This window comes from Teichococcus rhizosphaerae (genome assembly GCF_002631185.1).
Classification (GTDB): Bacteria; Pseudomonadota; Alphaproteobacteria; order Acetobacterales; family Acetobacteraceae; genus Pseudoroseomonas; species Pseudoroseomonas rhizosphaerae.
Genome location: NZ_PDNU01000008.1, coordinates 1 through 56,036, shown reverse-complemented (window position 1 = coordinate 56,036; position 56,036 = coordinate 1). Strand labels below are relative to the sequence as shown.

Annotated in this window: 47 protein-coding genes and 1 tRNA gene (1 of these 48 running past the window's edge); 22 read left to right on the top strand and 26 right to left on the bottom strand. The window is 71.2% G+C overall.

Translation table 11 applies throughout. The features are described from left to right. A protein-coding gene (locus tag CR162_RS06970; protein WP_099094820.1) for a diacylglycerol/lipid kinase family protein crosses the window boundary here: on the top strand, positions 1-105 show its 3' end. It extends 768 nt beyond the left edge of the window; the window shows 105 of its 873 coding nt (coding positions 769-873); its start codon lies off the left edge, out of view; it ends in the stop codon at positions 103-105. A 21-nt stretch (positions 106-126) separates the two neighbouring features. Here the strand turns inward: CR162_RS06970 and CR162_RS22765 are convergent, their stop codons facing one another. The 4 genes from CR162_RS22765 to CR162_RS06950 all read right to left on the bottom strand — a co-directional run bounded on the left by CR162_RS22765 (position 127) and on the right by CR162_RS06950 (position 2,777). Then, the gene (locus tag CR162_RS22765; RefSeq protein WP_141563094.1) at positions 127-312 is read right to left on the bottom strand and encodes a hypothetical protein; all 186 of its coding nucleotides are present in this window, start codon (positions 310-312) and stop codon (positions 127-129) included. A gap of 7 nt (positions 313-319) precedes the next feature. Then, entirely contained in the window at positions 320-1,336 is a 1,017-nt protein-coding gene (locus tag CR162_RS22760; RefSeq protein WP_281254959.1) for a sulfate ABC transporter substrate-binding protein, read from the bottom strand. A gap of 132 nt (positions 1,337-1,468) precedes the next feature. Continuing rightward, positions 1,469-2,170, bottom strand: coding sequence for an endonuclease/exonuclease/phosphatase family protein (locus CR162_RS06955; protein ID WP_099094819.1), 702 nt, complete (start codon positions 2,168-2,170; stop codon positions 1,469-1,471). A gap of 7 nt (positions 2,171-2,177) precedes the next feature. Further along, a complete protein-coding gene (locus CR162_RS06950; RefSeq protein WP_099094818.1) occupies positions 2,178-2,777 on the bottom strand; it encodes a hypothetical protein in 600 nt (199 codons plus the stop codon). A gap of 206 nt (positions 2,778-2,983) precedes the next feature. Here CR162_RS06950 and CR162_RS06945 point away from each other — a divergent pair, with 206 nt between their 5' ends. From CR162_RS06945 to CR162_RS06920, 6 genes are all read left to right on the top strand, one after another. Continuing rightward, positions 2,984-4,249, top strand: a complete 1,266-nt coding sequence (locus tag CR162_RS06945; RefSeq protein WP_099094817.1) for a Zn-dependent hydrolase — start codon at positions 2,984-2,986, stop codon at positions 4,247-4,249. Beyond that, on the top strand, positions 4,246-4,920 hold the full coding sequence (locus CR162_RS06940; RefSeq protein WP_099094816.1) for an orotate phosphoribosyltransferase: 675 nt from the start codon (positions 4,246-4,248) through the stop codon (positions 4,918-4,920). The genes CR162_RS06945 and CR162_RS06940 overlap by 4 nt, the downstream gene beginning before the upstream one ends. A 50-nt stretch (positions 4,921-4,970) precedes the next feature. Continuing rightward, positions 4,971-5,408, top strand: a complete 438-nt coding sequence (locus CR162_RS06935; protein ID WP_099094815.1) for a YqaA family protein — start codon at positions 4,971-4,973, stop codon at positions 5,406-5,408. A 201-nt stretch (positions 5,409-5,609) separates the two neighbouring features. Beyond that, a complete protein-coding gene (locus CR162_RS06930) occupies positions 5,610-7,376 on the top strand; it encodes a hybrid sensor histidine kinase/response regulator (RefSeq protein WP_099094814.1) in 1,767 nt (588 codons plus the stop codon). A 585-nt stretch (positions 7,377-7,961) separates the two neighbouring features. Beyond that, complete coding sequence (locus tag CR162_RS06925) at positions 7,962-9,509, top strand: glycosyl hydrolase (RefSeq protein ID WP_099094813.1); 1,548 nt, start codon at positions 7,962-7,964, stop codon at positions 9,507-9,509. Between the two features lie 231 nt (positions 9,510-9,740). After that, positions 9,741-10,433, top strand: coding sequence for a DedA family protein (locus tag CR162_RS06920; RefSeq protein ID WP_099094812.1), 693 nt, complete (start codon positions 9,741-9,743; stop codon positions 10,431-10,433). Between the two features lie 6 nt (positions 10,434-10,439). Here the strand turns inward: CR162_RS06920 and eutC are convergent, their stop codons facing one another. The 3 genes from eutC to CR162_RS06905 form a co-directional block, all read right to left on the bottom strand. Next, the gene (gene eutC, locus CR162_RS06915) at positions 10,440-11,159 is read right to left on the bottom strand and encodes an ethanolamine ammonia-lyase subunit EutC (protein WP_099094811.1); all 720 of its coding nucleotides are present in this window, start codon (positions 11,157-11,159) and stop codon (positions 10,440-10,442) included. Continuing rightward, entirely contained in the window at positions 11,159-12,547 is a 1,389-nt protein-coding gene (locus CR162_RS06910; protein ID WP_099094810.1) for an ethanolamine ammonia-lyase subunit EutB, read from the bottom strand. Before CR162_RS06910 ends, eutC begins: the two co-directional genes overlap by 1 nt. 133 nt (positions 12,548-12,680) lie before the next feature. Then, positions 12,681-13,232 carry a GNAT family N-acetyltransferase gene (locus CR162_RS06905; RefSeq protein WP_099094955.1) on the bottom strand — a complete coding sequence of 184 codons (552 nt, stop codon included), beginning with the start codon at positions 13,230-13,232 and terminating at the stop codon, positions 12,681-12,683. A gap of 295 nt (positions 13,233-13,527) precedes the next feature. Here CR162_RS06905 and CR162_RS06895 point away from each other — a divergent pair, with 295 nt between their 5' ends. Next, positions 13,528-15,837, top strand: a complete 2,310-nt coding sequence (locus CR162_RS06895) for a mechanosensitive ion channel domain-containing protein (protein ID WP_141563093.1) — start codon at positions 13,528-13,530, stop codon at positions 15,835-15,837. A 71-nt stretch (positions 15,838-15,908) separates the two neighbouring features. Here the strand turns inward: CR162_RS06895 and CR162_RS06890 are convergent, their stop codons facing one another. Further along, positions 15,909-17,150 (bottom strand): BaiN/RdsA family NAD(P)/FAD-dependent oxidoreductase, encoded by a 1,242-nt coding sequence (locus tag CR162_RS06890; protein ID WP_281254958.1) that lies wholly within the window; start codon positions 17,148-17,150, stop codon positions 15,909-15,911. Positions 17,151-17,308: 158 nt separating this feature from the next. On the opposite strand from CR162_RS06890, the gene purU reads away from it, so the two are divergent. Then, on the top strand, positions 17,309-18,235 hold the full coding sequence (gene purU / locus CR162_RS06885) for a formyltetrahydrofolate deformylase (protein ID WP_245870178.1): 927 nt from the start codon (positions 17,309-17,311) through the stop codon (positions 18,233-18,235). A gap of 24 nt (positions 18,236-18,259) precedes the next feature. Here the strand turns inward: purU and CR162_RS06880 are convergent, their stop codons facing one another. From CR162_RS06880 to CR162_RS06870, 3 genes are all read right to left on the bottom strand, one after another. Continuing rightward, the gene (locus CR162_RS06880) at positions 18,260-19,615 is read right to left on the bottom strand and encodes an NAD(P)/FAD-dependent oxidoreductase (protein ID WP_099094806.1); all 1,356 of its coding nucleotides are present in this window, start codon (positions 19,613-19,615) and stop codon (positions 18,260-18,262) included. A gap of 139 nt (positions 19,616-19,754) precedes the next feature. Further along, positions 19,755-22,922: an efflux RND transporter permease subunit gene (locus tag CR162_RS06875; RefSeq protein WP_099094805.1), complete on the bottom strand. Its 3,168-nt coding sequence runs from the start codon at positions 22,920-22,922 to the stop codon at positions 19,755-19,757. 4 nt (positions 22,923-22,926) lie between these two features. Further along, positions 22,927-24,105 carry an efflux RND transporter periplasmic adaptor subunit gene (locus tag CR162_RS06870; RefSeq protein WP_099094804.1) on the bottom strand — a complete coding sequence of 393 codons (1,179 nt, stop codon included), beginning with the start codon at positions 24,103-24,105 and terminating at the stop codon, positions 22,927-22,929. 98 nt (positions 24,106-24,203) lie between these two features. Here CR162_RS06870 and CR162_RS06865 point away from each other — a divergent pair, with 98 nt between their 5' ends. Together CR162_RS06865 and CR162_RS06855 are read left to right on the top strand one after the other, a co-directional pair. Continuing rightward, the gene (locus tag CR162_RS06865) at positions 24,204-24,839 is read left to right on the top strand and encodes a TetR family transcriptional regulator (protein WP_099094803.1); all 636 of its coding nucleotides are present in this window, start codon (positions 24,204-24,206) and stop codon (positions 24,837-24,839) included. 298 nt (positions 24,840-25,137) lie between these two features. After that, positions 25,138-26,529, top strand: a complete 1,392-nt coding sequence (locus CR162_RS06855) for a TolC family outer membrane protein (protein ID WP_245870177.1) — start codon at positions 25,138-25,140, stop codon at positions 26,527-26,529. Positions 26,530-26,551: 22 nt separating this feature from the next. Here CR162_RS06855 and CR162_RS06850 read toward each other — a convergent pair whose 3' ends face one another. Then, complete coding sequence (locus CR162_RS06850; RefSeq protein WP_099094800.1) at positions 26,552-28,054, bottom strand: acetyl-CoA hydrolase/transferase C-terminal domain-containing protein; 1,503 nt, start codon at positions 28,052-28,054, stop codon at positions 26,552-26,554. Positions 28,055-28,173: 119 nt separating this feature from the next. Between CR162_RS06850 and CR162_RS06845 the strand changes: the two genes are divergently transcribed. Next, positions 28,174-29,073: a LysR family transcriptional regulator gene (locus tag CR162_RS06845; RefSeq protein ID WP_099094799.1), complete on the top strand. Its 900-nt coding sequence runs from the start codon at positions 28,174-28,176 to the stop codon at positions 29,071-29,073. A 7-nt stretch (positions 29,074-29,080) separates the two neighbouring features. On the opposite strand, the gene CR162_RS06840 is transcribed toward CR162_RS06845, so the two are convergent. Further along, positions 29,081-30,196, bottom strand: coding sequence for an NAD(P)/FAD-dependent oxidoreductase (locus CR162_RS06840; protein ID WP_099094798.1), 1,116 nt, complete (start codon positions 30,194-30,196; stop codon positions 29,081-29,083). A 182-nt stretch (positions 30,197-30,378) separates the two neighbouring features. Between CR162_RS06840 and CR162_RS06835 the strand changes: the two genes are divergently transcribed. Then, the gene (locus tag CR162_RS06835; RefSeq protein WP_099094953.1) at positions 30,379-32,196 is read left to right on the top strand and encodes an ABC-F family ATP-binding cassette domain-containing protein; all 1,818 of its coding nucleotides are present in this window, start codon (positions 30,379-30,381) and stop codon (positions 32,194-32,196) included. 38 nt (positions 32,197-32,234) lie between these two features. Here CR162_RS06835 and CR162_RS06830 read toward each other — a convergent pair whose 3' ends face one another. Next, the gene (locus CR162_RS06830; protein ID WP_099094797.1) at positions 32,235-33,767 is read right to left on the bottom strand and encodes a sensor histidine kinase; all 1,533 of its coding nucleotides are present in this window, start codon (positions 33,765-33,767) and stop codon (positions 32,235-32,237) included. Positions 33,768-34,008: 241 nt separating this feature from the next. On the opposite strand from CR162_RS06830, the gene greB reads away from it, so the two are divergent. Beyond that, on the top strand, positions 34,009-34,542 hold the full coding sequence (greB, locus tag CR162_RS06825; RefSeq protein ID WP_099094796.1) for a transcription elongation factor GreB: 534 nt from the start codon (positions 34,009-34,011) through the stop codon (positions 34,540-34,542). A 126-nt stretch (positions 34,543-34,668) separates the two neighbouring features. Further along, positions 34,669-35,595, top strand: a complete 927-nt coding sequence (locus CR162_RS06815) for a DMT family transporter (protein WP_099094794.1) — start codon at positions 34,669-34,671, stop codon at positions 35,593-35,595. Positions 35,596-35,637: 42 nt separating this feature from the next. Here the strand turns inward: CR162_RS06815 and CR162_RS06810 are convergent, their stop codons facing one another. The 5 genes from CR162_RS06810 to CR162_RS06790 all read right to left on the bottom strand — a co-directional run bounded on the left by CR162_RS06810 (position 35,638) and on the right by CR162_RS06790 (position 42,087). After that, on the bottom strand, positions 35,638-36,909 hold the full coding sequence (locus CR162_RS06810; protein WP_099094952.1) for a M20/M25/M40 family metallo-hydrolase: 1,272 nt from the start codon (positions 36,907-36,909) through the stop codon (positions 35,638-35,640). Positions 36,910-37,016: 107 nt separating this feature from the next. Beyond that, positions 37,017-37,838, bottom strand: a complete 822-nt coding sequence (locus CR162_RS06805) for an aspartate dehydrogenase (RefSeq protein ID WP_099094793.1) — start codon at positions 37,836-37,838, stop codon at positions 37,017-37,019. 421 nt (positions 37,839-38,259) lie between these two features. Beyond that, positions 38,260-40,626 (bottom strand): ATP-dependent Clp protease ATP-binding subunit ClpA, encoded by a 2,367-nt coding sequence (gene clpA / locus CR162_RS06800; protein WP_099094792.1) that lies wholly within the window; start codon positions 40,624-40,626, stop codon positions 38,260-38,262. Between the two features lie 166 nt (positions 40,627-40,792). Continuing rightward, positions 40,793-41,149 carry an ATP-dependent Clp protease adapter ClpS gene (clpS, locus tag CR162_RS06795; protein ID WP_099094791.1) on the bottom strand — a complete coding sequence of 119 codons (357 nt, stop codon included), beginning with the start codon at positions 41,147-41,149 and terminating at the stop codon, positions 40,793-40,795. 341 nt (positions 41,150-41,490) lie between these two features. Further along, positions 41,491-42,087, bottom strand: a complete 597-nt coding sequence (locus tag CR162_RS06790) for a phasin family protein (protein ID WP_099094790.1) — start codon at positions 42,085-42,087, stop codon at positions 41,491-41,493. A 369-nt stretch (positions 42,088-42,456) separates the two neighbouring features. Between CR162_RS06790 and CR162_RS22610 the strand changes: the two genes are divergently transcribed. Together CR162_RS22610 and CR162_RS06780 are read left to right on the top strand one after the other, a co-directional pair. Next, positions 42,457-43,683 carry a D-alanyl-D-alanine carboxypeptidase family protein gene (locus CR162_RS22610; protein ID WP_218014843.1) on the top strand — a complete coding sequence of 409 codons (1,227 nt, stop codon included), beginning with the start codon at positions 42,457-42,459 and terminating at the stop codon, positions 43,681-43,683. A 124-nt stretch (positions 43,684-43,807) separates the two neighbouring features. Beyond that, positions 43,808-44,389, top strand: coding sequence for an EF-hand domain-containing protein (locus tag CR162_RS06780; RefSeq protein WP_176559755.1), 582 nt, complete (start codon positions 43,808-43,810; stop codon positions 44,387-44,389). Positions 44,390-44,503: 114 nt separating this feature from the next. Here the strand turns inward: CR162_RS06780 and CR162_RS06775 are convergent. Beyond that, positions 44,504-44,578: transfer RNA gene (locus CR162_RS06775), tRNA-Val, on the bottom strand. A gap of 104 nt (positions 44,579-44,682) precedes the next feature. Here CR162_RS06775 and CR162_RS06770 point away from each other — a divergent pair. After that, positions 44,683-45,456 (top strand): DUF3108 domain-containing protein, encoded by a 774-nt coding sequence (locus CR162_RS06770; protein ID WP_099094788.1) that lies wholly within the window; start codon positions 44,683-44,685, stop codon positions 45,454-45,456. Here CR162_RS06770 and gph read toward each other — a convergent pair whose 3' ends face one another. Continuing rightward, positions 45,457-46,107 carry a phosphoglycolate phosphatase gene (gph, locus tag CR162_RS06765; RefSeq protein WP_099094787.1) on the bottom strand — a complete coding sequence of 217 codons (651 nt, stop codon included), beginning with the start codon at positions 46,105-46,107 and terminating at the stop codon, positions 45,457-45,459. Between the two features lie 90 nt (positions 46,108-46,197). On the opposite strand from gph, the gene glmU reads away from it, so the two are divergent. After that, on the top strand, positions 46,198-47,520 hold the full coding sequence (glmU, locus tag CR162_RS06760) for a bifunctional UDP-N-acetylglucosamine diphosphorylase/glucosamine-1-phosphate N-acetyltransferase GlmU (RefSeq protein ID WP_099094786.1): 1,323 nt from the start codon (positions 46,198-46,200) through the stop codon (positions 47,518-47,520). After that, entirely contained in the window at positions 47,520-49,343 is a 1,824-nt protein-coding gene (gene glmS, locus CR162_RS06755) for a glutamine--fructose-6-phosphate transaminase (isomerizing) (RefSeq protein ID WP_099094785.1), read from the top strand. The genes glmU and glmS overlap by 1 nt, the downstream gene beginning before the upstream one ends. A 26-nt stretch (positions 49,344-49,369) precedes the next feature. Here the strand turns inward: glmS and CR162_RS06750 are convergent, their stop codons facing one another. After that, positions 49,370-50,095 (bottom strand): hypothetical protein, encoded by a 726-nt coding sequence (locus CR162_RS06750; protein ID WP_099094784.1) that lies wholly within the window; start codon positions 50,093-50,095, stop codon positions 49,370-49,372. A 250-nt stretch (positions 50,096-50,345) separates the two neighbouring features. Between CR162_RS06750 and CR162_RS06745 the strand changes: the two genes are divergently transcribed. Further along, positions 50,346-50,774: a hypothetical protein gene (locus tag CR162_RS06745; RefSeq protein ID WP_099094783.1), complete on the top strand. Its 429-nt coding sequence runs from the start codon at positions 50,346-50,348 to the stop codon at positions 50,772-50,774. Positions 50,775-50,807: 33 nt separating this feature from the next. Here CR162_RS06745 and CR162_RS06740 read toward each other — a convergent pair whose 3' ends face one another. Continuing rightward, positions 50,808-50,960 (bottom strand): DUF3309 family protein, encoded by a 153-nt coding sequence (locus CR162_RS06740; RefSeq protein ID WP_099094782.1) that lies wholly within the window; start codon positions 50,958-50,960, stop codon positions 50,808-50,810. Positions 50,961-51,157: 197 nt separating this feature from the next. Here CR162_RS06740 and CR162_RS06735 point away from each other — a divergent pair, with 197 nt between their 5' ends. Next, positions 51,158-52,636 carry an NAD-dependent succinate-semialdehyde dehydrogenase gene (locus CR162_RS06735; protein ID WP_099094781.1) on the top strand — a complete coding sequence of 493 codons (1,479 nt, stop codon included), beginning with the start codon at positions 51,158-51,160 and terminating at the stop codon, positions 52,634-52,636. Positions 52,637-53,076: 440 nt separating this feature from the next. Here CR162_RS06735 and CR162_RS06730 read toward each other — a convergent pair whose 3' ends face one another. The 3 genes from CR162_RS06730 to CR162_RS06720 all read right to left on the bottom strand — a co-directional run. Then, positions 53,077-53,697 (bottom strand): hypothetical protein, encoded by a 621-nt coding sequence (locus tag CR162_RS06730; protein WP_141563092.1) that lies wholly within the window; start codon positions 53,695-53,697, stop codon positions 53,077-53,079. Between the two features lie 48 nt (positions 53,698-53,745). After that, the gene (locus CR162_RS06725; protein WP_099094779.1) at positions 53,746-54,696 is read right to left on the bottom strand and encodes a hypothetical protein; all 951 of its coding nucleotides are present in this window, start codon (positions 54,694-54,696) and stop codon (positions 53,746-53,748) included. 621 nt (positions 54,697-55,317) lie between these two features. Next, the coding region (locus CR162_RS06720; RefSeq protein ID WP_218014842.1) for a DEAD/DEAH box helicase at positions 55,318-56,036 on the bottom strand (719 nt) is incomplete at its 5' end.

Genomic DNA, 56,036 nt, shown 5'->3' with positions numbered 1-56,036 from the left:
GAAGGCCCTGCGGCCCTGGCGCAGATGGATGGCGACCCGGCCGGCGCCCTTCCCGTCGAGATCGACGACGCACCGGGGCCGCTGCGGGTGCTGCTGCCGCCCTGAACGCCCGGCCCGCTGGGGCGCTCAGGGCGGAAAGGCGCGGGCCGCCAGGGGCGTGATCCGGCAGGGCTGCCCCACCCGCAGGAGGCCCTGCGGCGTTTCGGCCTCGATCACATGGCCGGCGAGCTCCAGCTCGGCATGGGCATGGCCGCCGGCCGGGCGCTGGCTGCGCAGAATGGCGTTGGCCTGGTCCGGGCCCGCCGCCTCCACCTTCCATTCATGCGCCCGGATGAAGGCCTGGACCGGCCCGTCGCCCGCCGGGGCGGCCCGCAGCGCCCCGCGCGGCAGGGGAGACAGGGGCAGCGCGCCGAAATGCAGCATGCCGCCCGCGAGCCGCGCCGGCAGCCGCGCCGCATGCCCGAGGAAGCCGGCGACAAAGGCGGTGTGCGTCCACCAGCCGCGCGGGGGTGTCGAACTGCACCACCCGCCCGGCCTCCATCACCGCCACGCGGTGGGCCAGCTCCAGGGCCTCCTCCTGGTCGTGGGTGACGAAGATGCTGGTCAGGCCAAGCTCGGTGTGCAGGTCGCGCAGCCAGCGGCGCAGGCCCTTGCGCACCTCGGCGTCGAGCGCGCCGAAGGGCTCGTCGAGCAGCAGCAGGCGTGGCTCGATGGCCAGGGCCCGCGCCAGCGCCACGCGCTGCCGCTGCCCGCCCGAGAGCTGCTCCGGCAGCCGCCTCTCCAGCGCGCCGATCTGCATCCGCTCGGTCTTGGGGTTGGGGGTGATGACGGCGACGCCGGGCCGCGCCAGGTCTCCCCAGTCCCGCAGCCCCTTCGGGTTGCCCTTGCGCACCAGGAAGACGATGGTGCTGGTATAGGGCGCGCTGTTGTGCGGCAGGCGCTTCTGCCAGCCGGGATCGATCAGGCCGCGCCCGGCGATGGCGTCGATGTCATGGGCGAGCGCCAGGGTGACGACATCGGCCTGCAGCCCGTCGATCACCGAGCGCGCCTGCCGGCCCGAGCCGCCATGCGAGGTGTTGACCCGCACGGACTGGCCGGTGCGGGCCTGCCATTGCGCGGCGAAGGCGGCGTTGAAGGCGCGGTAGAATTCCCGCGTCGGGTCGTAGGAGACGTTGAGGAGGTGCCCCAGGCCCTCGGCCGGCGCGGGAAAGGGAGCGGCGGCGGCCAGGGCGGAGCCCAGCAGGGCCCGGCGGGACAATGCGCGGGACAATGCGCGGGACGAGGCGCGGGGCAAGGCGCGGGGGAACACGAGGCGAGACAGGGCGGGCGGGGTCATCGCGACCTCCTCATCTCTCTGTGGCCCGATCATCCAGCCCGGGCGGGCGGGATGCAACGTTTCTGTGGCGCACGGTTTCCGGGGCGCCCCGTTCCCGGGGCGCGCGGCCTGCTGCAGGCTCCGGCCGGCCCTTCAGCCGCCGGGCAGCGACACCCACGCCTTGAGCGGCAGATGGTCCGAGGCGCGCCGGGCCAGCGGCGTGTCATGCGCGCTGATGGCGGCGGCCAGGCCGGGCGGGTGCGACAGGATGCGGTCGAGCGCGAGGCGAGGCCGGAAGGCGGGAAAAGAGGGCGGCGCCGCCGGGTGGCCGAAGGCGGATCCGAGCACGCCGAGGGCCGAGCCGCCTGCTCGCCATTCGTTGAGATCGCCCAGCAGCAGCGTGGGGAGGCGGCGGCCGGAGCCTTCCCGCATCGCCTGGAGCAGGAGCCGCGCCTGGCGCCGCCGCTGGGCCGCGCCCAGGCTTAAATGCGCCGCGATGAGGCGGAACGGCCCGCCGCCCAGGTCCAGCTCCGCCATGATGCCGCCACGCGGCTGCATGCCGCCCAGCCGCAGCCCCTCGGGCGGGCGCAGCAGGGTGGCGTCCCGCCGCACCAGCACCACGTTGCCCCGCCATCCCTGCTGATCCGGCGCCTCCGCCACGCGCAGCGGCCGCAGCCCCAGTGCCGCCACCGCATCCTCCGGCAGCATGGGGCGGCCGCGCCACAGATAGTGCTGCGCCTCCTGCAAGGCGATCACGTCCGGGCGGATCTCGCCGATGACGGACAGGATGCGGCGGGGGCGGAACCAGCCGGCCGGGCCCCGCCCGCCATGGATGTTGTAGGTGGCGACCAGCATCGCCCGTTCAGCGGCAGGGACCGGGAAGGCGTGTGTCCCGCGAGGCTGGCGTCTCGCGCCACACGGCCCAGGCGGCGGCGAGGACGGTGCCGAGGGCGGTCAGCGCCACATCCGTCACGGTATCGAGCCGGTCGCCGATCAGCCCTGTCGCCCATTCGAACAGCTCCCAGCCCGCCGCCAGGGCGAGGCCGAAGGCGGCCACCGACCAGACCAGCCGGCGGGCCGGCCGGCAACGCCCATCCGCCCGCAGCATCGCGATGAAGACGGCACCGGCCAGCACGCCGTTGACCAGGTGCACCACCTCGTCATAGGGGCCGGGCCGGTAGAACCAGCCAAGGCCGTAGCCGGGGGTGGAAAGCAGGGTCGCCAGCACCGGTGTCGCGTCCAGCCAGCGGGGCAAGGCCCGCAGCCGGCGCGGCAGCACGGGCATGCGCTCGCGCGGCGGCAGGATCAGGCCCAGGCAGCCCAGCAGGGCGGCGGCGGTGCCGAGCGCCGCGCCCTGCCGGCCCAGCAGCCAGAGCCCGATGCCCGTGCCGGCCAGCAGGACGAGGCAGGCCCAGGCCAGGGCCGAGTGGTGCCGCAGGTCCTCCCGGGTCAGCAAAGACATGGCATGTGGTTCCGGCCCCTGTTCGCGCCCCGGCGCAGGGTGGCCGGGCGGAGCCTTAACGCGCGGCGCCGGCATTCGGTGCAGCCCGGGCCTTCCCGCGCGAACCGGCGCCTTGGAGAACGGGCCGGCCGACGCTAATGCCGCGCGGTGGTTCCGAAGGGGAGGGTCTTTGTGCGAGCAGCCGAGCGCAGCGCCATGGCGCCGCCATGCTGAGCCTGGAGGCGGAGCTTGACGGCCTGGCCGGCCGCCTGTTCGGCGCGCTGCGGGAGATGAGCTTCGACGGCGTCGGCATCACCCGCGAATGCTTCACGGACACGGAAACGGCGGCGCTGCGGCTGATCGAGGCGGAGGCGCGGCGGCTGGGGCTGGAAACCGAATGGGATGCCGGCGCCAATCTCTGGGCCACCCTGCCGGGGCGGGAGCCGGAACTGCCGGCCATCGCCTGCGGCTCGCATCTCGACTCCGTCCCCCAGGGGGGCAATTTCGACGGGGCGGCCGGCGTCATCGCCGGGCTGCTGGCGCTGGGGCGGCTCAAGGCCGAGGGCTTCGCGCCGCGCCGCTCCCTTCGCCTGCTGGCGCTGCGCGGCGAGGAAAGCGCCTTCTACGGGCAGGCTTATCTCGGCTCCTCCGCGCTGTTCGGCAGGCTGGGCCCGGCCGACCTCGCGGCGGTGAACGTGGCGCGCCCGCAGAGCCTCGGCGAGGCGATGGCCGCCACGGGCATCGACACCGGGCGCGTGGCGCGCGGCGAGGCGCTGATCGACCCGGCTGGCCTCGCCGCGTGGCTGGAGCTGCATATCGAGCAGGGGCCGGTGCTGGTGGCGCGGCGCATGCCGGCGGCGGTGGTCACCGGCATCCGCGGCAATCTGCGCCACCGGGCGGTGGAGTGCCTGGGCGAGGCGGGGCATTCCGGCGCCGTGCCGCGCTGGCTGCGGCACGACACGGTGTTCGCCGTGGCCGAGCTGATCACCCGGCTCGACCGCCACTGGCGCACGCTGCTGGAGCGCGGGCGCGACCTGGTGGTGACGGCCGGCATCCTCGGCACCGACCCGGCCGAGCATGCCCTGGCGCGCATCCCCGGGCGGGTGACCTTCTCGCTCGACATCCGCTCGCAGAGCCGGGAAACGCTGGAGGCGTTCTACGACCTGTTCCTGTCGGAATGCGCCGGCATCGCCGAGGAGCGGGGCGTGCGCTTCGACCCGGGCCGGCGGCTGGAGGCGGCGCCGGCGCGGATGGACGAGGCGCTGGTCGGGCTGCTGCGCGAGGAGCTGCGCGGCATGGGCCAGCCGGACGAGCCCATCCCCAGCGGGGCGGGGCACGATGCCGCCGTCTTCGCCCAGGCCGGCGTGCCGAGCGCCATGATCTTCGTGCGCAACGCCAATGGCTCGCACAACCCGAGGGAGGCCATGGAGATGGAAGACTTCCATGTCGGCGCCGAGCTGCTGCGCCGCGGCCTCGCGAGGCTGGCCGCATGAGCCGCGACAGCCACCGCGCCATCAGCGGGCAGGCCGTGGCGCGGCTGCTGCTGGCGGCGGGCGCCATCCGCGTCAGCGCGGCGCAGCCCTTCTTTCTTGCCGCCGGCTGGGCCAGCCCGGTCTATGTGGATTGCCGCCTGCTGATCGGCCGCCCGCGCTGGCGCCGCAGCGTGACGGACCTGGCGGCGGCGACCCTGGCCCGCGCCCCGGCCTGCGAGTTCGAGATGGTGGCGGGGGCGGAAACGGCGGGCATCCCCTGGGCCGGCTTCCTGGCCGAGCGGCTGGACCTGCCCTTGCGCTATGTCCGCCGCCAGCCGCTCGGCATCGGCCGCAACGCCCAGGTCGAGGGCGGGCCGGTGGAAGGCTGCTCGGTGCTGCTGGTGGACGACCTGATCACCGACGGCAGCAGCAAGACGGCCTTCGTGCGCGGCCTGCGGCAGGCGGGGGCGGTGGTGACGGATGCCTTCGCCATCTTCCACCACGCCCTGTTCCCCGGCAGCCAGCAGCGGCTGGACGACCTGGCGCTGCGCCTGCACGTGCTGGCGGGCTGGGAGGACCTGCTGCGGCTCGACCCGGGCGAGGGGATGGAGAAGGCCGAGCGCGCCGTGCTGGAGGCGTTCCTGGCCGATCCCGTGCGCTGGTCCGGCAGCCATGGCGGGCGCGAGGGGTGAGGCCGCCGCCGCCCCGCCTCCCGCGCCCCCGCTAGAGGCGGTTCCGCCGCATGCAGGACCTCGCGGCTTATGGCGGCCTGTTCCTGGCCGCGCTGGTCGCCGCCACCATCCTGCCGGCGCAGTCCGAGGCGGTGCTGGCGGGGCTGCTGCTGGGCGGGGAGCACCCGGCAGCGTTGCTGGTGCTGGTGGCGAGCCTCGGCAACATCGCGGGCTCCGCCATCAACTGGTGGCTGGGGCGCTCGCTGGAGCGCTTCAAGGGGCGCCGGTGGTTTCCCGTCTCCACGGCGGCGCTGGCCCGCGCCCAGGGCTGGTTCGGCCGCATCGGCCTCTGGTCGCTGCTGCTTGCCTGGGTGCCCGTGGTGGGGGATCCGCTGACCGTGGTGGCGGGGGTGATGCGCGTGCCCTTCTGGCGTTTCCTGCTGCTGGTGAGCCTGGGCAAGGCGGGGCGCTACAGCCTCCTGGCCTGGGCCGTCTCCGGCTTCGCCTGAGGGCGCGGCCTCCTCGCGCGGAACGAGTGATCAACCAGGGGTTACGCTCTCCATGATTGTCATGGCGCGGGCGTTGCTCTACCAGACATCCATGAAGTGTGACCAGCCTGCGCCGTCCCGTCGCGGCTTGGATACACGGGCATCCCACAGGGAGCGCGCCGGCGGCGAGAAACCGCGGGCCCGGCCAGGGCAGGCGCCGGCATGCCGTTGAGGCGGGCGCAGCGTATCGCCCTGGTGGCGTCGGTGCTGGTGCCGGCCAGCGTCTTCGCCATCGCGGCCTGGTGGAACCGGGCCGAGGTGCTGCGGGAAGGCGGCGACGCCATGACCCGGAGCGTGGCCGCGATGCACGAGCACGCCGCCAAGGTGTTCGACACGGCCGAGCTGATCCTCTACCAGGCCGAGCGGCATGTGCAGGAGATGGAGCCGCAGAGCATCGCCACGCCGGCGGTGAACGCCTATCTGCGGCGGCTCGTGGCGCCACTGGACCAGGTCGTGTCGATCTGGGTGGCGGACGCCCAGGGACAGGTGCTGGCCGGCAGCCAGAGCTGGGAGCGTGGCACCACCATCGCCGGGCGGGAGTTCTTCCAGGGCGCCAAGGACCAGGCGGAGCCGGGCAGCTATGTCAGCGCGCCCTTTGTCGGGCGGGCCACGCATGCGCCCTCCTTCGCCATCAGCCGGCGGCGCCTGTCCCTGGACGGGCACTTCATCGGCACGGTGCATGTGGCGATGGACCCGACCTACTTCGCGCAGTTCTACGCGCAGACGACGCCGCCCTTCCTGCGCTACGCGGCGCTGGTGCGGATGGATGGCACCATCCTCACCGCCCATGCGGCGCCGGAGCGGCCGATGCCGCTCACCCACTTCCCGGTCAATGGCCCGTTCCGGCCCCTCGTGCTCGGCCGGCCCGAGGGCCATGTGATCCACGCCACCTCCCCCTATGACGAGGCGGAGGCGATGTTCGCCTTCCGCCGCATCAGGGAGCAGCCCGTCTTTGTCGCGCTGCGCGCCGACATGGACAACCTGCTGGAGCGCTGGCGGCGCAACATGATCGCCTATGGCACCGTGGCCGGCGTCGCCTCGCTGACGCTGCTGATGACGGCGGGCATCGCCATGCGGCGCGCCCAGGCGGAGCGGGTGGCGCTGCAGCGCGCGGCGGATGAAAGCGCGCGGCGGCTGGCGATGGAGGAGCGGCTGCGGCAGGCGCAGAAGCTCGAGGCGCTCGGGCAGCTCGCCGGCGGCGTGGCGCACGACTTCAACAACGCCGCGGCGGTGATGCTCGCCGGCATCACCCTGCTGGAGAAGCGCCACGGCGCCGCCCTGGAGCAGCACGGCCCGGAGGCGGCCCGGCTGCTGGGGGCCCTGCGGGAAGGGGCCGAGCGCGGCGTCGCGGTGGCCCGGCGCCTGCTGGCCTTTGTCCGGCGGGAAGGGCTGCGGGCCGTGCCCATCGCGGCGCTGCCGCTGCTGGAGGAGGTGCGGGAGGTCGTCACGCCCACGCTCGGGGCCGGGCAGGTGGGCCTTTCCGTGCGGGGCGAGCCTGGCCTGCCGCCGCTGCTGGCCGATCGCGGGCAGCTTGTGACGGTGCTGATCAACCTCGTCCTCAACGCGCGCGACGCCATGCCGCAGGGCGGCAGCCTGGTGCTGGCCGCGCGGCGGGTGGCGGCCGGCGAGCCGCGGCCCATGCTGCCCGACCCGTCGGGCACGGATTCGGCCGAACTGCCGCCCGGATGCTTCGTCTGCCTGGAGGTGGCCGATACCGGGGTGGGGATGGACAGCGAGACGCTGGCGCGCGCCACGGAGCCCTTCTTCACCACCAAGCCGCCGGGCAAGGGGACGGGACTTGGCCTTTCCATGGCCTTCGCCTTCGCTAACCAGTCGGGCGGCGGGTTGCTGATTCGCAGCGCGCCGGGGCAGGGCACCACCGTCTCGCTCTGGCTGCCCTGCGCCACGGCGAACCAGCCGGCTGCTTAACGGCCTCCCCTTCCGATCCATAAGGTTGTGTAAGAGAAAAAATGTCGCCTCCGGCGAATTTTTTTGGCTGGGCAGGGGCTGGCGCCGCCTGTTCGGCGGGGGCGCGAAGCCTCCAGATCCTTCCTCCGGAGACAGGGCGCGGCAATCCGCCCGGGCGCGAGACACGTGCCTGATGGCCGTCTGGTCAAGGAATTTTCAGGGATCGGCATGTTCACCGGCCCTCGCAGGCATCCTGCCGGCGGCTGTCATGGCTTCCCGAAACGGTTCCCTGATCACAGACAGCCATTCCCCATCTAGGTGAAAGGGGCGGCAGATTTCCCAACCATCCGGAGTTCAAGTTTTGATCGAGTCTTGCGGCAGGAAAAGGAGTCTCATTGCCGTAAACGTTTCGCAGGTTTCATGGCAGAACACACAATCCGGTGCGCTCGACTTAATGTGAGAAAATAACTAGGGCTTTGGCATTCCCGGCGCTCCGCGGAGTTGCGCGGAAACGGACGGGAAAGCGCCACAAGATCGGAGATCTCCGAAAGATCCTTTGCCGCAAAAGGACAAGCGGAACTCCGGCGACGCTTCACAGGATTGAGAATGACCCTTCTCGGCGTTTATGTCGGAAACGAGACTTCGCAGCTCAAGAACTTCGAGAAATGGCTGGGCCGCGACACGGATGTGGTGCACGCCGTCGTCGGCGGCGCCAACTGGAAGGATTTCACCAGCAGCGCCGAATGGATGGCGGAGCGCCTCTGGAACACCACAGGCCGCGACCCGTTCTGGTCGGTGCCGCTGATCACCTATGACGGCGCCACGCTGCAGAACGCCGCCTCGGGGCAGTACAACGGCTATTACCGCGACGTGGCGCGCACCATCGCGGACGCGCAGTCCGGCGACGGGCCGATCTATGTGCGCACCGGCTGGGAGTTCAACGGCGACTGGTTCCCGTGGAGCGCGATCGGCAAGGAGGAGGCGTTCAAGGGCGCCTTCCGCGCCTTCGTCGAGAGCTTCCGCTCCGTCTCCGACCGCTTCAAGTTCGAGTGGAACGTCAACGAGGCCTATGGCGGCATGGACCCGGCCAAGGCCTATCCGGGCGATGGCTATGTCGACATCGTCGGCATGGACTTCTACTGGAACACCCGTTTCGCCGACAGCAATCCCGCCAAGGCGTGGGACAATGTGGTCAACCAGAAATACGGGCTGAAGTGGCACCAGGCCTTCGCGGACGCGCATGACAAGCCCACCGCCTATTCCGAGTGGGGCGTGATGACCGACGCCGCCAGCCCCTTCGTCAAGGCGGCGAAGGAGTGGTTCGACAAGCACGACGTGGTCTACCAGGTGTACTGGGACTCCAACGCGGCCTTCCCCGGCAAGCTCTCGGACAACAGCGACCCCACGACGGGCGACACCTTCCGCGCGCTGTTCTCGGGTGCCTCCGGCAGCGCCCCGGAATGGAACGAGGCGCCGCAGAAGCCGGCGGCCGGCACCCCGGCGGCCCCGCCCGCCAATGACCAGCCCTCCGGCGGCGGCGGCGGCGACGAATCCTCTGGCGGCGCCACCGTCTCGGCCGCGCCCACCAGGACGGCCTGGGGCAGCCGTGGCCAGGACAACTGGCAGGGCACGGACGGGAACGACAAGTACGATTCCCAGGGCGGCGGCGACACGATGCGGGGCGGCAGGGGCGACGACACCTACCAGATCTCCAGCGGCGGCGACCGGGTGGTCGAGAAGGCGGGGGAGGGCGTGGACACCGTCGTGACCTGGCTGTCCTCCTACACCCTGCCGGAGCATGTGGAGAACCTGACCTTCTTCGGCACCGGCTGGTCGCAGGGCACGGGGAACTGGCTTGACAACATCATCATCGGCAATGACAGCCAGAACCGGCTGCATGGCGCCGGGGGCGACGACATCCTGACCGGCGGCGGCGGGCGCGACACCTTCGTCATCGGCAAGGGCGAGGGCCACGACACCATCACCGACTTCCGCCGCGGCGAGGACCGGCTGGAGCTGAAGAACTTCGGCTCCAAGGTGGGCGTGTGGAATGACGGAGACAGCTGGAGCATCCGCGCCGAGGATGGCTCCGTCACCAAGCTGACCCTCGAGGGCGTGACCAGCCTCTCGGGCAGCGACTACCAACTGGGCTGAGGCCGGCGGCCGGGGGGAGGGATCCTCCTCCCGGCAAACCGTGCCGCGCCCCCGGCAAGACCAAACCGGCGGCGGAATTCAACCAAGCCTTGCAACTTCAAGCCATGACTTGGCCTTTGGGCGTGCCTTTTCTGTTTGTGAGGCAAAAAATTTCACGCCCGCGTGAGATTATGGTTCAACTCCTCTGTTAAATTCCCCATCGTTCGGCACTATGGACAGGGAGGGACATGCGTGGCCGAGTTCTGGGCGGATTGGGGGGCACTGGCTTATCTGGCGGCCGCGGCCTGGGCGTTCTTCGAGGGCGAGACATTCGTCATTCTGGCTTCCGCCGCCGGACACGCGACAGGGCTGATCGACCCCTGGATCCTGATGGTCTCGGTCTGGATCGGCTCCTTCCTGGGCGACCAGCTCTGGTTCACCCTGGGCCAGCGCTACGGCATGCGCGCCGTGCGCAAGATCCCCGGCGCGGAAAAGCGGATGGCCGCGGCGCTGCGCTTCCTGGACCGCTACGGCACGCTGTTCGTGCTGTCCTTCCGCTTCGTCTACGGGGTGCGGAACGTGGCCTCGGCCGCCTGCGGCATCGCCGGCATGAAGCGCATCCGCTTCGCCACGCTGAACTTCATCGCCGCGGGGCTTTGGGCCGCCTCCTTCGTGGCCGCCGGCTGGTTCCTGGTGGCCTGGCTCGGCGAGCGCAACACCAGCTATGCCCTGGCCGGAATCGGCGGGGCGGTGGTGCTCTACCTCATCTTCCGCTTCATCCAGCACCGCCGCCGCAAGGCCCAGGCCCAGCTTCAGGCCCACGGCTCGCCCCAGGCTCCCGTTCACGCCCCGGCCGAGCCGCACCCCCAGCCTGTGCCGCAGGGCCCCGCCTCCGCGCCACCCGCGCCGGAGAAGGGCCACACTTTCAGCCGCGTGGCGGTGTGAGGCGGCTCAGCCCGGCAGGAGAGGGTTCATCTCCTCCTTCAGCCCGACGCCGCTGAGCCCCCGCGCCAGCGCCTCGCGCGCCAGCCAGGCGAGCTTGTCCGCCGCCGCCGCGTGGTCCAGCCCGCCCCGGCCATGGATGTTGGAGATGCAGTTGCGCTCCGAATCCGCCCTGCCCGGACGGGGCGCGAAGGTCATGTAGACGCCGAGGCTGTCCGCCACGCTCAACCCCGGCCTTTCCCCGATCAGCACGACGCAGAGCCGGGCCCGCAATGCGGCGCCGATCTCGTCGCCCAGCGCCACGCGGGCCTGCAGCGCCACCACCAGCGGCGCCACACGATGGGGCCGCAGCCGCTCCAGCGCCGCCCGCAACAGGGCGGGGGCGTGGTGCTGCACGGCGGTGGCGGAAAGCCCGTCGGCCAGGATGAAGGCGATGTCGTGCTCGCCCGCTTGCAGCTTCGCCGCCTCCCCCGGCGCCAGCCGGCGGCCGAGATCGGGACGGCGCAGATAGGTGGCGCGGTCCGGCGCCGCGCTGCGCAGGGCGAGAAAGGAGAGGGGGGCGAGGTCGGCCGCCAGCCTGTCCAGGTCCAGCGGCGCGTGCACCGCGTCGCGCGCTTCCGCATGGGCCATCTGGAAGGCGAGCACGTCGCGCAGCGCCGGCGCGTCGCCCGCGCGGCCAAGGCCGATGCGCGCCCGGGTGGCCATCCGCAGCCGCTCCCACCCCGCCATCAGCCGGCCTCGATCAGCCCGGAAAGGCGGGCGGCGCCAGGGTCCAGCGCGCGCATCCGCCCCCGCGCGTCCAGCATCTCCATCCGCTCCAGCCAGCCCTCGAACTCGGGCGCGGGGCGCAGGCCGAGCAGGCTCCGCAGCGCCAGGATGTCGTGGAAGGACAGGCTCTGGTAGTTCAGCATGATGTCGTCCGCCCCCGGCACGGCGATCAGGAAGTTGACGCCGGCCGTGCCCAGCAGGGTCATCAGCGTGTCCATGTCGTCCTGGTCGGCCTCGGCATGGTTGGTGTGGCAGACATCCACCCCCATCGGCAGGCCGAGCAGCTTGCCGCAGAAATGGTCCTCGAGCCCGGCCCGGATGATCTGCTTGCCGTCATAGAGGTATTCGGGGCCGATGAAGCCCACCACCGTGTTCACCAGCAGCGGGCGGAAGGCGCGGGCCACGGCATAGGCGCGCGCCTCCACCGTCTGCTGGTCCACGCCGTGATGCGCCTCGGCCGAAAGGGCGGCGCCCTGGCCGGTCTCGAAATACATCACGTTGTCCCCCACCGTGCCGCGCTTCAGGGCCAGCGCCGCCTCATGCGCCTCGCGCAGCAGGGCGAGGTTCACGCCGAAGCCGGCATTGGCCTTTTCCGTGCCGGCCACGGACTGGAACACCAGGTCCACCGGCGCGCCGCGCTCCATCATGGCGATGGCGTTGGTCACATGGGTCAGCACGCAGCCCTGGATCGGAATCTCGTGGCGCAGCCGCAGCCGCTCCAGCATCTCGGTGAGCGCGATGCAGTTGGGGATGTTGTCGGTGGCCGGGTTGATGCCGATCACCGCGTCGCCGCTGCCGAGCAGCAGCCCGTCCAGCATGGCGGCGGCGATGCCGCGGGGGTCGTCCGTCGGGTGGTTGGGTTGCAGGCGGCTGGCCAGCCGGCCCTCCAGCCCGAGCGTGTTGCGGAAGGCGCTGACCACCCGGCACTTCCGGGCCACCGCGATCAGGTCCTGGTTGCGCATCAGCTTGGAGACGGCCGCCACCATCTCCGGCGTCAGCCCCGGCGCCAGGGCGGCGAGGGTGGCGGCCTCCGTCTCATGGGCCAGCAGCCAGTCCCGCAGGCCGCCCACGGTCAGGTGGCGGACGGGGGCGAAGGCGGCCTCGTCATGCCCGTCCAGGATCAGCCGCGTCACCTCGTCCCGCTCATAGGGGATCAGCGCCTCGCTGAGAAAGGCGGCGAGCGGCAGCTCGGCCAGCGCCATGCGGGCGGCGACGCGGCGGGCATCGCTTTCCGCGGCGATCCCCGCCAGCTCGTCGCCCGAGCGGCGGGGGGAGGCGGCGGCGAGCAGCGCCCTGAGGTCCTCGAAGCGGTGGCGCTCGCCACCGGCCAGGCTGGTGCGGGTCGTCATGCGCGGCCTCCTCGGGGCTCATGCTGCCATGGCCCCCGCGCGGAGCGCAGCCAACAAAGCGCGCGGAGCGCAGCCAACAATGTGCGCGGCCCGCTTTTGGCTCCCCGCATGTGGCAAAGGCAGGGAGGCGCCGTCACGCCGGCTCGCTGTCCGGCGGCGTGGCGTCGCCTTTCCCCAGAGCCCGCTGGAGCAGCACGGAATCCAGCCAGCGCCCATGCTTGCGGCCGACGCTGCGCAACGTGCCCACCAGGGTGAAGCCCATCGCCTCGTGCAGCCGGATGGAGGCGAGGTTGTCGCTGTCGCCCACCACGGCGATCATCTGGCGGGCGCCGCGCGCCGCGCAGGCCTCGACCAGCGCGCCGAGCAGCAGGCGGCCGATGCCACGCCCCGCGGCATCGGCCCGCACATAGACGGAGTTCTCCACCGTGTCGCGGTAGGCGGCGCGGGGGCGGTAAGGCCCGGCATAGGCGTAGCCCAGCACCGCGCCATGCTGTTCCGCCACCAGATACGGCATGTTCAGGGCCCGCAGCGCCTCGAAGCGGCGTCGCATCTCCGCCAGGTCGGGCGCGGTTGTCTCGAAGGAGGCGCAGCCCTGCCGCACATGATGGCCATAGAGGGCCGTGATGGCGGGCAGGTCGGCCTCGGTGGCGGGGCGCAGCAGGGTGGTGTCGGGGATGGTGTTCATGGCGAGGCGCTCCATGCAAGTGCCGGGCCAGCAGGCGTGCCGCGCCGGGAGGAGCCGCCGGGCGCCGCCTTTCTGGACCGCGCGGGCCTTGCCGGCACCGGGCCGGGCAGCGTATCGCAGCGCACCCGTTCCGTGCCGGGGGAAAAGGCGCGCGAACACGGCCCTGCGCGCCGCCGGAACCATCTCGGCCTTCGCGCGCGGTGCCGGCCAGGGGGGAGGCGGTGGCGCAACCCCCCGCACCGGGCCGGCATTCCCCCCTGACCCGACGCCACCGACCAGGAGTGAAGGAATTGCCGTGCCTGGAATTCAACGACTGACCGGATGGCTGGGCATCGCGCTGCTCGCTCTTGGCCTGGGGCTGCCGCTCGCGGCCCAGGGCCAGGGTCCCGCCGCGCCCGCCACCACGCCCGCCACCACGCCCGCCGGCACGCCCGCTGCGGCGGCTCCAGCGGCGGACCCCGTGGCGGCGCTGGACGGCATTCTCGCCACGCTGCGCAACGACGCGGACCGCGCCGCCTTCGTCACCCAGCTTGAGCAGTTGCGGGCGAGCCTCGCCGCGCGGACGCAGGCCGCGCCCAATGCCGCCGCGCCCGCCACCCCCGCCGAGGCGGCCGATCCTCCGCCGGAGGCGGGGCTGCTGGGCGCCGTGGCGGCGGGGCTGACCGATGTCGGCCAGTCAGTGCGCGAGCATGTGGAAGGCGGCACGCTCAGGCAGCGCTTCGCCGCCGCCGGCGAGCAGCTGGCGGGACGGCTCGGCACGGCCTGGGAGGAAGGCGACGTGCTGCGCTTCCTGCTCTGGGCGGGAGGCGGCTGGGGCCTGGCGGCGGCGCTGCTCTACGGGCTTTCCGCGTTGCCCTGGCTGCGGCCGCGCCGCGATGCCGAGCGCTTCCATCCCGAGAGCCGCGCCGATCTCTGGCGCACCGCCGGGCTGGAGGCCGCGCGCCGGCTGGCGCCGCTGGTGCCGGCCACCATGGTGATCTTCGGCTGGACGGCCATGGTGCCCGGTGGCTGGCAGGAAGCGCGGCTGTTTCTGGCGGTGGCCACGCCGTTCCTGCTGGGCGCGCTGGTCTGGCGGCTGGGCTATCCGCTGTTCTTCCTGCTGGGGCCGCTGCGGGGCTGGCAGATCGCCCGCTATGCCCGGCGCCGGGTGCTGCCCTGGCTGGTGGCGCTGGCCGCCCTCGCCGCCGCCAGCTCCAACCTGCGGGATGCCGAGCTGCGCTGGATCATCGGGCCGGACGCGGCGCTGCTGGCCGGCCTCGCGGTGGACGCGGCGCTGGTGGTCGTTTCCGTGCTGTTCGTGCTGCGCCGGCGCCGCGCCGTGCGCCGCCTGCTGGTGGACAGCCGCACCGAGGCCGCCACCGGCAAGGGCGGCACCTTCCGGGCCGTGGGCCGCACCGTGGCCGATTACTGGCACTTCCTGGCGCTGATCCTGGTGGCGGGCCATGTGATCTCCCGCCTGCTGGGGCTGGGCCAGGGCGCCTTCCTGGGGCGCGCGCTGCTCAGCATCGGCATGATCCTGCTGGTGATCACGGTCACCTTCGCGCTCTCGGGCATGCTGGCGCGGCTGACGGAGGCCATGCAGCAGGGCCGTGGCAGCCTCGCCCGCCAGCTCCAGGGCCGCTACCTGGCGCTGCTGCGGCAATTGCTGCGCGTCCTCGCCACGGTGGCGGTGGCGGTGCTCTGCCTGCGGCTCTGGAACTTCGACATCCTGGCCTGGATCTCGGGCGGCATCGGCTTCGCCATCTTCCGCCCCATCGCCTCCATCGCGGTGGCGGTGCTGGTGGGCTGGGTGATCTGGATCACGCTGGACACGGCGGTGGAACACGCGCTGACGCCGAGCGATTCCGCCGGCCGCCCGCGCGACCACAGCACCCGCGCCCGCACCCTGCTGCCCATGCTGCGCAACTTCGCCTTCGTGGTGCTCTGCGCGCTCACGGTCATCGCGATCATGAGCAACCTCGGCATCAACGTGGCGCCGCTGCTGGCCGGCGCGGGCGTGGTCGGCCTCGCCATCTCCTTCGGCTCGCAGCAGCTCGTGCAGGACGTCATCACCGGCCTGTTCATGCTGATCGAGGACACCATCGCCATCGGCGACACCATCGACACGGGCGACCGCGCCGGCACGGTGGAGAGCGTCACCATCCGCACCGTGCGGGTGCGCGACGGCGACGGCGCGCTGCACACCATTCCCTTCAGCCAGATCAAGGCGCTGAAGAACCGCTCGCGCGGCTTCGGCGTGTATACGGTGAAGGTGGTGGTGGGCTACGACACCGACCTCGACCGGGCCATGAAGATCATGAACGAGGTGGGGGAGGAGCTGCAGAACGACCCGGCCCTCGGCCCCAACATGCTGGGCGGGCTCGCGATCTGGGGCGTGGACCAGTTCACGCCGGACGGCATCACCATCCTGGGCGGGCTGCGCACCCGCGCCCTGCAGCAATGGAGCGTCGGCCGCGCCTTCAACCTGCGGCTGAAGCAGCGCTTCGACCGCGAGGGCATCGCGCTCACGCCGCCGCGCCCCTCGCTGGTCATGCCGGCGCGCGGCGCCTGGCCGGAGCCGGAAGCGGGGCCGGACTCCGGTACCGAGGCGCGGCAGCCGGCCTGAAGCGAGGGCCGGGGTGCCGCTGGCTCGGCGCCCCGGCCCTTCCTCAGCCGCCCTTCCTCAGCCGCCCTGCCTCAACCGTGGCGGGCCTGCCCCTCCAGCCAGCGGGCGGCGCCCAGCCCGGCCTGCCGCCCCGTGGCGAAGCAGGCCTGGAGCAGGTAGCCGCCCGTGGGTGCCTCCCAGTCCAGCATCTCGCCGGCGGCGAAGAGGCCGGGGCGCTCCCGCAGCATCAGCCATTCATCCAGCGCCGCGAGGCGCAGGCCGCCCGCCGAGGAGATGGCCCGCTCCAGCCCCTGCGGCGCGACCAGGCGCAGCGGCAGCGCCTTCACCAGCCGTGGCAGCTCGGCGGGCGGCGCCCCGGCGTGCAGCGCCTCCTGCAACAGCCCGATCGAGACGGGAGGCAGCGCCAGCGCCTTGCGCAGGAAGGTGGAGAGCGACTGTCCCCGGCGTGGCATGGCCAGGCGGCGCGCCACCTCGCCGGCATCGAGGTCGGGGCGCAGGTCGAGAAGCGGCACCGCCACGCCTTCCCGGGCGATGGCCTCCCGGAGCGGCGCGGACAGCGCGTAGACCGCGCCGCCCTCGATGCCGTCGCGGGTGATCACCGCCTCCCCGCGCACGGCCTGTTCCCCGAAACGCAGGGCGATGCGCTTCAGCGGCGTGCCCGCGTGCCGCGCCACGAACGGCTCCGACCATTCGGCGCGGAAGCCCATATTGGCCGGCCGCAGCGGCGCCACCGGCAGGCCGGGCAGGGCGGAGACCCAGCTTCCATCCGCGCCGAGCCGGGGCCACGAGGCGCCGCCCAGCGCCAGGACGGTGGCAGAGGGGCGCAGCGATGCCTCGCCCTCCGGCGTGCGGAAGCGCAGCGCCCCATCCGGCGCGAAGCCCAGCCAGTCATGCCGGAGCCGGATCTCGGCGCCCAGCGCGCCGAGCCGCGCCAGCCAGGCGCGCAGCAGCGGCAAGGCCTTCATGGCGCGCGGAAAGACCCGGCCCGAGCTGCCGGTGAAGACCGGCTGGCCCAGCCCCTCCGCCCAGCGCATCAGCGCCTCGGGCGGGAAGGCGGCGATGAGCGGCGCCAGGCGGGTGGCGGCCTCGCCATAGCGGGCGAGAAAGCCGGGCAGGGGCTCGCTGTGGGTGAGGTTCAGCCCGCCTCGCCCGGCCATGAGGAATTTCCGCGCCACGGAGGGCATCCGGTCGAACACCACGACGCGGTGCCCGGCGCTGGCCAGGGTTTCGGCGGCCATCAGCCCGGCCGGCCCGGCCCCGAGCACGGCGGCCCAGGGCGGGGAGGTCTCGGGAGGCGAGGAGGGTTCGTTCAACACGCCCGCCTTATAGCGCAGGCACGGCGCCGGAGGCATTTCGCGCGGGCGCGTCGCGCGGCGTTCCTGCTGCCCGCGCATTTTGCGGATTGGCAGGGCTCCTCCCAGCGCATAACCCAGCAGTTTCCCGACCGGAACCGCAGAGCACGCCCCCCGCGATGACCCTTCCCATCCCCACCGGCCAGAGCCGGGACAGCCAGAGCCGGGACAGCCAGAGCCTGGTCAAGATCCGCACGGACCATGTGCTGACGCTCACCTGCGCCAACCGCCCCGGCATCGTCGCCGCGGTGGCCACGGCGCTGTTCGAGGCGGGCGGCAACATCCAGGAGGCGCAGCAATTCGACGACACCGCCACCGGCCGCTTCTTCATGCGCGTGGTGCTCGACGTGCCGCCCGCGGTGGAGGCGGAGGCGCTGCGGGCGGCGGTGCAGCCGGTGGGGGAGCGCTTCGGCATGCAGTGGATGCTGCGCGAGCGCGCGGCGAAGCGCCGGGTGATGCTGCTGGTGAGCCGCTTCGACCACTGCCTGGCGGACCTGCTCTACCGCTGGCGGATCGGCGAGCTGCCGATGGAGCTGACCGGCATCGTCTCCAACCACCCGCTGGAGACCTACGCGCATCTCGACTTCACCGGCGTGCCCTTCCACCACCTGCCCGTGACGCGCGCCACCAAGATGGAGCAGGAGGCGGAGATCTGGCGCCTGTTCCAGGAGACGCGCTCGGAGCTGATGGTGCTGGCGCGCTACATGCAGGTGCTGTCGGACGGGCTGGCGGCGAAGCTGCCCGGGCGCTGCATCAACATCCACCATTCCTTCCTGCCCGGCTTCAAGGGCGCGCGGCCCTACCACCAGGCGCATGCGCGCGGCGTCAAGCTGATCGGCGCCACCGCGCATTTCGTGACCGCCGACCTCGACGAGGGGCCGATCATCGAGCAGGACGTGGAGCGCATCAGCCACCACGACACGGCCGAGGACCTGGTCCGCAAGGGGCGCGACATCGAGCGCCGCGTGCTGGCCCGCGCCATCACCTTCTTCCTGGAGGACCGGGTGATCCTGAACGGCAACAAGACGGTGGTGTTCACCGGCTGAAGCGGGCCGGGGCCGGGCGCGGCCTCATTCCAGCCGCACGCCGGGGGTGCTGGCGCGGCGCAGCAGGTCGGAGGCCCAGAACAGGAGGGAGCGCCAGAAGCCGTGCAGCGCAAGCTGGTGCTGCCGGTAGAGCGAGGCGTAGCTGAGCTGCGCGACCCGCCCTTGGATGAAGGTGCCGCCCCCCAGCAGCCCGCGCCGGCCGAGGCTGCCAAAGGCGTTGTAATGGCCGATCGCCACCAGCGCGCCCCGGTGCCGGTAGGCGAATTCCGGCAGCGGCCGGCCGTCCAGCAGGGCGGGTATGGCACGCGCCAGGTGCCGGGCCTGCTGCTGCGCCACCTGCGCGGTCGCGCCGAGCGGCCGCTCCTGCCCGGCGGGGACGAGGAAGGCGCAGTCCCCCATGGCGAAGACGGCATCGTCGCGTGAGGTCTGCAGGGTGGGGCGCACCACGAGCTGGCCGTTGCGCTGGCTTTCCAGCCCGTCCAGCCCGTGCAGGAAGGCGGGCGCGGCGACGCCCGCCGCCCAGACCGTCAGCCGGGCGGGGATGCGCCGCCCGTCCTTCAGGGCCAGCCCCTCGGCATCCACCGAGACAACCTGGGCGCCGGTCAGCACCGTGACCTTCTGCCGCTCCAGCTCCTGGCGGGAGGCTTCCGCCACGCGCTCGGGCAGGGCGCCCAGGATGCGCGGCGCCGTCTCCACCAGGGTCAGGCGCAGCCGGTCCCGCAGGCCGGGGAAGCCATAGGCGGCCGCGAGGTCGAGCGCGGTGTTGATCTCGGCCGTCAGCTCCACCCCCGTGGCGCCCGCGCCGACGATGGCGATGTCGAGCGACGCGCCATCCGCCGCGGCGAGGCAGCGGATCACCTCGGTGCGAAGCGCGGTGTTGAAGTCCTCCGCCTGGTCGCGGCTGTCGATGAAGTGGCAGTGCTCGCGCACGCCGGGGATGCCGAAATCATTGGCGCGGCTGCCCACGGCCAGCACCAGCAGGTCGTATTCCACGCTGCGCGGCGGCAGCACCTCGGTGCCGGCGCGGTCGCGCAGCGGGCCGAGCCTCACCTGCCGCGTTGCGCGGTCCAGCCCCACCATCTCGCCGGGCAGGTAGCGGAAGCCGTGCCGGCTGGCATGGACGACGAAGCCCAGCTGCTCCTGCCCCGTGTCCAGCGTGCCGGCGGCCACCTCGTGCAGCAGCGGCTTCCAGATATGCGCCGAATCGCGGTCGATCAGCAGGATCTCGGCGCGGCGGCGGCGGCCGAGGGCACGGCCCAGCCGGGTGGCCAGATGGACGCCCCCCGCGCCGCCGCCCACGATGACGATGCGGGCCGGCACCGCCCGCGCCGGCGCGGGATCGACCGAGAGCGGGCGGGGGGAGGCATCGGGGCCGGGCATGCGCGCGTCTCCATACGGCGAGGGGGCGCCACGCAGGATGGCGCCCCCTCTTCTGTCCTGCTGTGCGGGGTGAACCGGCGGGATGGGGATGAGTTGCCCCGCCAGCCCGCCCTCAGTGCCCCGTCCCCGGTGCCCCGCCTCAGTGCGCGGCGGAGCCGTGTCCGCCAGCGCCGGCCTCGGCATGGCGGCCGCGGCCGAAGCGGCGATGCGTCGCCTCGCGCATCTTCTGGAACACGACGTAGAGCATCGGGATCAGGAAGATGCCGATGGTGGAGGCCGCGATCATGCCGGCGAAGACGGGGGTGGAGACGGCCCGCCGCGCCAGCATCGAGGCGCCGCTCGCCCAGACCAGCGGCACCAGGCCGAGGATGAAGGCGATGGAGGTCATCATCACGGCGCGGAAGCGCAGGCGTGCGCCGAGCTCGGCCGCCTCCAGGATCGTGTGCCCCGCCTCCCGCTGCTCCTTGGCGAACTCGATGATCAGGATGCCGTTCTTGGCCGCCAGCGCGATCAGCACGACGAGGCCGATCTGCGCGTAGAGGTCCATCGACAGCCCGGCGAGCGAGATCGCCCAGACGCCGGCCATGATGCCCACCGTGACGGAAAGCAGGACCGGGATCGGGATCACCCAGCTCTCATACAGCGCCACCAGGAAGAGGAAGGCGAAGAGCACCGCCAGCGCCAGGATGTAGACCGTCTGGCCCTGGGCCTGCCGTTCCTGGAAGGCGGTGCCGGTCCACTCGAAGGTGTAGCCGGCGGGCAGGGTGTTGCGGGAGATCTCCTCCATCGCCTGCAGCGCGGCGCCCGAGGAAACGCCCGGGGCCGGGCTGCCCTGGATGGTGATGGAGCGGTAGTTGTTGTAGCGCGTGATGGTCTGCGGCCCGACCACCGTGCGCACGGTGGCGATGGCGCGCAGCGGCACCATGACGCCGCGCGAGTTGCGGATCTGGATCTTCCACAGATCCTCCTCGCTGCGCCGGTCCTCTGCCTCGCCCTGCACCAGAACCTGCCAGGTGCGGCCGTAGAGGTTGAAGTTGTTCACGAAGCTGCTGCCCAGCGTGGATTGCAGCGCCGCGAACACGTCCGTCATGGTGAGGCCCAGCGCCTGCGCCTTCTCGCGGTCGATGTCGAGGTAGAGCGAGGGGGCGCGGGCGGAGAAGGTGGAGAACACCTGGGTCAGCCGCGGGTCCTGGTTGGCCGCGGCCAGCAGCCCGCCCATCACCTGGCCGATCTGCACCGGCTCGGCGCCCTCCAGGCTTTCCAGCTGGTACTCGAAGCCGCCGCCGGTCGAGAGGCCGATGATCGGCGGCAGGTTGATCGGGATGATCTGCGCGCCGCGGATCTGCTGGCTCTCCATGAAGATCCGGCCGATCAGCGCCTGCACGTTGTCGCCCGGCCCGGTGCGCTCGGAGAACTCCTTGAGCTGCACGAACATGGTGGCGGCGGAGGAGGAGGCGCCGCCGTCGAGCAGCGAGAAGCCGACGATGGCGATGGCGTCGCGCACCTGCGGCAGGTCCTTCAGCCGGTTCTCCAGCTCCGCCACCACGGCGCTGGTGCGCGGCTGCGCCGCGCCGTCCGGCAGCTGGAAGGCGATGATGAAGGCGCCCTGGTCCTCGGAGGGGAGGAAGCCCTGCGGCACCTTGCCGGCGATGGTGAAGGCGCCGAAGCCGAAGGCGCCGACCAGCACGACGCTGACAATGGCCAGCCGCAGCAGCCGCCGCACCAGCCCGGCATAGCCGTCGCGCACATTGTCGATGCGCCGGCTGATCCAGCCCATGATGCCGCGCCGCTCGCCGCCATGGCGCATAAGCACGGCGCAGAGGGCGGGGGAGAGGGTCAGCGCGTTGATCGCCGAGATCACCATGGCGACCGAGATGGTCACCGCGAACTGCCGGAACAGCACGCCCGAGAGGCCGGGGATGAAGCCGATCGGCACGAAGACAGAGAGCAGCACCAGGGTGATGGCGATGATCGGCGCGGTGATCTGCGCCATCGCCTTCTTGGTGGCCTCGGCCGGCGAGAGCTCCGGCTCCTCCTCCATCACCCGCTCGACGTTCTCGACCACCACGATGGCGTCGTCGACGACGATGCCGATGGCCAGGACCATGGCCAGCAGCGAGACGGTGTTGGCCGAGTAGCCCATCACCAGCAGCACCGCGAAGGTGGTGATCAGGCTGACCGGCACCGCGATGATGGGGATGATGGTGGCGCGCAGGCTGCCGAGGAACAGGAACACCACCACGCCCACCAGCACGAAGGCTTCCACGAGCGTCTTGATGACCTCGTGGATGGTGTCGGAGACGAAGATGGTGGTGTCGAAGACGGGACGGACGCTCATGCTCTCCGGCATGCGGGTGCGCACGCGGTCGAGCGTCGCGCCCACGGCGGCGGCGGCGTTCACCGCGTTGGCGCCGGGGGCGAGGTAGATGCCGATGCCGACGCCGTCCTGGCCGTTCAGGCGGGTGCTGACGTCCTGGTTCTGCGGCCCCATCTCGACCCGCGCCACGTCCCGCACCCGCAGCAGCGAGCCGTCGGGGTTGGCGCGGATGACGATGTCGCCGAACTGCTCGGGCGTGGACAGGCGGCCCTGGGTGCGGACGTTCATCTGCAGCGCCTGGTCGCTCGGCACCGGCTGGGCGCCGATGCGGCCCGCCGGCGCCTGCACGTTCTGGGTGCGGATGACGTTGATGATGTCCGAGGGCGAAAGGTTCAGGCTGACCAGGCGCTCCGTGTCGAACCAGATGCGCATGGCGTAGTTCTGGCGCGAGAACAGCGTGGCCGAGCCCACGCCCGGGGTGCGCGAGATCTCGTCCAGGATGTTCAGCGTGGCGTAGTTCGTCAGGAACAGCGGGTCGTACTGCCCCGCCTCGTCGGCGTAGAGGAACAGCACCTGCAGGATGGAGGAGGACTGCTTGCGGACCTGGATGCCCTGCTGCTGCACCTCCGTCGGCATCAGCGACATCGCCGCCTGCACGCGGTTGTTCACGTTGACGGTGTTGATGTCGGCGTTGCTGCCCAACGTGAAGCTGACGTTCAGCGTGTAGCTGCCGTCGCTGCCGCTGTTGGAGCGCATGTAGATCGAGTTCTCGACGCCGACGACCTGCGCCTCGAGCGGCTGGGCGACGGCCTGCTCCACCACCTCGGCCGAGGCGCCGGGGTAGGTGGCGGTCACCTGCACCTGCGGCGGCACGATGTCGGGGAACTGCGAGACGGGAATGCGCGCGAGCGACAGCGCGCCCGCGATCGTCATCACGATGGCGATGACGATGGCGAGGCGCGGGCGCTCGACGAAGATTGCAGAGAACACGCGATCAGCCCCCCTGGCGCTGCGCCGAGGCGCCGCCCGGCTGCTGGCCCGGCTGCTGGACTGGCGCGGGGTTCACCTCCGCGTTCGGCCGCACGCGCTGCAGGCCTTCCGCCACCACCTGCTCGCCTTCCTTCAACCCCTCCGAGATGACCGCGAGGGTGGGGGTGGACTGCGAGCCGAGGCGCACGGCACGGCGCTCGGCCTTGTTGCCCTGGCCGATCACATAGACGAAGTCGCCCTGCTGGTCGGTGCTCACCGCCACGCGCGGCACGGTCAGGAGCTGCACCGGCTCCACCGCCTCCAGCACCACGGTGACGAACTGGTTGGCGGTCAGCTCGCGCCCGGCGCCCGGGTTGCCGGCGATGGGCGGGTTGGGCATGCGGCCGCGTACGGCGATGCTGTCGGTGTCCTGGCCGACGCTGACGTCGATGAAATCGAGCTTGCCGGCCTGGCCGTACATGCGGCCATCCGGCAGGCGCAGCTTCACCGTCACGGCGTTCAGCCCGCCCCGGCTCGCATAGCGGTCGCGCAGTTGCAGCATGGTGCGCATCGGCACGGTGAAGGAGACATACATCGGGTCCTGGCTGACAATCACCGCCAGGGGGCCGGAGGAGAGGGCCACCACATTGCCCGGCGTCACCGCCGCGCGGCCGATGCGGCCCGAGATGGGGGCGCGGATCTCGGTGTAGTCGAGGTTGATCTGCGCCTGCCGCTCCTGCGCCTGGGCGGACAGCACCTGCGCCTGGGCGCTGCGCTGCGCCGCCAGGGCGGTGTCGACGGTGGAGCGCTGGCCGGCCACGGTGTTGAGCAGGGCCTGGGCGCGGTTCAGCGTCACATTGGCGTTCTGGAGCTGGGCCTCGGCCTCGGCCACGCCGGCACGGGCGACCTGGAGCTGCGCCTCGAAGGGGCCGCGCTCCAGGCGGAACAGCAGGTCGCCCTGCTTCACCTCCGCGCCCTCGTTGAACTCGCGCTTCTCCAGGAAGGCCGTGACGCGCGCCATCAGCTCCACCCGGTCGGTGGCCTCGACACGGCCGATGAACTCGTTGGTCTCGGTGATGGCGCGCTTGGCCACCGGCGCGACCCCGACGGCCGGCGGGGGGCCGCCGGGCATCTGGGCCAGGGCGGGGCCGGCCAGCAGAAGCAGGCCAAGAGCGGCTATCCCGCGACGATGCAGGAGCTGCATGGATCCTCCAGGGAAGTGTTCCGCGGCATGGCCTGCGGCTTGTAAAGATACCTTCAAGTATGTATATAAAGGACAGTAACACAGCTACAAGGTTGGAAATGGCGCGACGCACAAAACAGGAAGCCGACGAGACGCGCGAGGCTCTCCTCGACGCGGCCGAGCAGGTCTTCCTGGATCGTGGCGTCGCCCGTGCCTCCCTCGACGAGGTGGCCCGCGTGGCGGGCTGCACCAGGGGGGCGGTGCATTGGCATTTCCGTGACAAGCTGGGCCTGTTCCTGGCACTCGACGAGCGCCTCGTCCTGTTGCAGGACGAGGTGAAGGACCGCCTCTGCATCGAGGAGGATGGATCGCTCCAGTCGATGGCCTGCGCCATCACCGCCGCCATGAAGGATTTCGAGGAGAACCCGCGCCGGCGGCGCCTGCTGACGATCATGCTGCAGCGTTGCGAGTATGTGGCCGAGATGGCGCCCGCCCTGCAGCGCCGCCGCCAGGCCGATACCGAGATCCGCGAGACGCTGCGCCGGCGCTTCCAGGAAGTGGCCGAGCGCGGCGACCTTTCGCCAGCCTGGCCGCCCGAGCGCGCGGCCCTGTTTCTTTATGCGCTGATCAGCGGCTTGCTGCATGAATGGTTGCGTGGCGAGGCGGACTTCACCCTTTCGGGAGAAGTGAGCGACGCCATACGGTCCTTCCTGGACTGCGTCGCCGCCCGGCCCGTTTCCGGAGGAGAGAAATGATGCGGAGCTTCCTGCGAATCGGCCTTCTGGCGGGCCTGCCCTGCCTGGTCGCGGCCTGTGGGGCATCAGGGGGCGGGGCATCTGGCGAGGCGGTGCCCGGCGTGCCAGCCGGCAGCACGCTGAGCGCGGTGCGGGGCGAGACGGGCGGCCTTGCGCCGCTCCGCCCGGAGCCGGGCAATATCTGGGCGGACGGATTGCAGGCGGAGACGCCGCCCCGTGCGCCCTGAACGCGCTCCGTGACCCCGATGCCCTGCCGATTCCCGATGAAGGTTGTCCGCCCATGAAAGTGTTTTCTCCGGTGCTGCGTCCGGTTGTGGCTGGTGTGGTGGTGTTGCTGCCGCTGCTGGGTTCTGGGGTGGCTGTGGCGCAGACGCTGCAGGAGGCGCTGAGCCAGGCCTATGCGAACAACCCGGTGCTGCAGACGCAGCGGGCGCAGCTGCGGGTGGTGGACGAGAACGTGCCGCAGGCGCTGGCGGGGTGGCGGCCGAGCGTGGTGGTGGCGGGCAATGCCGGCTATGTGGACGGGCAGGTGCGGCAGCGCGTGACGGATGCGTTCGGCACCACGCGGGGCATCTACAACGACGTGAACCGGCAGACGGCGGGGGTGCAGGCCACCGTGACGCAGCCGCTCTACAATGGCGGGCGGACGGTGTCGCAGACCCGGCGGGCGGAGAACCAGGTGCTGGCGCAGCGGGCGCGGCTGCTGGCGGCGGAGCAGCAGGTGCTGGCGGATGTGGTCTCGGCCTATGTGGCGGTGATCCGCGACCAGGAGACGCTGCGGCTGAACGTCAACAACGTGCAGGTGCTGCAGCGGCAGCTGGACGCGACCAATGAGCGCTTCCGGGTGGGCGAGATCACCCGCACCGACGTGGCGCAGGCGGAGAGCCGGCTGGCCGGCGCGCGCTCGGCGCGGGCCAATGCCGAGGGCACGCTGCAGACCAGCCGGGCGACCTTCCGCCGCGTGGTGGGCCTCTCGCCCGAGCGGCTGGTGGCGCCGCAGCCGCTTGGCGTGCCGGTGCGGGCGGAGGCCGAGGCGCGGGAGGTTGCGATGCGCAACAACCCGGCCGTGGTGGCGGCGCTGTTCGACGAGGCGGCGGCGCGGGACGCGGTGGACGTGCAGATGTCGGCGCTGCTGCCGACGGTGAGCGTGCAGGCGCAGGCCTTCCGCTCGGACAACCAGCAGCAGCCGGGCACGCGCGGCACCGGCCAGCAGATCACCGCCAACCTGTCGGTGCCGCTCTACCAGGGCGGGGCCGAGCACGCGGCGGTGCGGCAGGCGCGGCAGGATGCGGTGCGGCTGCGGCAGGTGGTGGACGACCAGCGCCGCCAGGCGATGCAGCAGGCGACGCAGGCCTGGGAGGGGCTGCAATCGGCCCGCGCCCAGGTGGAGAGCGTGCGGGCGCAGATCCGCGCCGCCGAGATCGCGCTCGACGGCGTGCAGCGCGAGGCGGTGGTGGGCAGCCGCACCACGCTCGACGTGCTGAACGCCGAGCAGGAGCTGCTCAACGCCCGCGTCACCCTGGTGCAGGCGCTCTCCGACGTGGTCACCGCCAGCTACAACCTCGCCGGCTCGGTGGGCCGCCTCACCGCCCGCGACCTCGCCCTCCCCGTCGCCCAGTACGACATGGAGGCCTACTACAACACCGTCCGCTCCCGCTGGTTCGGCACGGGGGACTATTCGGGGCGGTGAGCCGCCCTGGCGGCGTGGCGGCTCAGCCCGCCCGCCGCCGCGCCGCGGGCAGCATGCTGCCCGTCTGCTGCGCCCGCAGGTGCCAGGAGAGCGCCTCCTCCAGGAGGTGCGGCGCATGCCCGCCGCGCCTGCAGGCGGCGCGGAAATAGTCCCGCCCCAGCGGCCGGAAGTCCGGATGCATGCACTGGCCGATGATGCGCTCCGCGCGCTCGCGCGGGGCGAGGCCGCGCAGGTCGGCCAGGCCCTGCTCCGTCACCACCACGTCCACGTCCTGCGCGCCATGGTCCACATGGCTGGCCATCGGCACGATGCGCGAGAGCGCGCCGCCCTTCGCCACGGAAGGCGTGACGAACACCGACAGCCTGGCGTTGCGCGCGAAGTCGCCCGAGCCGCCAATGCCGTTCAGCATGTCCGAGCCGTTCACATGGGTGGAGTTGACATTGCCGTAGATGTCCACCTCCAGCGCCGTGTTGAGCGCGATGACGCCGAGCCGCCGCAGCACCTCCGGCGAATTGGTGATCTCCTGCGGGCGCAGCACCAGCCGGTCCCTGTAGCGGGCGAAGTCGCGCAGCGCGTCCTGCCGCTGGCCGAGGGTGATGGAGGAGCCGGAGGCGAAGACCAGGCGCCCGGCGTCGATCAGGTCGAAGGTGCTGTCCTGCAGCACCTCGCTGTACATGGTGATCCGGCTGAAGGGGCCGTTGGCGAAGCCGCCCAGCACCGCATTGGCCACGCTGCCGATGCCCGCCTGGAGGGGAGCGAGGGAACTGGTCAGCCGGCCCTGCCGCACCTCCCGCGCCAGGAATTCCAGCAGGTGGCCGGCGATGGCGGCCTTGGTCGCGTCCACTGGCTCCGCCTTGGCCGGGCTGTCCTCCGCCTCGGTGCGGACGACGCCCAGGATGTTGCGCGGGTCCAGCGGGAGGTAGGGAAGGCCCACCCGGTCCGCCGGCTCCAGGATGCCGAGCGGCAGGCGCTTGCCCCAGGCGGCGGGGGTGGCGATGTCGTGCACCCCCTCCAGCGCCGCCGGCTGCGCCGCGTTCAGCTCGACGATGACCTGTGGGCCGTGCTCCAGGAAGGCGGCCGAGTTGCCGACGGAGGTGGTCGGCACGATGCCCTGCCCATGCACCGCGACCGCCTCGATCACCACCACGTCCGGGCGCGGCAGGTGGCCCGCGCGCAGCAGGTCGGCCGTCTCCGACAGGTGGTGGTCGAGATACAGCACCTCGCCGGCATTGATGGCGCGGCGCAGGCGGGGATCGACCTGGAAGGGGTAGCGGCGGGCCAGCGCGCCGGCCTCGGCCAGCGCGCCATCCGTGCCGTGGCCGAGCGAGGCGCCGGTGGCGAGGGTCAGGCCAAGCCCCGCCGCATCGGCGCGGCGGGCGAGGGCGGCGGGCACCGCCTTGGCATCGCCCGCGCGGGTGAAGCCGCTGAGGCCCACCACCGAGCCGGGGCGGATCAGGCTCGCCGCCTCCTCGGCGCTCATCAGGCGGCTGGCAAGGGCGTCGTGGCGCAGGCTCTCGGAAAGCATGGGGGTGCCGTGTCGTCCGGGGTTCTTCTTGAAAGGTCCAGGCTAGGACCTCGCGGGATGATGAGGCATTGACCGGGGATGGGAAGCCGCTTCCCAAACTCCGCAAGGGCAGAAAAGGCATGGACCGCTTCGAGGCGATGGCCCTGTTCGTCACCGTGGCCGAGTGCGGCAGCTTCTCCGCCGCCGGGCGGCGGCTGGGCCTGCCGGTCTCCAGCCTGTCGCGCAAGGTGGCGTCGCTGGAGGCGAGGCTCGGCACGCGGCTGCTGGAGCGGCACGGGCAGGGGGTGCGGCTCACCGAGAAGGGGCGGGCCTGGCACCAGCATTGCCGCCGCATCCTGGCCGAGATGGAGGCGGCCGAGGCGGCGCTGGGCGATGACGCCGCCGTGGTCTCCGGCACGCTGCGGGTGACGGCGCCGGTCAATCTCGGCCAGCGCTTCGTGGTGCCGCTGCTCGCCGGCTTCACCGCGGCGCACCCGCAGGTGCGGGTCGAGCTTTCCCTGAACGACCGGCTGGTGGACCTGGTGGAGGAGGGGTTCGACCTCGCCATCCGCAGCGGCGCGCTGGCCGATTCCAGCCTGGTCGCGCGGCGGCTCGGCGCCTTCCGCCGCATCCTCTGCTGCGCCCCCGCCTATCGCGAGCGGCACGGCCCGATCGACACGCCCGCCGCGCTGGCGGAGGCGGAGGCGCTGGTCTTCACCCGGCTCGCCCATCCGCACCACTGGCGCCTGCTGGACGGGAATGGCGCCGAGCACCGCGTGCCGGTCCGCAGCCGCTTCCGGTCCGACAACGCGGACGCGCTGCACAGGGCGGCGCTGGCCGGTCAGGGGGTGATCCTGACCCCTGTCTGGCAGGTGGCGGAGGATCTGGCGCGGGGGCGGCTGGTGCGCGTTCTGCCGCAGCTGGCGAGCGCGCCGGTGCCGGTGCACGCGCTGTTCCCGGATGCGCGGCTGCTTTCCGGCAAGGTGCGGGCGCTGGTGGAGGCGGCGGTGGCCGCCGCCCCCGGGGTGCTGCCCGGCTGAGGGAGGCTCAGGCCGGCTCCAGCACCAGCATCTCGCCCACCATGGCGCCGATGGCCAGAGAGGCGGTCAGCCCCGGGCTCTCGATGCCGAACAGGTTCACCAGCCCCGGCTGGCCGTGCACCTCCGGCCCCTGCACCACGAAGTCCTGCGCCGCCTGGCCGGGCGGCACGATCTTGGGGCGGATGCCGGAATAGCCCGGCTGCAGCGCGCCTTCCGGGAGGCCGGGCCAGTAGCGGCGGATGGCGGCGTAGAAGCTGTCGCCGCGGCGGGGGTCCACCTCGTATTCCACCTTCTCGACCCATTCCACATCCGGACCGAACCGGCACTGGCCGCCGAGGTCGATGGTCAGGTGCGTGCCGAGGCCGCCCGGCACCGGCACGGGGTAGATCAGCCGCGAGAAGGGCGAGCGGCCGGCGAGGGTGAAGTAGTTGCCCTTGGCGTAGTAGGCGGTGGGCACATGCCCGGCGGGCATCCCCTCCAGCGCGGCGGCCAGCCTCGGCGCATGGAGCCCGGCGGCGTTCACCAGCATCCGGCAGCGCAGCTCCATGGGCTCGGCGCCGCCGACGCGGATCTCGGCGCCGCCCTCCGGCAGCAGCCGCCCCCCCAGCACCGGGCTGTGGAACACGAACATGGCCCCCGCATTCTCGGCATCGCCCTGCAGCGCCAGCATGTAGGCGTGGCTGTCGATGATGCCGGTGGAGGGGGAGACGAGGGCCGCGGTGCAGGACAGCGCCGGCTCCATCTCCAGCGCCTCCTCCCGGCTGACCAGCCGCAGGTCCGGCACGCCATTGGCGGCGGCGCGCTCGCGGATGGAGGCGAGCTTGCCCGTCTCCTCCTCGTTGGTGGCCACGATCAGCTTGCCGCAGTTGCGGTGCGGCACGCCGCGCTCGGCGCAGTATTCGTAGAGCCGGTGCTTCCCCTCGACGCAGAGCCGCGCCATCAGGCTGCCCCTGGGGTAGTAGATGCCGGCGTGGATGACCTCGCTGTTGCGCGAGGACGTCTCGGTGCCGATGCCCTCGGCCGCCTCGAGAACCAGCACCTCGCGGCCGGCCAGGGCCAGGGCGCGCGCCACGGCCAGCCCCACCACGCCCGCGCCGACGACCACGCATTCGACCTGATCCAAGGTCACTTCCTCCGGGGAAAAACAAGCGGGCCTCGTTTCTACCGCGTCCCGAAGCCCCCGTCGCGCCCCGGTTGAGGTTCAGGCGGGGAGAAGCCGCTCAAAATTGCGATGGCGGCCCGCAAAGGCGGCCGGAGCGCGGAGGGTGCTTGACGCGCGGCCCCGCCCGCTCCACGCAGCCGGCCATGGCCGCTCCTCCGCTTCTGCTCCTCCAGGACATCCGCCTCGGCTTCGGCACCACCCCGCTGCTGTCGGGCGCCACGCTGTCCGTCTCGCCCGGCGAGCGCCTGGCGCTGATCGGCCGCAACGGCTCGGGCAAGTCCACCCTGCTGAAGATCGCGGCCGGGCTGGCCCAGCCGGATGGCGGCAGCCGCTTCGTCCAGCCCGGCGCCACGCTGCGCTACCTGGAGCAGGAGCCGGACCTCGGCGCCTTTCCCAACGTGCTGGCCTATGTCGAGGCGGGGCTGACGGCGGGCGACGACCCCTACCGTGCCCACTACCTGCTGGAGCAGCTGGGCCTCACTGGCGAGGAGAAGCCCGCCAACCTCTCGGGCGGCGAGGCGCGCCGCGCGGCGCTGGCCCGGGCGCTCGCGCCGTCCCCCGACATCCTGCTGCTGGACGAGCCGACCAACCACCTGGACCTGCCGGCCATCGAGTGGCTGGAGCAGGAGATCGGCGGCATGCGCTCGGCGCTGGTGCTGATCAGCCATGACCGCCGCTTCCTGGAGACGATGACGCGCGAGATGGTCTGGCTCGACCGCGGCACCACGCGCCGCCTCGGCCGCGGCTTCGCGCATTTCGAGGAATGGCGCGACGAGGTGCTGGAGCAGGAGGAGCGCGAGGCCCACAAGCTGGACCGCCAGATCGTCCGCGAGGAGGACTGGATGCGCTACGGCGTCACCGCGCGCCGCAAGCGCAACGTGCGCCGGGTGGAGGAGCTGGCGGCGCTGCGCCAGCAGCGGCGGGAGCGCCGCGCGGCGCAGGGCGGGGTGAGGATGGCGGTGGCCGAGGGCGAGGCCTCCGGCACGCTGGTGGTGGCGGCCGACGCCATCAGCAAGGGCTTCGGCGAGCGGGTGGTGGTGCGCGACTTCTCGACCCGCATCATCCGTGGCGACCGGGTCGGCATCGTCGGACCGAACGGGGCGGGGAAGACCACGCTGCTGTCCATGCTGACCGGCGTGCTCGCCCCCGATTCGGGCGAGGTGAAGCTCGGCACCAACCTGCAGATGGTGACGCTGGACCAGCGCCGCGCCGCCCTCGACCCCACCAGCACGGTGGCCGAGACGCTGACCGGCAAGCGCGGCGACCAAGTGTGGGTGAACGGCCAGCCGCGCCATGTCATCGGCTACATGAAGGACTTCCTGTTCCTGCCCGAGCAGGCGCGCACGCCCGTCTCGGCGCTGTCGGGCGGCGAGCGGGGGCGGCTGCTGCTGGCCCGCGCCTTTGCCACGCCCTCCAATCTGCTGGTGCTGGACGAGCCGACCAACGACCTCGACCTCGAAACGCTCGACCTGCTGCAGGAGCAGATCGCCGAGTATTCCGGCACGGTCATCGTCGTCAGCCATGACCGCGACTTCCTCGACCGCGTCGCCACCAACGTGATCGCCTGGGAAGGGGAGGGGCGCTGGCAGGACTATGCCGGCGGCTACTCGGACATGGTGGCGCAGCGCGGCCATGGCGTGCGCGCCCGCGCCGAGGCCCTGGCCAAGCCCGCCGGCGCGGCGGCCAAGCCGGCGGCGGCCCCCGCCGCGCCGCCGGCCGGAAGGAAGAAGCTCTCCTTCAAGGAGCAGCACGAGCTGGAAACGCTGCCCGCGCGGATGCGCAAGCTGGAGGCCGAGGCCGCCAAGCTGCGCGAGATCCTGGCCGATGCCGGGCTCTACGCGCGCGACCGCGCCCGCTTCGACAAGGCCACCGAGCTGCTGGCCCGCGCCGAGGCGGGGCTGGCGGAGGCGGAGGAGCGCTGGCTGGAGCTGGAGATGCTGCGCGAGGAGCTGGGCGGCTGAGCCGCCCGGCGGCGTCTCTCCTCAGGCGGCGTCTCTCCTCAGGCGGCGCCCTTCTGCAGGGTGAAGGTGGTGGGCTGGGTGATGCCGGCCCGGAAGCTGACATCGTATTGCAGCCCCGTGGGCTCGAAGCGGAGCTGCGCCTGCGCGCCGGGCCCGAGGTCGTGCGCCAGGCCCCGCTCCAGGAAGCGCAGCCCGAAGCCGCGCTGGGGCGACGCCTCCGTCAGCCAGGCCTTGCTGGTCTCGTGCCAGGCAAGATGGATCATGCCGTTGGGTGCCATGCGCCAGGTGAGGCTGACACGCCCGTCATGCGCCAGGGCGCCGTGGCGGCTGGCATTGCTGGCCAGCTCGGAAATGGCGATGACCATGGCCTGCGCCTGGGCCGGGCGCACCACAACCCCGGACGGGCCGTGCATCGCGAGTTGCCCGGTGGCCAGCCACACCGCCTTCCAGGGCGCCAGCGCCGCCTCGATCGCGCCGTCGAGCGTGGCCTTTGACCAGCCGACGGAGGCCAGCAGCTCGTGCGAGCGGGACAGGGCGCCCAGCCGCGCGCTGAAATCGGCGGCGAAGCGGTTGGGGTCCTGCCCTGCGCCGCGCATGGTCTGGGCCGCCAGGGACTGCACGGTGGAGAGGGTGTTCTTGACCCGGTGGTTCAGCTCGTTGACCAGCTCGTCCCGCCAGCTCTCGACCGCCACCTTGTCGCTGACATCCATCAGCACCAGCGAAAGGCGCGCCTGCGTCCCGCCGCCCTGCACGGGCTCGGCGGCGATGAAGTAGTGCTGGCTGCGCCCGCCCGCATCCTCCGCATGCACCTCCTGCCCCGGCAGCCCCTCGCCGCGCGCCATGGCGCCGCGCAGCATCGGCAGCAGCAGGCCGCCCAGGACCGGCATGGCCTCCGTCAGGTGCCGCCCGGCCACCGCCGCCTCCGGCTGTTCCGCCAGGGCCGCGAAGCTCGGATTGACCTGGCGGAGGCGGCATTCGCCGTCCAGCAGCGCCAGGCCCACGGGGCTCGCATCGCAGACGGCCCGCAGCTCGGCCGCGCGGTGCTGCGCGCCATCCGCCTGCTGGTGTTCCCGCCGCCGCGTGGAGAGCAGGGCCGAGAGCAGCAGGAGCGCGCCCGCCCCTATGCCGGCCAGGCTCAGCACGAGGCTGACATGCTCCTGCTGCCGCTCATCGGCGCGCAGGCGGCGGATCTCCTTCTGGATGGCCTGTTGCAGCGCCAGCCCCGCCATCTCGGCCTGCGCCGGCTCTCCGGGCTGCGGCGGCTGCGCCGCGGCCGCGGCAAGCTCGGCCTGGGCGGCTTCCAGCGCCGGCTCCGCCGCCGCGAGGCGCGCCAGGGAGGCCAGGGCCGCCGCCGGGACGCTGCCATCCTGCCGCCCCTTCAGCAGGGCCAGCAGGCGCTCCGTGTCCTGCAGGCCGGCTTCCAGGCCCTGCAGGCGCTGCTCGTTCCGCCCGTTCTGGTACAGCATCTGGTGGGCGGTGATGGCCATCCCGGTCAGCAGCATGCCGAGCGCCAGCCCCAGCACCGGCCAGAAATAGCCCGGCCTGCCTGGAGGCTCCGTGTTGGCGGTCATGGGCGGGGCCGTGCTGCTGGGCGGTGATGGGTATGCGGGAGAACACCCGGCGTGAACCCGTTTCTGGCGCGTACTGGCATGGATTCGCCGACTGTTGGCACGATCATAGGATGAATATCGCAGAGTGATGCGCCATTTCGCCAGTGAGCCAAGAGGTCCTGGTCGCTTCTTTGGCAAGATGTTGCACCGGCGCACAACCTTGAGCTAACCCGCCCTCCCGCAGCAGCAATCGGGAGCCGCCATGGAGGAGGACGACGAGGAGGAAGCGCCGCCCGGCCTGCCCGCCGGCACGCCCTTCTACATGACGCCCTCCGGCCATGCCGGCCTCCAGGCCGAACTGCGCGCCCTGTGGAACGAGGAGCGGCCGCGGGTGGTCGAGATCGTCTCCTGGGCCGCCAGTCTCGGGGACCGCAGCGAGAACGCCGACTACCAGTACGGCAAGCGCCGCCTGCGCGAGATCGACCGGCGGGTGCGCTTCCTGCGCAAGCGGCTGGAGCGGGTGCAGGTGGTGGACCCCGCCAGCCAGCCCCGGCGCGACCAGGTGTTCTTCGGCGCCACCGTCACCTATGCGCGGGAGGACGATTCGGAGGTCACCGTCACCATCGTGGGGGTGGACGAGACGGATCTGGAGCGGGGGCGCATCTCCTGGGTCTCGCCGGTCGCCCGCGCGCTGCTGAAGGCGCGGGTGGGGGATCTGGTGCGGCTGCGCACGCCGGCGGGGGTGGAGGAGCTGGAGGTGGTGGCCATCCGCTACCCGGAGCCTGGCGCGGCCTGAGGGCGGTTGCCGGCGGGGGCTTTGTGCCGGGGGACGGACATATCCCCCTGGCGGCCCGCCGCGCGCGGCGCCATGCTGCGGTGCCGGGCCCGCCCGCCCGCGCAGAAGAACCGGAAACGCTCCGCCATGTCGCAGCACGTCGCCCGCCCGCCCGCCACGCCGGGGTTCCGGCCGCGTATCGGGGCGGCCTGGGGGCGGCTCTCGCCCGTCCTGCGCGGCATGGTGTGGATGGGGCTTTCCGGCCTGCTGTTCAGCCTGCTCAACGCCATCATGAGCGGCATGACGCGGGAGATGCACTCCTTCCAGGCCCAGTTCCTGCGCTATGCCTTCGGCTTCGCGGTGATGCTGCCGCTGCTGTGGCGGGAAGGGCTGCGGGCCTATGCGCCGAACGGCATGGCCGGCCAGCTCTGGCGCGGCGTGGTGCACACGGCGGGGCTGCTGCTGTGGTTCCTGGCCCTGCCGCACATCCCGCTGGCCGACGTGACGGCGCTGGGCTTCACCGGTCCCATCTTCATCATGATCGGCGCCGTGCTGTTCCTGAAGGAGAAGGTGGTGCTGGCGCGCTGGGTGGCGGCGCTGGTGGGGCTGGTGGGGGTGGGCATCGTGCTCGGCCCGAAGCTCTCGGGCGGCGGCGGGCTCTGGACGCTGGTGATGCTCTCCTCCTCGCCGCTTTTCGCCGCCTCCTTCCTGATCACCAAGGCGCTGACGCGGCGGGACCGGCCGGAGGTCATCGTCATGTGGCAGGCCATCACCATCTCGCTCTTCACGCTGCCCTTCGCCCTGGCCTACTGGCAGGCGCCGACGCTGGTGCAGCTCGGCTGGTTCGTGATGGCGGGGCTGCTCGGCACGCTCGGCCACTGGTGCCTGACGGAAGCCTTCCGCCTGGCGGATGTCTCGGCCACCCAGCCGATCAAGTTCCTCGACCTCGCCTGGGCGGCGCTGCTGGGCTTCCTGCTGTTCGGCGATATCCCCGGCTGGGCGACGCTGGCCGGCGCGCTGGTGATCTTCGGCTCGGCGAGCTGGATGGCCCGGCACGAGGCCCGCAGGCCCTGACGCCCGGGCGGGGAGGGGGAGGCCCTTTCCCCGCGCCCGGCCTCAGTTGCTGGCGATGCCCGCCAGGGTGAGGATGGTGCCCAGCGCCGTCGCCACCCCCTTGACGCTGGCGCCCCGCTCCACGTCGATCCACTCCTCCAGCGAGTGCTCCCGCCCGCCGCTGCCGCCCGTGCCGAGAGTGACGGCCGGGATGCCGAGGCTGATCGGGATGTTGCTGTCGGTGGAGGAGGCCTCGTGCTTCAGGACATAGCCCTGGGCCGAGATCATGGCGGCGGCGACGCCGGCGATGCGGCTGTCCCGTGGCGTGGTGCCTGCCGGGCGGTCGCCGATCTGCTTCACCTCGACGCGGATCCCGCCGCGCGCCGTGTCGCGCGCCGCGTTCTCGTCCGCCGCCGCCTGCGGCGGGATGTCGAGGAACCGCGCCTCCAGCTCCCCCAGCGCCTCGGCCGAGGCGGAGCGGAGATCGACCTCCATCCACATCTCCTCGGGAATGGCGTTGATCGAGGTGCCGCCGCCGATGCGGCCGATGGAGAAGGTGGTCTTGGGATGGGGCGGCACGCGGATGCGGCCGAGGTCGTCCGCCGCGCGCGCCAGGGCGAAGGCCGGGTTCACCAGCCCGAAGGCGCCGAAGGAATGCCCGCCAGGGCCGCGGAAGGTGATGCGGTAGCGCTTGCTGCCGACCGCGCCATGCACCAGCCGCGCCGGGTCGATCCCGTCCATGGCGATGAAGCCGGCCACCTGGTGCCGCCAGCGGTTGGCGCGGAAGAAGTGCTTCACCCCGCGCAGGTCGCCCGCGCCTTCCTCGCCCACCGAGGCCAGCAGCAGCAGCCCGGCGCGGGTGCGGATTCCGGCCGCGTCCAGCGCCCGCGCCATGGCCAGCAGCACGGCCAGGCCGCGCGTGTCGTCGCCGACGCCGGGGGCGCGCAGGATGGTGCCCTCGCGCCGCACCGTCACATCCGTGCCGGCGGGGAAGACGGTGTCGAGATGCGAGCAGAGCACGATGACGCCCGCCGCCGCGTCGGTGCCCGGGCGCAGGGCGGTGACATTGCCCTCCGCGTCGGTCTCCACCTGCTCCAGCCCCTGCTCGCGCAGCAGCCCGGCATAGGCGGCGGCGCGCGCCGCCTCGCCGAAGGGCGGCGAGGGGATCTGGGTCAGGGCGATGAGCTGCTCCACGAAGCGGTCATGGTCCGCCTCCAGCGCGCCGACGAGGCGGGCGAAGGCGGGGCTGGCCAGCAGGTCCCGCGCCTCGCCCCCGGGGTCGGCGCCGCCGGTGGCGGAAAGCAGGGCGCGCAGGGCGGGGGCGTCGTCTGGCATGGCGGGGGCCTCGGCGGGCAGAAGCATGAAGGGGGCGGAACTTCCGCCCCGCAGCGGGCCGGGTCAAGGGGGAGCGGCCCGCGCTCCCCGCCAGGGCGCGCGCGGGATCAGGTGCCGACGCGCAGCGGCGCGGACAGCTTGCGCAGGCAGGCGATGACCGAAAGCGCGGTGATCCTTCCCGTCTTGGGGTTCTCGCTCGGGATGTTCTCGATGGTCATGGAGAAGCTGGCCGAATCCGCCTCCACCTCGATGCGGTGGGTGTTGCGGGTCAGCGCCGGATCGGCCCAGATCTCGAGCGAGGTGCGGTCCGGCCCGATGCCGGCGAGCGACAGGGCCACGGCCACGTTGAGGTTGGCCGGGAAGCCGACCGCCGCCTCGCGCGGGGTGCCCTGGAAGATGCGCAGCGGCTCGCGGATGTCCTCGATGCGGATGTCGTGCTCGGCCAGGTAGGGCGCGCCCACCAGCCCGCGCACCGGCTTGCGGGTGATCATGCGCACCGCGTGGATCTCGCCCTCGGCGGCGGCCGAGACGGCGTCGAGCCCGAGCACCGCGCCGGTCGGCACGATGATCTGCCCGCCATGCCGCCGCGCCGCCTCGATCAGGTCCTCATGCGAGAGCAGGGCGCCGGCGCTCAGCACTACGGCTTTCTTGCCGGCCTCGACAAAGGGGCGGACGATCTGCGGCAGCAGCGCGGCGGGCGCGCATTCCACCACCAGATCGGCCAGCGGCGGCAGCTCGGCGATGTCGAGCGCCGGCACGGGCTGGCGCAGCGTGGCCAGCATCCGCCCCGCCTTCGCCTTGTCCCGCGCCGCGACGGCGACCAGCTCGCAGCCCGGAATGCCGGCATCCAGCGCCTCGGCGACACGCTGGCCCACGGCACCCAGCCCGGCGATGGCGACCCGCAGGGGACGGGGGCGCGCCTGTGACATGACATTCATCCTGTTCTACCTCTCGATGCCGAGCTGGGCGCCAGACCGGGAAAGAGGAGGCGAATCCTCCGCCCCGGCCATGGGCGCGTGTGCCGGAATCATGCACGGCCTGGCTCAGCCTTCCACCCCCTGGGGTGGAGCGGCCCGCGCGCGGGGCAGGCCCCGCAGAACCGGACCCCAGGCGGCCGCCGGGAGCCGCCGCCTGGGTCGCCAGGGCCCGCGAGGGAAGCGGGACCCGGAAAATTACGCCGCCATTGGGGGGGTGTGGCGTAATTTTCGGTAAGTTAACGGTTTGCAAGGCAATTGCCAAGCCCGGGCATGAGGCATGTGAAGGACCGCTCGCGCGGATGCGGGGGGCGGACGGAAAAACGGCCCGGTGGCATCGCCACCGGGCCGCTCCGCTTGTGCGCCGCTTCAGCTCTCAGCCGGCCGCCTCGGGGGCGTGCTCGTTCTCCCCGTCGCCATCCGGCCGGCCGTCATCCGGCTTGGGCAGGGCGGGCAGGGGCGCCTCGATGAACTCGAAGGTGAGGCTGTCATCCTTCTTGCCCACCTTGACCGCGCCACCCTTGGCCAGCTTGCCGAAGAGCAGCTCCTCGGCCAGCGGCTTCTTGATGTATTCCTGGATGACGCGGGCCAGCGGCCGGGCGCCGTACAGGCGGTCGTAGCCCTTCTCGGCCAGCCACTCCTTGGCGGCGGAGGACAGCTCGATGGTGACGTTGCGGTCCGCGAGCTGGGCCTCCAGCTGCATCACGAACTTCTCCACCACGCTGCCGACGATCTCAGGCGTCAGGTTGCCGAAGGGCACCACCGCATCCAGGCGGTTGCGGAACTCGGGCGTGAACAGGCGCTTCACCGCCTCCTCATCCTCGCCCTTCCGCTCCTCGCGGCCGAAGCCGATGCCGGCCCGGGCCATGTCGGCCGCGCCCGCATTGGTCGTCATGATCAGGATGACGTTGCGGAAATCGACCGTCTTGCCGTTGTGGTCGGTCAGCTTCCCGTGGTCCATCACCTGCAGCAGGATGTTGTAGAGGTCCTGGTGCGCCTTCTCGATCTCATCGAGCAGCAGCACGGCATGGGGGTGCTGGTCGATGCTGTCGGTCAGCAGCCCGCCCTGGTCGAAGCCGACATAGCCCGGCGGCGCGCCGATCAGCCGGCTGATGCTGTGCCGCTCCATGTATTCCGACATGTCGAAGCGGATCAGCTCGATGCCGAGCGTCTTGGCGAGCTGCTTGGCGACCTCGGTCTTGCCGACGCCGGTGGGACCGGAGAACAGGTAGTTGCCGATCGGCTTCTCTGGGTCGCGCAGCCCGGCGCGGGACAGCTTGATGGCGGCGGACAGGGCCTCGATCGCCTGGTCCTGGCCGAACACCATGGCCTTCAGGTCGCGCTCCAGGTTGCGCAGTGTCTCCTTGTCGTCCGACGACACGCTCTTGGGCGGGATGCGGGCGATCTTGGCGACGATGTCCTCCACGTCCTTGAGCGTCACGGTCTTCTTCCGCTTCCCCTCGGGCTGCAGCATGCGCGAGGCGCCGACCTCGTCGATGACGTCGATCGCCTTGTCCGGCAGCTTGCGGTCATGGATGTACTTGGCCGACAGCTCGACGGCGGCGCGGATCGCCTCCGGCGTGTACTTGACCTTGTGGTGCTTCTCGTAATTGACCTTGAGCCCGGTCAGGATCTTCACCGCGTCCTCGACCGTCGGCTCGTTGACGTCGATCTTCTGGAAGCGGCGGACCAGGGCGCGGTCCTTCTCGAAATAGGTGCGGTATTCCTTGTAGGTGGTGGAGCCGATGCAGCGCAGCGTGCCCTGGGCCAGCGCCGGCTTCAGCAGGTTGGAGGCGTCCATCGCCCCGCCCGAGGTGGCGCCGGCGCCGATCACGGTGTGGATCTCGTCGATGAACAGGATGGAGCCGGGCTGCTGCTCCAGCTCGTTCACCACGGCCTTCAGCCGCTCCTCGAAGTCGCCGCGGTAGCGGGTGCCGGCCAGCAGGCTGCCCATGTCGAGTGCGAAGATGGTGGACTTGGCGAGCACCTCCGGCACGTCGCCTTCGATGATGCGCTTGGCCAGCCCCTCGGCGATGGCGGTCTTGCCGACGCCCGGGTCGCCCACATAGAGCGGGTTGTTCTTGGTGCGGCGGCAGAGGATCTGGATGGTCCGCTCGATCTCGGAGTCGCGCCCGATGAGCGGGTCGATCTTGCCCTGCTGCGCCTTCTTGTTGAGGTTGACGCAGTAGTTGGAGAGCGCGTCCTGGCCACGCCGGCCCTGCGGCTTCTCCTCCTTCTCCGCGCCCTCCTCGCCACCCGGGGCGGCGCTGGGCGGCGCGCCCTGCACGGGGCGGCTGGTGCTGCGGCCGGGCGCCTTGGCAATGCCGTGGCTGATGAAGTTCACCGCGTCCAGCCGGGTCATGTCCTGCAGCTGCAGGAAGTAGACTGCATGGCTTTCCCGCTCGCTGAACAGGGCGACGAGCACGTTGGCGCCCGTCACCTCGTCCCGGCCGGAGGACTGCACATGGATGGCGGCGCGCTGCACGACGCGCTGGAAGCCGGCGGTGGGCTTCGGGTCGCCCGTGCGTTCGGTGACGAGACCGGCCAGATCCTTGTCCAGGAACTCGGCAAGGTCGCGCTTCAGCTTGTCCTGGTCGACACCGCAGGCGCGCAGCACGGTGGCGGCGTCGGTATCGTCGACCAGGGCAAGGAGCAGGTGTTCCAGCGTGGCGTATTCGTGGCGGCGCTCATTGGCGAGGGCCAGCGCACGGTGGAGCGTCTGCTCAAGGTTGCGGGACAGCATGCGGTGTGACGCTCCCCTTCCAGGAACGACACCGGTGGTGGGAGGCTCCGGTGCCGCAAGACAGGGCCTTTCAGCCCAGGATAGCCGTAATGTGGTCTCGCATCCCTATGACGGCGAGGGGTATTCTAAGTTTCTCCAGGTTACACAGAGATGATCACGCCCCGCATCACTCCTTTTCAATGGTACATTGCAGGGGATGCTGATTTTGCCGGGCGAGGTCCATCACCTGGGTCACCTTGGTCTCGGCCACCTCATAGGTATAGACGCCGCACACGCCCACGCCCCGGCGGTGGACATGCAGCATGATCCGCGTCGCCTCCTCGCGGTTCTTCTGGAAGAAGCGCTCCAGCACGTGGACCACGAATTCCATCGGCGTGTAGTCGTCATTCAGCATCAGTACTTTGTACATAGCGGGCTTGCGCGTGCGCGGGCGCGCCTTGACCACGACGCCGGTGTTGGTGCCGTCCTGGCCGCCGCCATTGTTGTCGCTGTCCTGATCCGGGCGCTTGTCCTGGTCCGTCATGTCACTGCCGCCGGCTTGCCGGTTGTCTGCTGCACCCAATGGGCTATCCGTCCGTAAGCGGGCGGAGGGGCCTGGAATCCGCCACTGGACCCCGCTCCTCGCGCCCATGATGGCCGAGAATATCGGAGCGCCGGGGCCAAGGTGAAGGGCCGACCATGCCGATGGCCGCGGAAAAGCGCCCTCTGCCCCTGGGGGAGCGCGGTGGCGCGGGCCGGATTCGGGTGCGGGGAGGGGGGCGCGGGAGGCGCGCCGGGCGCCGCGCTTCGCCCGTGCGGCCATGGCCGGGGCGAAGGGGCGGAAAGGGGGCCGGCGGCGCGGGAGGGCGCCGCCGGCATGGCTGTTCAGGCGAAGGTGGCGGGGCGGGTCATCCGCTCCATCGCCAGCGTCATGCGCGCGGCGATCGGGGCGGAGGCCTGCTCGGCCAGCTTGAAGGTCGCCTCGTTGAAGCGGGTCGCCTCGGCCACCGACTTCTCGAGCTGCGCCTTGGCGAAGCTGGTCTGCAGCTCGGCGGCTTCCTTCAGGCTCTTGGCCGAGGCCACGGCCTTGGCGTTCTGCAGGGCCTGCTCGTTGATCGCCTGCATCGCCGCGAAGGCCTGCTTGCTCAGATCCTGCAGGCCGCTGACATAGGCCTGGGTCGCCTTGGTGAAGGCCTCCATGTTGCCGCGGCCAAACTCCATGGCCTCCTCGGTCACCTTGTAGAAGCCCTCGGTCGAACGGGTCGCCTGATCCATCGTCTTCTCCATTGCCGTGCGGGGCTGCGCCGCGCTTTCCTCAGTCGTGTTCACCAGCACCTGCGCCGGCTCACTGTTCGGCGCCGGAACGCTGTCCGCCGCCTGCTCGGCCATGGCGGAGACGGTCTCCACCACGGCCTCGATCGCCTTGTCCTTGGGTGAGGCTGATCTGGCGTTCAGCTTCATCACCTTGGGCTCATTGGCCATTGATGCTCCTCCTCGGGCTCGCCGCGCCCCGTCCGGGCAGGGGAGGCGCTGGTTCCGGTGGGCCGCAAGACCCGTCCGAAACGAGGTCCAGCCTGGCAGCCGCGTTTGTTGCAGCGCAGCATGGCGACGATATGGCAATGAAACGGAGCGGCGTCCAGTAAAATTTTTGCGGTGCAGCAATCCCTGCGGATCAGGCTCGAGCCTCGCTTTTCCAGGGGCTTGGGCGCTCATCCGACGACGCTTAAACGAAAGGGGTTAAGCCCTTGTTGAAAGGGGATGTTCCGCATGAGTTCTCGATGACAGCCGCGCGCGCTCACGCCTAGTATGGCGTCTCCTCACTGGGGGGTGAGGTCATATCGGGGGATGGACATGTCATTTGTCCGCGCGGTGCGCCGGCTCGGCTTGCTGGCCGCATCGACTTTTCTTGCCGCTGCCCTTCCAGGGGCGGCGCAGGCGCAGATCGGCAGCGCGCGCTACGCGGCGGTGGTGATCGAGCCGAGCACGGGGCAGGTCCTGTTCGGCGCACATGCCGACGCACCGCGCCATCCGGCCTCGCTGACCAAGATGATGACGCTCTACATGGTCTTCGAGGCGCTGCGCACCGGCGAGCTGCGGCTCGACCAGCGCCTGGTCATGACGGAGACGGCCGCCAGCCGGCCGCCCTCCAAGCTGGGCCTGCCGCCCGGCCGGACCATCTCGGTGGAGAACGCCATCTACGCGCTCGTCACCAAGTCGGCCAACGACGTCGCCTCCCTGCTGGGCGAGACGCTGGGCGGCGGCAGCGAGGCCCGTTTCGCGCAGATGATGACGCTGCGCGCCCGCGCCATCGGCATGACGGCCACCACCTTCCGCAACGCCTCGGGCCTGCCGGACGTGGAGCAGATCACCACCGCGCACGACATGGCAACACTCGGCCGCCGGCTGCAGCGGGACTTCCCGGAGCGCTACCACTATTTCGGCACGCGCAGCCACCAGATGGGCACGATCAGCCTGCGCAACCACAACCGCATGCTCACCGAGTATGAGGGGGTGGACGGCATCAAGACCGGCTACATCCACGCCAGCGGCTTCAACATCGTCAGCAGCGCCCGGCGCGACAATGTGCGGCTGATCGTGGCGGTGTTCGGCGGCAGCTCCTGGGTGGAGCGCGACCGCCACGCGGCGGCGCTGCTGGAGCGCGGCTTCGCCCAGATGGGCGCGGGCGGCGGCGCGGTCATGGCGCGGTCGGCGCCGGCGGCCTCCCTCGCCATGGCGGCGGTGGGCGGCACGGCGGCGGCGGCCACGCTGCGCCGGGTGCGCGCCACCAGACAGGCGCGGGTGCTGCCCGCGCGCGTCGTCCCGGCCCGGGCGGCGGCGACGGCCCGGGCCACGGCGCCGGCCGCGGCGCGCCGTGCCGTGGCGCCCGCGCGCCTCGTCCGGCAGGCCGCGCCCGTTCGCGTGGCGCGGCAGGCCGTTCCCGCCCGCGGCACCGGCCGCGTGGCTGTGGCGCGGCGCGCATCGGCCACGGTGATCGAGCAGGGCGATGGCGGCACCCGCGTGCGGGCCACGCCGCCGCGCAAGGTGGTGCGCCGCAACCCGGCCCGCCCGGCGCGCTGAGCGCGAGGTTCCGTCACACTTCATCACCCGGGAAGGGGCGCGCCGAAATGCGCCAGTAACACGCCCCTCCCATTTCTCTTCCCATGCGGCAGCGATCGCCGTCCATTTCGAGGGAAGAGCCACGATGACTTCCAGCCTTGCGAATTCCAAGCTTGCCATGGGCTTGTTCGGCTTTGCCCTGGCCGCCGCCGCCCTGCCGGCCATGAGCCGGGACGCCATGGCGCAGCCGGGCGGCGGCCCCCGCCATGGCGCCCATGCCCGGCTGTTCCAGCAGGCCGATGCGGACCGCGATGGCCGCGTCAGCGAGGCGGAGGCGCTGAACTTCCTGTCCGCCCGCTTCGCCGAGGCCGATGCCAACAAGGACGCCGCCCTGGAGCGGAGCGAGGTGCGCGACCACCTGCGGGCGCAGCGCCAGGGTCAGGGCCAGAACCAGGGTGGCGAGCGCCGCCCCGTGCCGGAGCGCGTCCGCAACGCCATGGAGGGCCGCATGGACACCATGTTCCGCGCGGCGGATGCCGACCGCGACGGACGCGTGACCATGCAGGAGGTGCGGCCGATCGCGGTGGCGCTGTTCCGCGCGGCCGATGCCAATGCCGATGGGGCGCTGGAGGTGTCGGAGCTGCGTGGCCGGCGCCACCACCAGCACCGGCGCGGCGCCGATGCGCCCGCTCCCGGGGCGCAGCCTTCCCCCCAGGCGCCGCGCTGAGGCGGGGCGGGCTGGCGGCGCCCCGCCGCCGGGCCCGCCCGGCCGAACGGCAACGGGGCCGTGCGATGCACGGCCCCGTTGTCAGCCTGATGACCAGGAAATCCGGAGACCCGATGGTGGGTGCGACAGGGATTGAACCTGTGACCCCCGCCGTGTGAAGGCGATGCTCTACCGCTGAGCTACGCACCCATCGGGTGTGGGCGGGGAAATAACGGGGGCATGGGGGAGTGTCAAGCAGGGCTCACGATCATTCCTCATCTTCAAACATCCCGCCGGCACATCATGTGAGGGTGATGCCGCGCCGCCTCCTTCCGCTTCTCGCCGTCCTGCTCGCCCTGGCCCCCATGGCGCGGGCGGAGCCGCTCAGGGCCGTCTATGGCGTGCAGGCGGCGGGCATGCAGGTGATGCAGATCGAGGTGTTGTTCGACCTCGCCTCGCCCCGCCACTACCGCATCGAATCCGCCCTGCACCTGACCGGGCCGGCGCGCTGGTTCAGCGATGGCCGGCAGGTCAGCCGCGTCGAGGGGCAGTGGCAGGAGAACCGCGCCCAGCCCCGGCGCTATGTGGGGGAGGGGGTCTGGCGCGGCAGGCAGCGCCAGGTGGTGCTGGAATATCCCGAAGGACAGGCCACGCTGCGCCAGCTCGTGCCGGCGGTCGATCCGGAACGCGAGCCGGTGCCTCCGGCGCTCTGGCGCGGCACGGTGGATGCGCTGACGCCCGTGGCGCAGATGGCGCGCAACCTGGCGCGCACCGGCCGCTGCGAGGCGGAGGCCGCGGTGTTCGACGGCCGCCGCCGCGCCGAGTTCTCGGCCCGCACACTGGGGCGGGACTTCCTGCCGCCCTGGCGCGAGGCCTGGAGCGGCGAGGCGGTGCGCTGCGGCTTCACCGGCCGCCAGGTCGCCGGCTTCCGGCATGATGACGAGCGGGAGCTGCGCGAGCCGCAGGAGGCCATCGCCTGGATGGCCAGCCCGCGCCCGGGCGCGCCGTTCCTGCCGGTGCGGGTGGAGATGCCGGGCCGCTGGCTCGGCCGGCTCACCGCCTACCTGCTGGAGCTGAGCCCCGGCTGATCAGGCCGCGAGCGCCTGCCGCAGCAGCGCCGGCAGCGCGCCGGGGGTGGCGGCCACGGGCGCGCCATCGGCCATCTCGGGCAGGCCGTAGCCCCAGCCGCAATAGACCGCCGGCAGCCCGGCGGCGCGGCCGGCGGCGATGTCGTTGTGGTGGTCGCCCACCATCACCGCCATTTCCGGCGCGCCGCCGGCGGCCTTCAGCGTGGCCAGTACATGGGCCGGGTCCGGCTTGCGCACGGGGAAGCTGTCGCCGCCGCCCAGCGCCGCGAAGCGCCCCTCAAGGCCGAGCGCCGCCAGCAGCAGCCGCGCGGCCTTTTCCGGCTTGTTGGTGCAGACGGCCATCGCCCAGCCCTCCGCCGCCAGCCCGTCCAGCACCGCCTCCATGCCCTCGAACAGCCTCGTATGGACGGCGGCGTTGGCCTCGTAGTCGGCCAGGAAGGCGGGCAGCGCCGTCGGGTCCGCCGGCAGGCCGCGCGCGGCGAAGGCGCGCTGCAGGAGCACCGGCACGCCATCGCCGATGAAGCGCGTCACCTCCTCCAGGGTGAAGGGGGCGAGGTGGCGCGCCGCCATCAGCCGGTTCAGCGCGGCATGGATGTCCGGCCGGCTGTCCACCAGCGTGCCGTCCAGGTCGAAGATCACGGTTCGTTGCATGGTCGCGTTTCATGCCATGTTTCGCGCGGCAATGCGAAGTGAGGCCGGAAGCTCTTGCCCGGGCTTGGAGTTCCCGGGCAGAAGCGGGACATGACCGCTGCCGCCATCCTGCTCGCCGCCGGCCTTGGCACCCGCATGAGGAGCCGCCTGCCCAAGGCGCTGCACCCCATCGCCGGGCGCCCGATGCTCAACCACCTCATCGCCGCCTGCGAGGGGGTGTTCGACCGCCTGGTGGTGGTGGTCGGCCCCGGCATGCCGGCGCTGGAGCGCGCCGCCGCGCCGCACGCCACCGTGGTGCAGGCCGAGCGCCTCGGCACCGGCCATGCTGCCCTCCAGGCCGCGCCGCTGCTGGACGGCTTCGTGGGCGATGTCGCGGTGCTCTATGCCGACAACCCGCTGATCACGCCCGCCACGCTCCGCCGCCTGCGCGCCGCCCGCGCCGAGGCCGGCCTCGCCCTGCTGGCGATGCGCCCCGGGGACCCCGCGAAGTATGGCCGGGTGATGCAGGATGCGCGTGGCGACGTGACGCGCATCGTCGAATACGCCGACGCCACGGAGGCCGAGCGCGCGGTGGGGCTGTGCAATGCCGGCGTCCTCTGCGCGCCGGCCGCCGAGCTGTTCCGCTGGCTGCGCGGCGTGCGCAACGACAACAAGGCGGGCGAGTACTACCTGCCGGACGTGGTGCCGCTCGCCGTTTCCGAGGGCCGCCGCGTGGTGGCGGTGGAGGCGCCGGAGGCGGAGCTGCGCGGCATCAACAGCCGCGTCGAGCTGGCCGCCGCCGAGGCCACGGTGCAGGCCGCGCTGCGCCGCGCCGCCATGGAGGGCGGCGCCACGCTGGTCCAGCCCGAGAGCGTGGTGTTCAGCCACGACACGCGGCTCGGCCAGGACGTGACGGTGGGGCCCCATGTGGTGTTCGCGCCCGGCGTGACGGTGGAGGACGGCGCCGAGATCCGCGCCTTCAGCCATCTCGAGGGCTGCGTGGTGCGGGCGGGGGCGGTGGTCGGGCCCTATGCGCGGCTGCGGCCGGGGACCGATGTGGGGCCCGCCGCGCATGTCGGCAACTTCGTCGAGCTGAAGAACGTCGCGCTGGGGCAGGGGGCCAAGGCCAACCACCTGACCTATCTGGGCGATGCCAGCGTGGGGGCGGGCACCAATGTCGGCGCCGGCACCATCACCTGCAACTATGACGGCTTCAGCAAGCACCGCACCGAGATCGGGGAGGGCGTCTTCGTCGGCTCCCACACCACGCTGATCGCGCCGATCCGCCTGGGCGACGGGTCCATGACCGCCGCCGGCTCGGTGCTCACCCGGGACGTGTCGGCGGATGCGATGGCCTTCGCCCGCGCCCGCCCGGCCGAGAAACCCGGAGCGGCCGCGGTTTTCCGTGCCGCCCGCCGGAAGGAGAAGGGCTGATGTGCGGCATCGTCGGCGTGGTGGGGCGGGACGATGCCGCCCCGCGCCTGCTGGAAGGACTGCGGCGGCTGGAATACCGGGGCTATGACAGCGCCGGCATCGCCACCCTGGTGAACGGCCACATCGAGCGCCGCCGCGCCGAGGGCAAGCTGGTCAACCTGGCCCGCGTGCTGGAGGCGCAGCCGCTGGCGGGCACCACCGGCATCGGCCACACGCGCTGGGCCACGCATGGCGCGCCCACCGAGCGCAACGCCCACCCGCACGGCACCGCCCGCGTGTCCGTCGTCCACAACGGCATCATCGAGAACTTCTCCCAGTTGCGCGCCGAGCTGGAGGCGCAGGGGGTGGAGTTCGAGACGGAAACCGATACCGAAACCGTCGCCAAGCTGCTCGACCATCTGCTGGCGGGCGGCGCCACCCCGGAACAGGCCGTTTCCGCCACGCTGAAGCGGATCCATGGCGCCTTCGGGCTGGCCATGGTCTTCGCCGGCCATCCGCGCACGCTGATCGCGGCGCGGCAGGGCAGCCCGCTCGCGGTGGGCTATGGCGAGGGCGAGATGTTCGTGGGCTCCGACGCCCTGGCCCTTTCGCCCATGACGCGCCGCGTCGCCTATCTGGAGGAAGGCGACTGGGTGGTGCTCTCCGAAAGCGGCGCCCGCTTCTTCGACGCCGAGGACCGGCCGGTGGAGCGTGCCATCAAGCTCACTGCCTATTCCGGCGCCGCCGTGGGCAAGGGCAACTACCGCCACTTCATGGAGAAGGAGCTGCACGAGCACCCGGTGGTGCTGGGCGACACGCTCCGCCAGTACATCGACCCGGCCAGCCGTGCCGTGGCGCTGCCCGAGCTGCCCTTCGACCCGGTGGCGGTGCCCAAGATCTCCTTCAGCGCCTGCGGCTCGGCCTATCTGGCGGCGCAGGTCGGGCGCTACTGGATCGAGCAGGTGGCGCGCATCCCGGTGGATGCGGACATCGCCAGCGAGCTGCGCTACCGCGACCCGCCGCTGCCCGAGGGAGGGGCTGCGCTGCTGGTCAGCCAGTCCGGCGAGACCGCGGACACGCTGGCGGCGCTGCGGCTGCTGCGCGAGCGCGGCCAGCGCGTCCTTTCGGTGGTGAACGTGGCCGAGAGCAGCATGGCGCGGGAAAGCCACGGCACGGTGCTGACCGTGGCAGGGCCCGAGATCGGCGTCGCCTCCACCAAGGCCTTCACCGCGCAGCTCGCCGTGCTGGCCAGCCTGGCGCTGGGCTTCGGCCGGGCGCGGGGCACCCTGGCGCCGGCCGAGGAGGCGCGGCTCACCGCCGCCCTGCTGGAGGTGCCCGCCCATGCCGCCGCCCTGCTGGAGGACAGCAGCGAGATCCTGGAGCTGGCGCGCGAGGTGGCGCAGGCGCGGGACGTGCTGTTTCTCGGCCGCGGCAGCCTCTACCCGATCGCCCTCGAGGGCGCGCTGAAGCTGAAGGAGCTGAGCTACATCCATGCCGAGGGCTATGCCGCCGGCGAGATGAAGCACGGCCCCATCGCGCTGATCGACCCGGCGGTGCCGGTGATCGCGCTCTGCCCCTCCGGCCCGCTCTTCGAGAAGACCGCCTCCAACCTGCAGGAGGCGGCGGCGCGCGGCGGCCGCATCATGGCCTTCACCGATGCCGCCGGTGCGCCCGCGCTGCGCCGCTTCGCCGAGCGCGTGGTGGTGCTGCCGGCGGTGGACCCCTTTGTGGCCCCCATCCTGCACGCCATTCCCGTGCAGCTGCTGGCCTATCATGTGGCGGTGCTGAAGGGCACGGATGTGGACCAGCCGCGCAACCTGGCCAAGGCGGTGACGGTGGAGTAGCCGCCCGCTGCCCCCTGCCGTGCCCTTCAGGCGGTGAGGCGGATCGCGCCGACCCCCCGGTCCTCGGCGAGATGCAGCAGGAAGGCGCGCAGCAGCAGCGCGATGGCCAGCATCTCGACGAACTCCTCCAGCGTGATGAGCAGCATCATCAGCGGGGCGCGGTTGAACGTCTCGATATCGGCGTCGCGCAGTGCCGTTTCCGCTCCCGCCATCCGGTGCAGCAGCGCGGATTCCGCCAGCTCCATCCCCAGCGCGGCCCCGACGAAGAGGGTGCCGGCCAGGATGATGCGCCACAGCGTCCGCCGCGGCAGCCGGAAGGCGAGCGGCAGGCAGAGCAGCCCGGCCACCACCAGGAGCGCGATGTAGGGCACGACCCAGCCGATGTAGAAGACGCCGCCGAAGTCGAAGGCGGCCTGCAGCGGATAGGTGAGCCGGTCGTGCAGGGCGGCCCCCTCGTCGAAGGCGATGAAGGCGAGGCAGCCGGTGACGAAGGCCCAGCCCCATCTCTCCCCCTGCCCGGACCTGCGCGCATCGAGGGCGATCAGCGCCGCCACCGCCGCCGCGGCCAGCAGCCCGGCGGTGGAAGCGACGGTCGGGATCGAGGATTCCTCGGAGAAGTTGAGCACCTTGGAGATGCTCGACTCGCGCCCCTGGGCCAGGAAGAGAAGGCGCGAAGCGATGTGAGCCAGGGTGACGAGGCCAATCAGCCAGCAATGCAGGCGGAACAGCCGCCCGGTCTCTATACTCGGCATTTCCACTCCCTTCGTACCCTCCCGTCCTGCGAAAAAAGAAAGGCAGAAAGGGAGTGTGCCATGCTTGTAACCAGACCGTCCTAAAATCGTCATGGAATTGCAGTGAGGCATGGCCAGGGAACCGCGCCCGGCAGGGCGGCGTTTGCCTGTTTGTCCCATGGCGGGACAGCGGGGGTCGTCGGTCGCGGCTTGACGGCTCCGGCGCATGATTCATGCTGCGATGCAGCGCAGACTTCGGAGCCTTCCGCCGATGCCCCGGCTTCATGCCCTCCGCACCGAGATGCTGGCCCGCCGCTACCTCGCGAGCCGGGGCGACACGCCGATGGTCGAGGATCCGTTGCACATCGCCCTGCCGCGGTTGCGGGCCGAGGTGGTCGCCGCGACCCGGCTGGCGCGGCTTGACCTGACGATCGCGCTGGGCCTCCTCATCGCCGCCATGACGCTGGTCGTCACCGCATGGCTGGCGCCGATGCATGGCGGCCTCCTGGTCACCCTCCTGCACCTCCATCTGGCGCCGCTCGTCGGGCTTGGCGTCGCGGTCTGGGCGGCGATCGTGCTGGAGCGGTCGGGGCCGAGGCTGGTGGTGGCGCGCCGCATCGCCCGCGCGCTGCAGGCGGGGGCGCTGTTCGAGGCGCTGGAGCTGGCGGTGTGCGGCCTTCCCGGGCCGCACACCGCCTGACGCCGCCCTCCGCAGGGGAGGGCGCGGCTCGGTTCAGATCCGGCCCATCAGCAGCAGCACGATCAGGATCAGCAGGATGAGGCCGAGGCCGCCCGACGGGCCATAGCCCCAGCCGCGGCTGTAGCCCCAGCTCGGCAGCGCGCCGATCAGCAGCAGAATGACGATGATCAGCAGGATCGTACCCATGGCGCCCTCCTCTGGCCTGGCGGCCTCCGCCGGGGAAATCCGGCGCCCAGGGTGAACGCCAGCTTGGCCGGAAGTGTTGCGCTCAGGTTTCAGCGATCATCCGCGGGTGGGCTGACAGCGGCGCCCGCCGGTCCTACCTTTCCCTGAACGCCCGGCCGCCGCCCTTCTGGCGGGCCGATGAGGGGAAGGAGAGCCCGATGCTCGACACCGTTTCCAAGCTGCCGCTGAAAGACCCTGACCTGTTCCGGCAGGCCAACCTGATCGACGGCGAATGGGTGCAGGCCGACAGCGGCAAGTCGCTGGAGGTGCGCAACCCGGCCACGGGCGAGGTGGTGGGCCGCGTGCCCGCCATGGGCCAGGAGGAGACGCGCCGCGCCATCGAGGCCGCCAATGCCGCCTGGCCCGCCTGGCGCGCCATGCTGGCCAATGAGCGCGCCGCCATCCTGAAGAAGCTGGCCGCGCTGATGCTGGCCAATGTGGATGACCTGGCCGCCATCATGACGGCCGAGCAGGGCAAGCCGCTGGCGGAGTCGAAGGGCGAAGTGGCCTATGCCGCCAGCTTCATCGAGTGGTTCGCCGAGGAAGCCCGCCGGGTGAACGGCGAGACCATCCCGCAGAACGCCAAGGGCCGCCGCATCCTGGTGACGAAGGAGCCGGTGGGCGTCTTCGCCGCCATCACGCCCTGGAACTTCCCGGCCGCCATGATCACCCGCAAGGCCGGCCCCGGCTGGGCCGCGGGCTGCACCGGCGTGATCCGGCCGGCGTCCCAGACGCCCTTCTCGGCGCTGGCCATTGGCGTGCTGGCCGAGCGGGCGGGCATGCCCAAGGGTGTGTGCAACATCATCACCGGCCCCTCTTCCGGCACGGGCAAGGAGCTGACCGGCAACCCGCTGGTGCGCAAGCTCTCCTTCACCGGCTCCACCGAGGTCGGCCGCGTGCTGCTGGAGCAGTGCGCCGCCACCATCAAGAAGACCTCGATGGAGCTGGGCGGCAACGCGCCCTTCATCGTCTTCGACGACGCCGACCTGGATGCGGCGGTGCAGGGCGCCATGGCGTCGAAGTACCGCAACACCGGGCAGACCTGCGTCTGCGCCAACCGTGTGCTGGTGCAGGAGGGCGTCTATGAGGCGTTCAGCCAGAAGCTGAAGGCGGCGGTGGAGAAGCTCAAGGTCGGCAACGGCATGGAGGAGGGGGTCACCCAGGGCCCGCTCATCAACGCCGACGCGGTGAAGAAGGTCGAGGCGCATATTGCCGACGCGTTGAACAAGGGCGCCAGCATCGTCACCGGCGGCAAGCCGCACGAGAAGGGCGGCAACTTCTTCCAGCCCACCGTGCTGGCCAACGTGCCGCATGACGCCGTGATCTTCCACGAGGAGACTTTCGGGCCGGTGGCGCCGCTCTTCCGCTTCAAGACGGAGGAGGAGGCGATCAGGCTGGCCAACGACACCGAATTCGGCCTCGCCGCGTATTTCTACGCGCGCGACGTGGGCCGCATCTTCCGCGTCGCCGAGGCGCTGGAATACGGCATCATCGGCATCAACGAGGGCATCATCTCCACCGCCGAGGCGCCGTTCGGCGGCTTCAAGCAGTCCGGCCTCGGGCGCGAGGGCAGCAGCCACGGCATCGAGGAATATCTGGAGACGAAGTACCTGGCGCTCGGTGGCATCGGGAGCTGAGGAGACGCACCACCCAGGGGAGAAATCCCCTGGGCTTTCTCGTTGCCCGCGCAAGCCCTGAAGCGGGGCGGCTGGCGCAACGGAAGCCCAGGCACAGCAAAGGCCAAGCGATACGTGCCTGGTCTTGAACAAGATACTGCGGATTCTCTGGGAAAGCTGGCTGGGGAACCTGGATTCGAACCAAGACTGCCCGAGTCAGAGTCGGGAGTTTCCGAAAGCCATAAGAAATCAGCAATTTAATGGTCTACGGCCCCTAACATAAGCATGGGTTTCTGAGGTGTCCAGGGGGCCAAAACTGTCCCCCAAGGGGACAGTTCGAGGGGACACTTTGGAGGGTTGGCAGACACGGTGTCGGTCGGATTTCCCGAAGGGTTCGGGAACCCAAACCTTCAGAAGGTTCCCCCAATCTAAATGGCCCCCTTCGGCCAGAGGGTGCCCTCTTAAACCCGGACAACCAGACACTGGTCGGCCAGCACCGCGACATCGGTTGTCCACCCGGTCCTCAGCAGCGCCGCCCCAACCAGGTTCAGACATGAGGGCTCATGCACCGAGGAGACCGCCTCGGCCGGGTTCGCCATCCGCTCCTGGTAGCCCTGGATGGCGAGCTGGGCATCTTCGACGTGGCGGGTGTCATGAGTCTTGGCCTGCCCGGTGATGAACGCTTCCCAGATGAGCAGAGAGCCCGCCCCGGTAGGAGGATTCCGCCAGTCCATGGTCGCCACCGCCTCCGGACAGAGCTTCCTCAGGCGCTTCAAGACGTAGGTCGCAATCAGGAGGCCCAGAACGGCCACCGTGGAGCCCGCTGGCGCTGAGAAGGGACGGGAGAGCAGCCCTTTGCCGCTCTCGCCCTGACGAGCCTTGTTTAGGGTCAACGGGTCATCCCGGACGGGCAGGAAGAGCGGGCTCTCGAAACCTAGGCTCGCAGGGCCTCTCTGCAGCGCGGTCGCCACCGCCTCCACGCAAACATCCAGGTTCGTGCCGTCACTCGACACATCACCATCAACTGCTGCCCAGCCGAGATTGGCGCCCGGTTTACCGATGTCGATGCAGGCGATGAACATCCGGCTGATTAACCTCATCTTCATGGTGGAGTAGCGGAGGGGTAGCTATCAGGGCAGGCTGATGGCCTTCCTCACCGCATTGAGGGCTGCCTGCAATTCAGCAAGCTGGGCCTGGAGGCTGGTGACCTCCTTCTTCGCCTGGGCGGCTTCATCCATCGCCAAGTTGCGCTCTGCCCTGGCCACCAGGGTCCGCTGCCGCTCGGTGGCGACTCGGCTTAGGGCTTTGTCGGCCAGTTGCTGAGAGAGCTCCAGCTGATGCCTGGCCTCCGCCTTGCGGGACTTGTACTCCGCCGACGTGTAGCGGGGCCGCCTGGGGCCGCGTCGCTCCATGCCGTGCTGGAAGCCTACCTCAGCGTGGTACCGGTCCTGCAGGTCAGCCAGAGCTTGGCGGTAGGCCGTATGAGCAAGGCGACCTGCGGTCCTGGGGTCCTCCCCAGCCTGGATGGCCGCCTTGTAGGTCTCCTTCTTGGCCACTGCACCCGGATGAAGAAGGGTCGCCCGCATGCAGGGGTCCTGGGGGAGCAGGATGCCGTGGATGTGCGGGTTGTCCTCGTCCCAGTGGCGAACCACGCTGGCGAGGTCGGCGCCATACTCGACCTGCAGCCAGGCGATAGCGGTCTGCTCCCACGATTCGACGGAGGCCCTCAGTTCCAGGTTCCCCGGCAGGGTTGTGGCATCACCCTTATGAGAGAGGATGACGCCTGCCACTGTGTGCTGCGCCACCGAGATGGACTTTCTAACCCCGGCCTTTGTCTCCTCCGTTGCCAAGGCCACCATAGTGTCGTGGGCCGCTTCCAGCTCATGGAGACCTAGGCCCCACAGGACGACCGGCTCTTGCCGAGGGTGCTTAAGGTGGGTGGAGGCCCATCGGTCGCTCCGGAGCTCGGCGAACAGGAACTTGGTGTCCGCGCCATGGCGGGTGCCCTTGTGCTTGCCGTGCCGGCGCATGGTCGGCACACGCCCAAAGGTCTCTATCCTGAGAAATTGCGGCCCAGCCATCGTTCGGCCCTCCTGCAGAGAGGGTAGGCAAGAACATGGCAAGGAACACCGGTATATAACCGACTATATCCGTCCAGAAAGACGGTCGGGTCAGTTGTTCCACAAGAGAGACTGTGCATCATTGATGACGATGAGGAGCCGGCATAGAATGGATGGTCGTGCCGGTACATGAATATCCCGCCTCTGAGCGGCCCATATCACCCGAAAATCCCCGATTTTACCCCCTAAAGGCCTCTAATTTGTTTACAAATCCGTCAACAGATTCGATGAATATTGCCCCGGATGGTGCATTTATTTTGTTGACGCCGCAGGGGCTCCAGATGGCCCAAAATTGCCTTGTTCGAATTTGGGGATGTGAACGGGCCTCGCTGGAGGGCATCGATTAGACCCCGGCTTGATGGGCGCCATTTTGTTTCGTGTAACGAATATGTCAGGCCGTGTAACGCGGATGCACGCCGTGAAACGGATTTCTCAGGGATGTCCGGAGCGCGATGGAGGCGATTAGTTAAACCGCAAAATAAGGTATTTTATGGTTTAGTAAGTTATTAAACCTTGAAATAAGGCGAAATACCTTATCCAGGAGCTCTCCTAGAGCATTGGAGACCCCCCAGGAGGGGGGGCTCACCACACCGACTGCCGCTTGATGCGCTTCTTGGTGCCCGTCAGGCCACCGGCCTTCGGGGCTGGCTCGGTGACAGACATCTGCTCGATGTGCGCGAGCTGGTCCGGCGTCAGCTTGTGGTCGAGGTGGTCGATGGGGTGGAATCCGTCATCGACGAAGCGGGGCGCGACCAGCTCGATAAAGCTCTCCATGCTACCGTCGTAGTGCCGGGCGAAGGCAATCAGGCGGTCAAGAGCGGAGTACTCTGGAGCCATCTGGCCTCCGGCCGTGTCCAGGGACCAGTTGCGGTAGCCGGCATCGTCGATGATAGCCGTCAGAACATCGGCTGGTGATGCGCCATTGTCGATGTAGTTGCCAATTTGTTCCAGTATGGTGGCCATCGACCATTCCTGGTTGACCAGCACATCAAGCAGAGATTGCCGGCCATATGTTTCCTGGGCGGCGGTAAGGGCGGCATCGACATCCTGCGGCTTGAAATCGCAGAAGCTACGTTCGGCCAGGCGCAGCATGCAGATGCGGTTGTTCTTCCGGATTGCGGCGCGGAAGACGTTCAGCACGTCCCGGACGTCGCGGCGCTCCAGGAGGTGCTCCGAGATGGTCTGGTGGCACTCGTCGGGTAGCTGCCTGGCGAGGTGTTCGGCCACCGCCTCCCTGATGGCGGCTTGCTTCCGGAGCCGATAATAGGTGCTCTCGGGGAGGACCCTACCGTTGGTCGTGT

Excerpts from the sequence above, each read along its gene's own strand:
- CR162_RS06835 (WP_099094953.1), top strand. The coding sequence starts at position 30,379 with ATGGCCGCTCCTCCGCTTCTGCTCCTCCAGGACATCCGCCTCGGCTTC.
- CR162_RS06845 (WP_099094799.1), top strand. The coding sequence starts at position 28,174 with ATGGACCGCTTCGAGGCGATGGCCCTGTTCGTCACCGTGGCCGAGTGC.
- clpS (WP_099094791.1), bottom strand. The coding sequence starts at position 41,149 with ATGACGGACCAGGACAAGCGCCCGGATCAGGACAGCGACAACAATGGC.
- clpA (WP_099094792.1), bottom strand. The coding sequence starts at position 40,626 with ATGCTGTCCCGCAACCTTGAGCAGACGCTCCACCGTGCGCTGGCCCTC.
- purU (WP_245870178.1), top strand. The coding sequence starts at position 17,309 with ATGACCCTTCCCATCCCCACCGGCCAGAGCCGGGACAGCCAGAGCCGG.
- gph (WP_099094787.1), bottom strand. The coding sequence starts at position 46,107 with ATGCAACGAACCGTGATCTTCGACCTGGACGGCACGCTGGTGGACAGC.
- CR162_RS06725 (WP_099094779.1), bottom strand. The coding sequence starts at position 54,696 with ATGGCTGGGCCGCAATTTCTCAGGATAGAGACCTTTGGGCGTGTGCCG.
- CR162_RS06905 (WP_099094955.1), bottom strand. The coding sequence starts at position 13,232 with ATGAACACCATCCCCGACACCACCCTGCTGCGCCCCGCCACCGAGGCC.
- glmU (WP_099094786.1), top strand. The coding sequence starts at position 46,198 with ATGACCGCTGCCGCCATCCTGCTCGCCGCCGGCCTTGGCACCCGCATG.
- CR162_RS06870 (WP_099094804.1), bottom strand. The coding sequence starts at position 24,105 with ATGCAGCTCCTGCATCGTCGCGGGATAGCCGCTCTTGGCCTGCTTCTG.
- CR162_RS06950 (WP_099094818.1), bottom strand. The coding sequence starts at position 2,777 with ATGTCTTTGCTGACCCGGGAGGACCTGCGGCACCACTCGGCCCTGGCC.
- CR162_RS06830 (WP_099094797.1), bottom strand. The coding sequence starts at position 33,767 with ATGACCGCCAACACGGAGCCTCCAGGCAGGCCGGGCTATTTCTGGCCG.
- CR162_RS06935 (WP_099094815.1), top strand. The coding sequence starts at position 4,971 with ATGCAGGACCTCGCGGCTTATGGCGGCCTGTTCCTGGCCGCGCTGGTC.
- eutC (WP_099094811.1), bottom strand. The coding sequence starts at position 11,159 with ATGGCGGGGTGGGAGCGGCTGCGGATGGCCACCCGGGCGCGCATCGGC.
- CR162_RS06880 (WP_099094806.1), bottom strand. The coding sequence starts at position 19,615 with ATGCCCGGCCCCGATGCCTCCCCCCGCCCGCTCTCGGTCGATCCCGCG.
- CR162_RS06945 (WP_099094817.1), top strand. The coding sequence starts at position 2,984 with ATGCTGAGCCTGGAGGCGGAGCTTGACGGCCTGGCCGGCCGCCTGTTC.
- CR162_RS06730 (WP_141563092.1), bottom strand. The coding sequence starts at position 53,697 with ATGTTCATCGCCTGCATCGACATCGGTAAACCGGGCGCCAATCTCGGC.
- glmS (WP_099094785.1), top strand. The coding sequence starts at position 47,520 with ATGTGCGGCATCGTCGGCGTGGTGGGGCGGGACGATGCCGCCCCGCGC.
- CR162_RS22610 (WP_218014843.1), top strand. The coding sequence starts at position 42,457 with ATGTCATTTGTCCGCGCGGTGCGCCGGCTCGGCTTGCTGGCCGCATCG.
- CR162_RS06810 (WP_099094952.1), bottom strand. The coding sequence starts at position 36,909 with ATGCCAGACGACGCCCCCGCCCTGCGCGCCCTGCTTTCCGCCACCGGC.
- CR162_RS06745 (WP_099094783.1), top strand. The coding sequence starts at position 50,346 with ATGCCCCGGCTTCATGCCCTCCGCACCGAGATGCTGGCCCGCCGCTAC.
- CR162_RS22760 (WP_281254959.1), bottom strand. The coding sequence starts at position 1,336 with ATGACCCCGCCCGCCCTGTCTCGCCTCGTGTTCCCCCGCGCCTTGCCC.
- CR162_RS06940 (WP_099094816.1), top strand. The coding sequence starts at position 4,246 with ATGAGCCGCGACAGCCACCGCGCCATCAGCGGGCAGGCCGTGGCGCGG.
- CR162_RS06955 (WP_099094819.1), bottom strand. The coding sequence starts at position 2,170 with ATGCTGGTCGCCACCTACAACATCCATGGCGGGCGGGGCCCGGCCGGC.
- CR162_RS06930 (WP_099094814.1), top strand. The coding sequence starts at position 5,610 with ATGCCGTTGAGGCGGGCGCAGCGTATCGCCCTGGTGGCGTCGGTGCTG.
- CR162_RS06770 (WP_099094788.1), top strand. The coding sequence starts at position 44,683 with ATGCCGCGCCGCCTCCTTCCGCTTCTCGCCGTCCTGCTCGCCCTGGCC.
- CR162_RS06865 (WP_099094803.1), top strand. The coding sequence starts at position 24,204 with ATGGCGCGACGCACAAAACAGGAAGCCGACGAGACGCGCGAGGCTCTC.
- CR162_RS06790 (WP_099094790.1), bottom strand. The coding sequence starts at position 42,087 with ATGGCCAATGAGCCCAAGGTGATGAAGCTGAACGCCAGATCAGCCTCA.
- CR162_RS06850 (WP_099094800.1), bottom strand. The coding sequence starts at position 28,054 with ATGCTTTCCGAGAGCCTGCGCCACGACGCCCTTGCCAGCCGCCTGATG.
- CR162_RS06910 (WP_099094810.1), bottom strand. The coding sequence starts at position 12,547 with ATGACGACCCGCACCAGCCTGGCCGGTGGCGAGCGCCACCGCTTCGAG.
- greB (WP_099094796.1), top strand. The coding sequence starts at position 34,009 with ATGGAGGAGGACGACGAGGAGGAAGCGCCGCCCGGCCTGCCCGCCGGC.
- CR162_RS06925 (WP_099094813.1), top strand. The coding sequence starts at position 7,962 with ATGACCCTTCTCGGCGTTTATGTCGGAAACGAGACTTCGCAGCTCAAG.
- CR162_RS06805 (WP_099094793.1), bottom strand. The coding sequence starts at position 37,838 with ATGTCACAGGCGCGCCCCCGTCCCCTGCGGGTCGCCATCGCCGGGCTG.
- CR162_RS06750 (WP_099094784.1), bottom strand. The coding sequence starts at position 50,095 with ATGCCGAGTATAGAGACCGGGCGGCTGTTCCGCCTGCATTGCTGGCTG.
- CR162_RS06780 (WP_176559755.1), top strand. The coding sequence starts at position 43,808 with ATGACTTCCAGCCTTGCGAATTCCAAGCTTGCCATGGGCTTGTTCGGC.
- CR162_RS06740 (WP_099094782.1), bottom strand. The coding sequence starts at position 50,960 with ATGGGTACGATCCTGCTGATCATCGTCATTCTGCTGCTGATCGGCGCG.
- CR162_RS06815 (WP_099094794.1), top strand. The coding sequence starts at position 34,669 with ATGTCGCAGCACGTCGCCCGCCCGCCCGCCACGCCGGGGTTCCGGCCG.
- CR162_RS06735 (WP_099094781.1), top strand. The coding sequence starts at position 51,158 with ATGCTCGACACCGTTTCCAAGCTGCCGCTGAAAGACCCTGACCTGTTC.